The sequence below is a fragment of the Pseudoalteromonas lipolytica genome (assembly GCF_001306915.1).
In the GTDB taxonomy this organism is placed as follows: Bacteria; Pseudomonadota; Gammaproteobacteria; order Enterobacterales; family Alteromonadaceae; genus Pseudoalteromonas; species Pseudoalteromonas simplex.
Window position 1 is genome coordinate 57,672 of the sequence record NZ_LJTC01000014.1, and the last position, 57,671, is coordinate 115,342.

The 57,671-nt window shown below is 42.0% G+C and carries 60 protein-coding genes (2 of these 60 cut by a window edge); 17 read left to right on the forward strand and 43 right to left on the reverse strand.

The features are described from left to right. The 4 genes from greB to AOG27_RS18300 all read left to right on the forward strand — a co-directional run. Window positions 1-248 carry the 3' portion of a transcription elongation factor GreB gene (gene greB / locus AOG27_RS18285; protein WP_054554429.1) on the forward strand. Its footprint begins 235 nt before the window's first position, so only the last 248 of its 483 coding nucleotides appear in the window; its start codon lies beyond the left edge, outside the window; its stop codon occupies window positions 246-248. A 113-nt stretch (window positions 249-361) separates the two neighbouring features. Continuing rightward, window positions 362-667, forward strand: a complete 306-nt coding sequence (locus AOG27_RS18290; protein WP_054554430.1) for a hypothetical protein — start codon at window positions 362-364, stop codon at window positions 665-667. A gap of 49 nt (window positions 668-716) precedes the next feature. Next, complete coding sequence (locus tag AOG27_RS18295; RefSeq protein WP_054554431.1) at window positions 717-1,298, forward strand: CBS domain-containing protein; 582 nt, start codon at window positions 717-719, stop codon at window positions 1,296-1,298. Between the two features lie 135 nt (window positions 1,299-1,433). After that, window positions 1,434-3,749, forward strand: coding sequence for a Tex family protein (locus AOG27_RS18300; protein WP_054554432.1), 2,316 nt, complete (start codon window positions 1,434-1,436; stop codon window positions 3,747-3,749). Window positions 3,750-3,817: 68 nt separating this feature from the next. Here AOG27_RS18300 and AOG27_RS18305 read toward each other — a convergent pair whose 3' ends face one another. From AOG27_RS18305 to bioH, 3 genes are all read right to left on the reverse strand, one after another. Then, the gene (locus AOG27_RS18305) at window positions 3,818-4,684 is read right to left on the reverse strand and encodes a putative metalloprotease CJM1_0395 family protein (protein WP_054554433.1); all 867 of its coding nucleotides are present in this window, start codon (window positions 4,682-4,684) and stop codon (window positions 3,818-3,820) included. Window positions 4,685-4,690: 6 nt separating this feature from the next. Then, window positions 4,691-4,999: a hypothetical protein gene (locus AOG27_RS18310; RefSeq protein WP_054554434.1), complete on the reverse strand. Its 309-nt coding sequence runs from the start codon at window positions 4,997-4,999 to the stop codon at window positions 4,691-4,693. A 101-nt stretch (window positions 5,000-5,100) separates the two neighbouring features. Then, complete coding sequence (gene bioH, locus AOG27_RS18315; RefSeq protein WP_054554515.1) at window positions 5,101-5,838, reverse strand: pimeloyl-ACP methyl ester esterase BioH; 738 nt, start codon at window positions 5,836-5,838, stop codon at window positions 5,101-5,103. Between the two features lie 58 nt (window positions 5,839-5,896). Between bioH and AOG27_RS18320 the strand changes: the two genes are divergently transcribed. Further along, complete coding sequence (locus AOG27_RS18320; RefSeq protein ID WP_054554435.1) at window positions 5,897-6,613, forward strand: ComF family protein; 717 nt, start codon at window positions 5,897-5,899, stop codon at window positions 6,611-6,613. A 6-nt stretch (window positions 6,614-6,619) separates the two neighbouring features. Here the strand turns inward: AOG27_RS18320 and AOG27_RS18325 are convergent, their stop codons facing one another. Then, on the reverse strand, window positions 6,620-9,172 hold the full coding sequence (locus tag AOG27_RS18325; RefSeq protein ID WP_054554436.1) for a M14 metallopeptidase family protein: 2,553 nt from the start codon (window positions 9,170-9,172) through the stop codon (window positions 6,620-6,622). Between the two features lie 411 nt (window positions 9,173-9,583). On the opposite strand from AOG27_RS18325, the gene nfuA reads away from it, so the two are divergent. Both nfuA and AOG27_RS18335 read left to right on the forward strand, forming a co-directional pair. After that, window positions 9,584-10,159, forward strand: a complete 576-nt coding sequence (nfuA, locus tag AOG27_RS18330) for a Fe-S biogenesis protein NfuA (protein WP_054554437.1) — start codon at window positions 9,584-9,586, stop codon at window positions 10,157-10,159. Window positions 10,160-10,173: 14 nt separating this feature from the next. Next, window positions 10,174-10,443: a hypothetical protein gene (locus AOG27_RS18335; protein ID WP_054554438.1), complete on the forward strand. Its 270-nt coding sequence runs from the start codon at window positions 10,174-10,176 to the stop codon at window positions 10,441-10,443. 1 nt (window position 10,444) lies between these two features. On the opposite strand, the gene dinF is transcribed toward AOG27_RS18335, so the two are convergent. Continuing rightward, complete coding sequence (dinF, locus tag AOG27_RS18340) at window positions 10,445-11,779, reverse strand: MATE family efflux transporter DinF (protein WP_082389324.1); 1,335 nt, start codon at window positions 11,777-11,779, stop codon at window positions 10,445-10,447. Here dinF and AOG27_RS18345 point away from each other — a divergent pair. Beyond that, window positions 11,756-12,787, forward strand: coding sequence for a polysaccharide deacetylase family protein (locus AOG27_RS18345; protein WP_054554439.1), 1,032 nt, complete (start codon window positions 11,756-11,758; stop codon window positions 12,785-12,787). The genes dinF and AOG27_RS18345 overlap by 24 nt on opposite strands. Here the strand turns inward: AOG27_RS18345 and AOG27_RS18350 are convergent. The 13 genes from AOG27_RS18350 to AOG27_RS18410 form a co-directional block, all read right to left on the reverse strand. Continuing rightward, window positions 12,774-13,808 carry a protein-glutamate methylesterase/protein-glutamine glutaminase gene (locus tag AOG27_RS18350; RefSeq protein ID WP_054554440.1) on the reverse strand — a complete coding sequence of 345 codons (1,035 nt, stop codon included), beginning with the start codon at window positions 13,806-13,808 and terminating at the stop codon, window positions 12,774-12,776. The genes AOG27_RS18345 and AOG27_RS18350 overlap by 14 nt on opposite strands. An 8-nt stretch (window positions 13,809-13,816) precedes the next feature. Then, complete coding sequence (gene cheD / locus AOG27_RS18355; RefSeq protein WP_054554441.1) at window positions 13,817-14,434, reverse strand: chemoreceptor glutamine deamidase CheD; 618 nt, start codon at window positions 14,432-14,434, stop codon at window positions 13,817-13,819. Then, complete coding sequence (locus AOG27_RS18360) at window positions 14,431-15,249, reverse strand: CheR family methyltransferase (protein WP_054554442.1); 819 nt, start codon at window positions 15,247-15,249, stop codon at window positions 14,431-14,433. Before AOG27_RS18360 ends, cheD begins: the two co-directional genes overlap by 4 nt. Window positions 15,250-15,313: 64 nt before the next feature. Beyond that, window positions 15,314-17,641, reverse strand: a complete 2,328-nt coding sequence (locus tag AOG27_RS18365; protein ID WP_054554443.1) for a methyl-accepting chemotaxis protein — start codon at window positions 17,639-17,641, stop codon at window positions 15,314-15,316. 29 nt (window positions 17,642-17,670) lie between these two features. Further along, window positions 17,671-18,156, reverse strand: coding sequence for a chemotaxis protein CheW (locus tag AOG27_RS18370; RefSeq protein WP_054554444.1), 486 nt, complete (start codon window positions 18,154-18,156; stop codon window positions 17,671-17,673). Further along, on the reverse strand, window positions 18,153-20,234 hold the full coding sequence (locus tag AOG27_RS18375; protein ID WP_054554445.1) for a chemotaxis protein CheA: 2,082 nt from the start codon (window positions 20,232-20,234) through the stop codon (window positions 18,153-18,155). Before AOG27_RS18375 ends, AOG27_RS18370 begins: the two co-directional genes overlap by 4 nt. Window positions 20,235-20,249: 15 nt before the next feature. Beyond that, entirely contained in the window at window positions 20,250-20,612 is a 363-nt protein-coding gene (locus AOG27_RS18380; protein WP_054554446.1) for a response regulator, read from the reverse strand. A gap of 9 nt (window positions 20,613-20,621) precedes the next feature. Continuing rightward, the gene (locus AOG27_RS18385; RefSeq protein ID WP_054554447.1) at window positions 20,622-20,894 is read right to left on the reverse strand and encodes an STAS domain-containing protein; all 273 of its coding nucleotides are present in this window, start codon (window positions 20,892-20,894) and stop codon (window positions 20,622-20,624) included. A gap of 164 nt (window positions 20,895-21,058) precedes the next feature. Beyond that, the gene (locus tag AOG27_RS18390; RefSeq protein WP_054554448.1) at window positions 21,059-21,676 is read right to left on the reverse strand and encodes an SCO family protein; all 618 of its coding nucleotides are present in this window, start codon (window positions 21,674-21,676) and stop codon (window positions 21,059-21,061) included. Then, entirely contained in the window at window positions 21,673-22,581 is a 909-nt protein-coding gene (cyoE, locus tag AOG27_RS18395; protein ID WP_054554449.1) for a heme o synthase, read from the reverse strand. The genes AOG27_RS18390 and cyoE overlap by 4 nt, the downstream gene beginning before the upstream one ends. Before the next feature lie 9 nt (window positions 22,582-22,590). Next, a complete protein-coding gene (locus tag AOG27_RS18400) occupies window positions 22,591-23,580 on the reverse strand; it encodes a COX15/CtaA family protein (protein ID WP_054554450.1) in 990 nt (329 codons plus the stop codon). A gap of 20 nt (window positions 23,581-23,600) precedes the next feature. Beyond that, the gene (locus AOG27_RS18405; protein WP_054554451.1) at window positions 23,601-24,095 is read right to left on the reverse strand and encodes a hypothetical protein; all 495 of its coding nucleotides are present in this window, start codon (window positions 24,093-24,095) and stop codon (window positions 23,601-23,603) included. Beyond that, window positions 24,076-24,825, reverse strand: coding sequence for an SURF1 family protein (locus AOG27_RS18410; RefSeq protein ID WP_054554452.1), 750 nt, complete (start codon window positions 24,823-24,825; stop codon window positions 24,076-24,078). Before AOG27_RS18410 ends, AOG27_RS18405 begins: the two co-directional genes overlap by 20 nt. A 14-nt stretch (window positions 24,826-24,839) precedes the next feature. Here AOG27_RS18410 and AOG27_RS21960 point away from each other — a divergent pair, with 14 nt between their 5' ends. Further along, entirely contained in the window at window positions 24,840-25,151 is a 312-nt protein-coding gene (locus tag AOG27_RS21960) for a DUF2909 domain-containing protein (protein WP_082389325.1), read from the forward strand. On the opposite strand, the gene AOG27_RS18415 is transcribed toward AOG27_RS21960, so the two are convergent. The 5 genes from AOG27_RS18415 to lexA form a co-directional block, all read right to left on the reverse strand. Beyond that, complete coding sequence (locus tag AOG27_RS18415; protein WP_054554453.1) at window positions 25,051-25,926, reverse strand: cytochrome c oxidase subunit 3; 876 nt, start codon at window positions 25,924-25,926, stop codon at window positions 25,051-25,053. The genes AOG27_RS21960 and AOG27_RS18415 overlap by 101 nt on opposite strands. A gap of 37 nt (window positions 25,927-25,963) precedes the next feature. Continuing rightward, window positions 25,964-26,494 carry a cytochrome c oxidase assembly protein gene (locus AOG27_RS18420; protein WP_054554454.1) on the reverse strand — a complete coding sequence of 177 codons (531 nt, stop codon included), beginning with the start codon at window positions 26,492-26,494 and terminating at the stop codon, window positions 25,964-25,966. After that, window positions 26,494-28,089 (reverse strand): cytochrome c oxidase subunit I, encoded by a 1,596-nt coding sequence (ctaD, locus tag AOG27_RS18425; protein ID WP_054554455.1) that lies wholly within the window; start codon window positions 28,087-28,089, stop codon window positions 26,494-26,496. The genes AOG27_RS18420 and ctaD overlap by 1 nt, the downstream gene beginning before the upstream one ends. Continuing rightward, window positions 28,089-29,231 carry a cytochrome c oxidase subunit II gene (gene coxB / locus AOG27_RS18430; RefSeq protein ID WP_054554456.1) on the reverse strand — a complete coding sequence of 381 codons (1,143 nt, stop codon included), beginning with the start codon at window positions 29,229-29,231 and terminating at the stop codon, window positions 28,089-28,091. Before coxB ends, ctaD begins: the two co-directional genes overlap by 1 nt. 437 nt (window positions 29,232-29,668) lie before the next feature. Continuing rightward, on the reverse strand, window positions 29,669-30,286 hold the full coding sequence (lexA, locus tag AOG27_RS18435; RefSeq protein ID WP_054554457.1) for a transcriptional repressor LexA: 618 nt from the start codon (window positions 30,284-30,286) through the stop codon (window positions 29,669-29,671). 161 nt (window positions 30,287-30,447) lie between these two features. Here lexA and AOG27_RS18440 point away from each other — a divergent pair, with 161 nt between their 5' ends. Continuing rightward, the gene (locus AOG27_RS18440) at window positions 30,448-30,885 is read left to right on the forward strand and encodes a PaaI family thioesterase (protein ID WP_054554458.1); all 438 of its coding nucleotides are present in this window, start codon (window positions 30,448-30,450) and stop codon (window positions 30,883-30,885) included. A 7-nt stretch (window positions 30,886-30,892) separates the two neighbouring features. Here AOG27_RS18440 and AOG27_RS18445 read toward each other — a convergent pair whose 3' ends face one another. After that, window positions 30,893-31,273 carry a hypothetical protein gene (locus tag AOG27_RS18445; protein WP_054554459.1) on the reverse strand — a complete coding sequence of 127 codons (381 nt, stop codon included), beginning with the start codon at window positions 31,271-31,273 and terminating at the stop codon, window positions 30,893-30,895. A gap of 158 nt (window positions 31,274-31,431) precedes the next feature. Between AOG27_RS18445 and AOG27_RS18450 the strand changes: the two genes are divergently transcribed. Continuing rightward, entirely contained in the window at window positions 31,432-32,157 is a 726-nt protein-coding gene (locus AOG27_RS18450) for a hypothetical protein (protein ID WP_054554460.1), read from the forward strand. On the opposite strand, the gene AOG27_RS18455 is transcribed toward AOG27_RS18450, so the two are convergent. Further along, the gene (locus AOG27_RS18455; RefSeq protein WP_054554461.1) at window positions 32,132-32,485 is read right to left on the reverse strand and encodes a VOC family protein; all 354 of its coding nucleotides are present in this window, start codon (window positions 32,483-32,485) and stop codon (window positions 32,132-32,134) included. The two genes, AOG27_RS18450 and AOG27_RS18455, sit on opposite strands and share 26 nt — an antisense overlap. A gap of 116 nt (window positions 32,486-32,601) precedes the next feature. Between AOG27_RS18455 and AOG27_RS18460 the strand changes: the two genes are divergently transcribed. Next, entirely contained in the window at window positions 32,602-33,255 is a 654-nt protein-coding gene (locus tag AOG27_RS18460) for an endonuclease (protein ID WP_082389328.1), read from the forward strand. A 114-nt stretch (window positions 33,256-33,369) separates the two neighbouring features. Here AOG27_RS18460 and hmpA read toward each other — a convergent pair whose 3' ends face one another. After that, window positions 33,370-34,533, reverse strand: coding sequence for an NO-inducible flavohemoprotein (hmpA, locus tag AOG27_RS18465; protein ID WP_054554463.1), 1,164 nt, complete (start codon window positions 34,531-34,533; stop codon window positions 33,370-33,372). Window positions 34,534-34,553: 20 nt separating this feature from the next. Further along, on the reverse strand, window positions 34,554-35,786 hold the full coding sequence (locus AOG27_RS18470; RefSeq protein ID WP_054554464.1) for an NnrS family protein: 1,233 nt from the start codon (window positions 35,784-35,786) through the stop codon (window positions 34,554-34,556). Window positions 35,787-35,942: 156 nt separating this feature from the next. Between AOG27_RS18470 and norR the strand changes: the two genes are divergently transcribed. After that, the gene (norR, locus tag AOG27_RS18475; protein WP_054554465.1) at window positions 35,943-37,505 is read left to right on the forward strand and encodes a nitric oxide reductase transcriptional regulator NorR; all 1,563 of its coding nucleotides are present in this window, start codon (window positions 35,943-35,945) and stop codon (window positions 37,503-37,505) included. Here the strand turns inward: norR and AOG27_RS18480 are convergent. Then, window positions 37,502-38,395 carry a LysR family transcriptional regulator gene (locus AOG27_RS18480; protein WP_054554466.1) on the reverse strand — a complete coding sequence of 298 codons (894 nt, stop codon included), beginning with the start codon at window positions 38,393-38,395 and terminating at the stop codon, window positions 37,502-37,504. The two genes, norR and AOG27_RS18480, sit on opposite strands and share 4 nt — an antisense overlap. 115 nt (window positions 38,396-38,510) lie before the next feature. On the opposite strand from AOG27_RS18480, the gene AOG27_RS18485 reads away from it, so the two are divergent. Then, entirely contained in the window at window positions 38,511-39,080 is a 570-nt protein-coding gene (locus AOG27_RS18485) for an NADPH-dependent FMN reductase (RefSeq protein WP_054554467.1), read from the forward strand. 23 nt (window positions 39,081-39,103) lie between these two features. On the opposite strand, the gene AOG27_RS18490 is transcribed toward AOG27_RS18485, so the two are convergent. Beyond that, on the reverse strand, window positions 39,104-39,550 hold the full coding sequence (locus AOG27_RS18490) for a TerB family tellurite resistance protein (protein WP_054554468.1): 447 nt from the start codon (window positions 39,548-39,550) through the stop codon (window positions 39,104-39,106). Window positions 39,551-39,725: 175 nt separating this feature from the next. Here AOG27_RS18490 and AOG27_RS18495 point away from each other — a divergent pair, with 175 nt between their 5' ends. Further along, window positions 39,726-40,043 carry a hypothetical protein gene (locus AOG27_RS18495; RefSeq protein WP_251603649.1) on the forward strand — a complete coding sequence of 106 codons (318 nt, stop codon included), beginning with the start codon at window positions 39,726-39,728 and terminating at the stop codon, window positions 40,041-40,043. A gap of 2 nt (window positions 40,044-40,045) precedes the next feature. Here the strand turns inward: AOG27_RS18495 and AOG27_RS18500 are convergent, their stop codons facing one another. From AOG27_RS18500 to fabR, 14 genes are all read right to left on the reverse strand, one after another. Next, a complete protein-coding gene (locus AOG27_RS18500; protein WP_054554470.1) occupies window positions 40,046-40,639 on the reverse strand; it encodes a hypothetical protein in 594 nt (197 codons plus the stop codon). Between the two features lie 93 nt (window positions 40,640-40,732). Then, a complete protein-coding gene (locus AOG27_RS18505) occupies window positions 40,733-41,656 on the reverse strand; it encodes a hypothetical protein (protein WP_327077895.1) in 924 nt (307 codons plus the stop codon). Window positions 41,657-41,815: 159 nt separating this feature from the next. Then, entirely contained in the window at window positions 41,816-44,065 is a 2,250-nt protein-coding gene (locus tag AOG27_RS18510; protein ID WP_152967170.1) for an Ig-like domain-containing protein, read from the reverse strand. A 131-nt stretch (window positions 44,066-44,196) separates the two neighbouring features. Then, window positions 44,197-44,796, reverse strand: a complete 600-nt coding sequence (leuD, locus tag AOG27_RS18515; RefSeq protein WP_054554473.1) for a 3-isopropylmalate dehydratase small subunit — start codon at window positions 44,794-44,796, stop codon at window positions 44,197-44,199. Then, the gene (gene leuC / locus AOG27_RS18520) at window positions 44,796-46,196 is read right to left on the reverse strand and encodes a 3-isopropylmalate dehydratase large subunit (RefSeq protein ID WP_054554474.1); all 1,401 of its coding nucleotides are present in this window, start codon (window positions 46,194-46,196) and stop codon (window positions 44,796-44,798) included. The genes leuD and leuC overlap by 1 nt, the downstream gene beginning before the upstream one ends. A 57-nt stretch (window positions 46,197-46,253) precedes the next feature. Next, window positions 46,254-47,330 (reverse strand): 3-isopropylmalate dehydrogenase, encoded by a 1,077-nt coding sequence (leuB, locus tag AOG27_RS18525; protein WP_054554475.1) that lies wholly within the window; start codon window positions 47,328-47,330, stop codon window positions 46,254-46,256. Further along, window positions 47,327-48,874, reverse strand: coding sequence for a 2-isopropylmalate synthase (leuA, locus tag AOG27_RS18530; RefSeq protein WP_054554476.1), 1,548 nt, complete (start codon window positions 48,872-48,874; stop codon window positions 47,327-47,329). Before leuA ends, leuB begins: the two co-directional genes overlap by 4 nt. 451 nt (window positions 48,875-49,325) lie before the next feature. After that, entirely contained in the window at window positions 49,326-49,574 is a 249-nt protein-coding gene (locus tag AOG27_RS21805) for a hypothetical protein (protein WP_235523720.1), read from the reverse strand. 249 nt (window positions 49,575-49,823) lie between these two features. Further along, complete coding sequence (locus AOG27_RS21810; protein ID WP_235523721.1) at window positions 49,824-50,057, reverse strand: hypothetical protein; 234 nt, start codon at window positions 50,055-50,057, stop codon at window positions 49,824-49,826. Window positions 50,058-50,211: 154 nt separating this feature from the next. Beyond that, complete coding sequence (locus tag AOG27_RS18545) at window positions 50,212-50,724, reverse strand: DUF2931 family protein (protein WP_054554478.1); 513 nt, start codon at window positions 50,722-50,724, stop codon at window positions 50,212-50,214. Further along, window positions 50,709-52,424, reverse strand: coding sequence for a T6SS phospholipase effector Tle1-like catalytic domain-containing protein (locus AOG27_RS18550; RefSeq protein WP_054554479.1), 1,716 nt, complete (start codon window positions 52,422-52,424; stop codon window positions 50,709-50,711). Before AOG27_RS18550 ends, AOG27_RS18545 begins: the two co-directional genes overlap by 16 nt. A gap of 3 nt (window positions 52,425-52,427) precedes the next feature. After that, window positions 52,428-53,084, reverse strand: coding sequence for a PGRP and LysM peptidoglycan-binding domain-containing protein (locus tag AOG27_RS18555; RefSeq protein ID WP_054554480.1), 657 nt, complete (start codon window positions 53,082-53,084; stop codon window positions 52,428-52,430). Window positions 53,085-53,103: 19 nt separating this feature from the next. Further along, complete coding sequence (locus AOG27_RS18560; RefSeq protein WP_054554481.1) at window positions 53,104-54,252, reverse strand: hypothetical protein; 1,149 nt, start codon at window positions 54,250-54,252, stop codon at window positions 53,104-53,106. Between the two features lie 109 nt (window positions 54,253-54,361). Further along, window positions 54,362-54,994 carry an HTH-type transcriptional repressor FabR gene (fabR, locus tag AOG27_RS18565; RefSeq protein ID WP_054554482.1) on the reverse strand — a complete coding sequence of 211 codons (633 nt, stop codon included), beginning with the start codon at window positions 54,992-54,994 and terminating at the stop codon, window positions 54,362-54,364. Window positions 54,995-55,110: 116 nt separating this feature from the next. On the opposite strand from fabR, the gene AOG27_RS18570 reads away from it, so the two are divergent. Then, window positions 55,111-56,244, forward strand: a complete 1,134-nt coding sequence (locus tag AOG27_RS18570) for an acyl-CoA desaturase (RefSeq protein ID WP_054554483.1) — start codon at window positions 55,111-55,113, stop codon at window positions 56,242-56,244. A 13-nt stretch (window positions 56,245-56,257) separates the two neighbouring features. Further along, window positions 56,258-57,671: the 5' portion of a Si-specific NAD(P)(+) transhydrogenase gene (gene sthA / locus AOG27_RS18575; RefSeq protein ID WP_054554484.1), read on the forward strand. Its footprint extends 17 nt past the window's final position; 1,414 of the gene's 1,431 nt are visible here — the first part of the coding sequence; its start codon is at window positions 56,258-56,260; its stop codon lies off the right edge, out of view.

The following is a 57,671-nucleotide window of genomic DNA, read 5'->3' on the forward strand; positions in this document are numbered from 1 at the left end:
ACCCGCAACAAGCAGGTAAAGTGTTTTTTGGTGCTTGGGTCGAAATTGAGAATGAACAAGGCGATACAAAGCGTTTTCGCATTGTCGGCCCCGACGAAATTTACGAACGCAAAGATTACATTTCGATTGATGCACCTATGGCTCGAGCGCTCCTTGGCAAACAGGTAGATGATGATTTTTCAGTGATCACGCCTGAAGGCGCAAAAGAATGGTATATCAACGAGATAACTTATCCTGATGCAAACTAATTTTCCCTGAAAATTCAGAAAGCGTTAATTAGTGATTGTTTAGTCTAAAAATGTGATCTATAACTAAAGGTACTCAAGATAAATCATTACTTGAGTTTTAGAAGGTAGTAAGTATGTCAAACGCAATACAACGCATAATGAGTAATGCCATTGTATTCGCACTATTAATTAGTGTGAGTTTGATATCTTACGCCAGTGATATAGAAAGCCACTCAGACAGTGTTACGCCAACTGCTCATTTTATTGCGTGTGATAGTGCAGACCCTGCTAACTTAGATACCGACCTCGATAAACATACTCCTGCGTTCATCACTAATGTAGCCCAACCACTGCAAGATGCGCCTGTTGTTTCGTATGTTCCCCCTTGTAATAAGGTGTCTGTTTATAGCGCGCACCAGCGAGGACCACCTGCTTTTTAATTAACTCAAATTTTCTATTTCAGTTTTATTAAAATGTATGGTGATCAAAATGAATAAATTCAAAGAATTACGTCTTCAAGACATTTCTAATGGTGCTTTATCTAATACTGTAAACGAAGTTGAACCAACCCTCGACTTAACTTCTCCAGCGCTAAAAGTATTAAATAGCTTTACAAGCAAAGACCCTGTGCGAGCACATCATGATTTGAGTATTGTCGATGCACTTAAACAAACCAGCAGTCGTTGTTCTGACTTTATTTTAGTCGTAGATAATGACGAAAAGCTTATTGGTATTACTTCAAGTGCTGACTTACAAAGCTCTAAAATCATGATTCTTGCTCAGCGCCTCAATTTACATCGCAATGAAGTTACTTTGCAGCATGTAATGACACCACTTAGCAGCTTAGCTGGTGTAAGCTTACAAAGTATTAGCTATGCATGCATTGGCGATGCACTGCAAACTATGGAACACCAAGGTATGATGTTCCTTTTAGTAACCAGCGCTGAACATGAAATTTGTGGTTTGATTTCAGCCCGTGAAATTGCTAAAAAATTACATATTCCTGTTAATATCAACCCAATTGCTAATGGCTTCAGCGAAGTATTACAGCAGGTTGATCACCCGCACTAAGCGTTAAAACCCGCGTTGTGTAAGACTATTTTTGCAGGCCTTAAAAGCAGTGCTTTTAAGGCCTTCTTATTGTGATATTATTCAGGCAATTAATCTTCAGTTTTACTGATTTTCTATTTTTAAAAAGGGTTATGCATGAGCAATATCTCTGCACGCTTAGCAACTGAGCTAAGTGCCCAGCAACCACAAGTTGTTGCTGCAATCAAATTACTTGATGAAGGTGCCACAGTTCCTTTTATCGCCCGTTATCGTAAAGAAGTAACTGGTGGCTTAGATGACACGCAATTACGTTTACTTGAGCAGCGTTTATCGTATTTACGTGAATTAGAAGAGCGCCGCAGCTTTATCCTTAATACTATCGAAGAGCAAGGCAAGTTAACTGCTGAGCTAAGTGCTGATATTAATAACGCTGACAGTAAAACTGAGCTTGAAGATTTATATCTGCCTTTCAAACCTAAGCGCCGTACAAAAGGACAAATTGCCATTGAAGCGGGTATTGAGCCGCTTGCCGATGCGCTATTTAACAACCCTAGCCTCGACCCTGAACAACAAGCAAGTGACTACATTAATGCCGATGCAGGCTTTGCAGATAATAAAGCGGTGTTAGATGGCGCTAAGTTTATCTTAATGGAGCGTTTTGCAGAAGACGCCAAACTACTTGCTAAATTCCGTAGTCATATCGCACAACATGGTCAGATTGAAAGTACTGTAATCGCTGGTCAAGAAAATGAAGGCGTAAAGTACCGCGACTACTTTGAGCATCAAGAACCACTTAAAAAAGTACCATCACACCGTGCACTTGCTATGCTGCGTGCGCGTAATGAAGGCGTCTTACAACTTAGTATCAACCCAGAGCCTGGCGCAGAAAATCCGGCGCAAGTGTGTGCACAAATGATTGCCGATCATTATCGCTTAGATGTTAGCAATTCTGCTGCAAGTAGTTGGTTAATGGGCGTAGTGCAATGGGCATGGAAAATTAAGTTAAGCCTTCACCTTGAGAATGAATTTTTAGGTGCAATGCGCGAAAAAGCAGAAACCGGCGCAATCGACGTTTTTGCTAAAAACTTAAAAGATTTATTAATGGCCGCTCCTGCAGGTCCACGTACTACGTTAGGTCTCGATCCTGGCCTGCGTACTGGTTGTAAAATTGCCGTTGTCGATAGCACTGGCAAGCTGTTAACAACACAAACAATTTTCCCGCACGCACCACAAAATCATTGGGATAAATCACTTCGTACTTTAGAACAACTATGCCGCCAGCATAAAGTTGAGCTAATCGCTATTGGTAATGGTACGGCTTCACGTGAATCTGACAAGTTAGTTGCAGAGCTGATCAAAGCGAACAGTGAGCTTAAGCTAAATAAAATTATGGTCAGTGAAGCGGGCGCTTCTGTTTATTCAGCGTCTGAGTTTGCCGCCAATGAATTCCCTAACCTTGATGTTTCACTACGTGGTGCTGTGTCTATCGCGCGCCGCTTACAAGACCCACTTGCTGAGCTGGTAAAAATTGAGCCTAAATCAATCGGTGTAGGTCAATATCAGCACGATGTATCGCAAAGCCAACTTGGTCAAACGCTAACATCTGTGGTTGAAGACTGTGTAAACTCAGTGGGTGTAGACTTAAATATGGCGTCGGTGCCGCTATTGACTCGCGTGTCTGGCTTAAACAAAACATTAGCGCAAAATATTGTTAGCTACCGTGATGCCAATGGCTCATTTAGCAAACGTTCTGAACTTAAAAAAGTTGAACGTTTAGGGCCTAAAGCCTTTGAACAAGCTGCCGGTTTCTTACGTATCAGCACAGGCTCAGATCCTCTTGATAACTCGTCAGTTCACCCTGAAGCATACCCGGTTGTTAAGCGTATCTGCGAGAAGAACAGCTTAGATGTAAACAGCCTAATTGGTAACTCTGACATCCTAAATAAGCTCGTTGCAAACGACTACACAGACGAAAAATTTGGCTTACCAACGGTTACCGACATTATCAAAGAACTTGATAAACCGGGTCGTGACCCGCGTCCTGAGTTTAAAACAGCTGAGTTTAAGGCTGGCGTTGAAACCATTAATGACCTAAAACCGGGTATGATTTTAGAAGGTGTAGTGTCTAACGTTGCTAACTTTGGTGCCTTCGTTGATGTGGGTGTACACCAAGACGGTTTAGTGCATATTTCTGCTATTACGAACAAGTTTATCTCTGATCCACGTGAAGTGGTTAAAGCAGGCGATATTGTAAAAGTAAAAGTAGTTGAAGTAGATGCTGCCCGTAAACGTATTAGCTTTACCATGCGTTTAGACGATGATGTTGATACCAGCAATAAAGCCGCATCAGCTAGCAAACCTAAGCCAGCTGCGAAAGCGAAAAGTGCACCTAAACAAAAACGCGAATTTGGCAATGTTGCCATGGGTAATGCCTTTGCTGATGCATTTGCCAATGCAAAAGTGAAAAAATAATAGGCTGTAGGCATAAGTCGAAAAAAACCGCGTAAGTGTAAACTTACGCGGTTTTTTATTTTAGAAACTTAAATAAAAGCAGAGAACTGATTTTGATTACTTGGCGAGGTCGCTGCTTGATAAAAATTAGCAATACGTGCAGCGCGCTCGTCTACTTCAACATCACGCTTTGCTGTTTTGGTTTCGCTAGTTTGAGTAGCGCTATCTTCACCATACTCACTGTTTATTTTGAAGGTCGATTTACCTGAATCAACATCGCCATCGGCTGATTGACTGGCGAGCTCAGCTTGCGCTGCCATCAGCTTTTGCGTGGCATCTGCGGCAATTGAACGATCAGCACTCGAAGGCTCTTGTGGTGCAAGTGCTGCAGCACGCACCGTCTGCATTTTTTCAATTGTGGCTTTTGGGTCGCCTTCAATTACAGCAACATCAATTTGCACCTCGCCGCCCACAGCATAGTTCGTACCATCAGGACCGCGTTGATATTCATAGCTTGGTGAGCCCGCATATTGCCCCCCCACTGATGCATGAGCTTGCTCATGAATACGTACTTCGGTATCGCGGGCTTTTAGCTCTTTAATTTGCTCAGCATCTTGCTGCTTTTGCTGGGCAACCTTTTGCTCTTTTTGCTGCTCTTGTTTAGCTTCTTGTTGTTCTTGCTCTGATTGTTCAGGCTCTTCTTGCTCACCACCTTGCTTACGTTCTTCAATCACCTTGTCTTCAGCCAGACGCCCTTTTGCATCATACGTACCCGCCTCAGAACCCGGCTGCTTGGTTTTGTCGCCATCATTCAGGGTTTTATTTTCTGCGTTACTCGGCTTGGTAGCGGCAGGTGGCGGGATCACTTCACGTAACTGATTATCACGGCGAGCACTTTCGGTGTGCACGTTCGCCGTGTTGATATTAATCGAAGGAAACGGAGTGACGATATTCATAAGTTTTTAAACTTTAATATCTATTAATGTGCCGAGCACTTCATCAGCAGTCTGAATCGTGTTGATATTGGCTTTTGCATTAAACTCTTCAACTTTTAAGTTAACAAGCGACTCATCAATTGGGGCAGGTTGTGAAACTGGCGGAGTTACAGCTTCATTTGGAGTCGCCGCTTGTAATTGGCGTTGTTGAGCTAATTGGGCATCATCTTGCTGATCAATTGAGGCACGGCTAATCTCAGCGCTTGCCTTTTCGATACCTTGGCTTGCACGGTTATAACCTTCTACCGCATTATTAAAAACAGAACTGATTGGCATAACACCCTCCAACAGTGAGATCTACCCGGTAAGTATCGCTCATAAAACGAGCAAAATAAAGCTAAATCCCGCTATTTTTCTGGCCTCTCAGCGAGTTTTGCTTAACACATTGATTTCAGTGCTGATATAAATGCTGCTTTATGAGAAATAAAAGGCGCATGTGAAGCTTTATCTAAAACCTCGTATTCAAACTGGGGTTGTATGGCATGCATTTTTTCAATCGCACGATACGGTACTAATGAATCTAAGCGACCGAAAATACCACGCACAGGTACGCTAAGGTTAGCGAATAGTTCCCGTAAATCATCCTGCTGTAAAATGTCTAAGCCCGCACTTAAAGCTTGCTCTTGAGGCGCAGGGTATTGGTTTAAAAGTGCTTTAAGTTGCTTAATATCATCCCGAGCTGATTCACTGCCCATCGCTTGTATCGCCAAAAACCGTTCTATCGTTTTTTCTCTGTGACTAACTAGCTGATCTTTAAATGCATTTAATACGTCAGGTTTGATACCCGGCCATTCGTCGGTTTGCGCAAAAAAAGGCGTTGAGGCAACCAACACAACCTTTGCTACTTTGTCAGGCCAATGTGCTGCAATATACAAGGCAAAAAGCCCGCCCAACGACCAGCCAACAAGAATAGACTGATCATTTAGCTGTGTACTTAGTTGCTCAGCCGCAGCGTGCAATGTGTAAGGTGTGGGAATAGACTGTGCGTTACCAAAGCCAGGTAAATTAAGGCAACGGACTTCACCATCATGAAAAAACTCAAGCTCAGGTTTGATCACTTGCCAAACCCCTTGGTTCATTCCCCAGCCATGTAATAGCACCATATCATTTTGCATATTTTGTATTTCCCAACCACACTTAGCGCTCATAATAGCGTTTAAAGGAATGAATGCAATGTCTCACTTACCTCATGCCTTAAAACTAGGGCTAGACGCACTATTCCCCAACTTTTGCATTAGTTGCCAGAATCACATACAGGCTGATCAAGCTTTGTGTCAGTATTGTTTAGATGACCTTAATTTATTTGACCTTACACGCCATCCAAATCTGTTACACCGACCAGATATATGTGATGCATTTCCTGATAGTAATTTTGACCATTTAATTGCCTGTGCGTGGTATCAAGCACCTTTTAAACTTTGGCTCAAGCAATTGAAATTTAATGACCAACAATATTTTCGTGTGGCACTACAACAAGTGATAGCGAAACAGCTGCAATTAGCTCGTCAAGTTAATGCAAATTGGCCCGACCTTTTTATTGTGCTGCCATTACATAATCAACGCTTTTTAGCACGCGGCTTTAATCAGGTAAGCCAAACTTGGCTGCCTGTTTTAAAAAACCAGCAATCTACTGTTAGCTCAGCTCTTTACAAGCAAAAAGCAACCAAAGCACAATCACAGTTAAGTAAAGCGAAAAGAGTTAAAAATCTACAAAATGCATTTGTTTGTCAGCAAGATTTAACAGGGAAAACCGTGGCAGTTGTTGATGATGTGATGACCTCTGGCGCAACTTTAAATGCTGCGACAGAAGCCATAAAAAATGCAGGGGCGAAGCAAATATGGGCTATGCTCACTTGCCTAACAGGGTTAGGCAACCTGCATTATGATTAAGTGTGATTATTTATCACCAGAGGCATGAAAGGCATTACCAAAAAATAAGGCATTGCTTAGTAATCGACTCGTGCCGTACCAGTAACCACGGAATACTGGGTTATCTGTCATGCCTATCACACTGCCTTTGCCATATGAATGCGCAATGAGGCCAGCAGCACCCGCGACTTGCTCTACGTTTACGTCATCAGTAAAGCCAGCTAAAAGCGGTTTATCTGTGTAAGTAAGCACATTAACAAATGGAGCATCTGACTTCTCAAGTAGCCAAGTGCTATTCTTAAATACAGGTAATGTATTACGGTTCAGCGAATACGTAAGTGGGTGAGATAAATCTACAGAGGTATTAAAAATTGCGCCGGCAATACGCTGACGGCCTGCTAAGTGATCTTTATCAGCATAGCTAAGCCCTGTGGTATCAAAGGCACTCGCTACATCACGACGAGATAAGTAATTGGCTTTTAGTAGCTGCTGATCAGCTAAGAACTTAGCACCGCCTTTGTGACCCCAAATAACACCGCCTTTACGCACCCACGACTTAATAGCCACTTTAGTCGCATCATCAAGACGATTGAAATTTCCGTGCGCTAAAATAATATGGCTGTAGTTTTCAAGGTCGATGTTACCTAAACGTTCCATTTCGATAATGCTTGGCGCTGTACCAACAAAACGATCTAAGTAGTACCACACTTCTCCCAGCTCATACTGGCTAGTTCCTTGACCACCCACTAGCAATACTTTAGGCGCTTTCACAACCGCCATTGCACGAGAACCTAAATCAGCCCCCTTCACCGTTAAGCCCGAACTAATTGGCGTAATTTCAATACCAAACTCATTCTGTGCTTGGTTTAAATAACTAACCCAGTTGCTATCAGTTTGCAGACCAGCAGGAACAAGAATACTACCTGGCTCAAAAGCGATTTCACCTGATGGTGTTTTTGCTGTTAGCGGGCTTAATGCCACACGTGCTTTCACGCCTTGCTCGAGTAAGCTATTAAGCATTTTTGGCGCTAGGTAGTCATCCCATTTGAATGCGTATGCATAGCTTTGCGGTAATGCAGCAAAGCTTGACTTAACACTTTGCTGCCAAGGCATTTTTGCCACATTTAAACCCCAGTTGCTGCTTACCTTTGCAAATTCTAGGTTGAAGGCATGAGCAAGTGTCCAGCCAGATACATCATAAAACGTATTATCAACAAAACGCTGCTGCTCACTGAAAATTGCTTTAATTAAACGAAATTGTGGCTGTGCTAATGGCACATAATAGCTCTGCTCAGAAAAGCTTTGACCGTTTACTTTTAACGGCTCTTCTAACATGTACGCATTGATTTGATGTTGTCTAAGTAAATCAAGGAAGTATTGCATGCGGCTGTGATCAGCGCCGCCTTTAACTACATACCCTTTAAAGTCTTCATCACCAGCAAGATCAACTGCTTTGTTGTAAAATTTTGCTTGATAATCAAGTAAGTCTGTACGGTTATCAATCGCTGCTTGGAATGTCGATAAGCTAGTTAATAACTGATTTTTAATTGTAAACGGGAAGCTTAACGGACCGTTGATCGTTTCTTGTAAGTGACCACGCGAGCTCGCTTGTTCAAATAAGATGCCTACACCGCCATTGACGTCTGGGTAAGTTGAGCCTTTACCATAGTAAAAGTCATCAAAGCTTTCTTCAGTGAAGTAAAGTGCGTTGTGCTCATCAAGTGTCTTTGCATGATAGTTTGCAATTGCTTTAGTCAGCGTGACATTTTCTTCAGGCGTGATTGGGTGCTTACGAGTTGGGATCCCTGGTTGGAAAAAATAAGTGCTGTTTGGGCCCATCTCATGGAAGTCAGTTAGGATATTCGGTTTCCATTGGTGAAACTGTGCAATACGTGCACGTGATTCAGGATGTTGTAGTAATAACCAGTCACGGTTTAAATCAAACAAGTAATGGTTAGTACGGCTACTAGGCCAACTTTCGATATGCTCACGAGTTTGCGGATCTGATGATAACTTCATGCCACGGTTGCTGTTTGCCCAATTTGCAAAACGCGCTAAGCCATCAGGGTTTAATGATGGGTCGAGTAAAATAACCGTGTTGTTAAGTAAGGCGTCAATTTCTGGGCCCTGTGCAGCTGCAAGGTAATACGCAACCAGTAACGACGCATTGCTACCTGATGATTCATTACCGTGAACACTGTAACCCATCCAAACAACCGCTGGCTGCTTACTTGAGTCACTTGCTTCACCATTTAGGCGAGCTAAGTGAGCCTTACGAATTTGCTCAACTTGGCCAAGTTTGTCGGACGCTGTAATTGTTAGCATCACCAATGGACGCTGCTCATGAGTACGACCGATTACTTTAAAATTCATTCGGTCACTTTTTTCAGCAAGAATTTGCATATATTGCACAAGCTGATCGTGACGTACATGCCACTCACCCACTTCGTAGCCTAACACCTGTTCAGGAGTCGGAATACTTGGGTCAAATTTCACATCTTGTTCAAAGTAATAAGAAAGAGGTTTTGCTAATGCGCTAACGCTCACTAGCATGGTTAATATTGTTATTATGAAACGCATAGATAGCACCCGTAATTATTTGATGTTTTAACGCTACCATTCGATAAAATAGATGCAACTTTTTACGCTCAACACTGGCGACAACACGATGAGCGGAGTATGATACACAGTATCCGAGTAATTGAGAGCGTGTTGACCTTTCAGGATTAGAATTTGTTCAACCTAGGAGCGCCTTAATTACGGCGCGAGGACTGTAGCATAGTAGTTCTATGTAAAGTCCGAGCAACACAGAGTAAGGCGCTCCTAGGCAGAACCCTGTGGGCAGTGCGTGTTTGGTATTTATACTGCGTTATCGCACGACTTATGTAGAAAAACTACACTTCGCGTGCTCCGCCTTGTCTAAATCCCAAACTCGCTGCTGCAAATCTAATCTCGAAAAGTAAACGCGCTCTAGAAAGTATAGTCCGTTTTATGATCTCTATTTCTGAATCTGCACAATCTCATTTTGCTAAACTTTTAGCAGACCAAGCTGAACAAACAAACATTCGTGTGTTTGTAGTAAATCCAGGTACTTCGCAGGCTGAGTGTGGTGTATCTTACTGCCCAGAAGACGCCGTTGAAGCGACTGATATTCGTCTACCATTCAATGGTTTTGATGCCGTTGTTGATGCAGAAAGCGCCCCTTTCTTAGAAGAAGCTGAAATCGATTTTGTAACTGACAAAATGGGTACTCAGTTAACGCTTAAAGCACCAAACGCAAAAGCACGCAAACTTAGCGATGATGCGTCACTACAAGAGCGTGTTCAACACATGCTTGAAACCGAAGTTAATCCACAGCTCGCAAACCACGGCGGTCAAGTAAGCCTAGTAGAAATTACAGCTGACGGTATCGCAGTACTGCAATTTGGCGGTGGCTGTAACGGTTGTTCAATGATTGATGTCACACTTAAAGAAGGCATCGAGAAAGAAATGATCGCCAAGTTTGACGAAATCAACGGTGTAAGAGACATTACTGATCACCAATCTGGTGAGCACTCTTACTACTAACCGGTATCTAAAGCATGCTTAAAAAATGGGTATTTCGCTTAGGTAGCGATCCCAAATTAAGCTTAAAACGCTTTCTTCGCGGCCTAGCACTGTTTGTGCTAGCCGTGATTTTTATTGCCATAGGTTATTATGGGCCCGCACTATTTCAATTAATTGGCCTAGTCATACTCGCAGTGGCTTTATTCTTTGCTGGTTGGGGCTATTTAGGTATTTTTGCCAACCGCTTCGCGCAAGTTTTAGAGCGCTCTTCACCCAAAAATCACGACCCTGATTTGTGGAAGTAATTTAATCTAATAATTGCTGATTATTGACAATTTTACGGTAGCGAAACCACAGCGTTAACCCGCGCATCAGCATAAAGCTGGTCATCGCAAACCATAAACCATGATTTTGCCAACTACTCACTAACCAAAACAGTCCAAAAAAGCCCACTAAAGCACTAAATAGCATAGTATTACGCATATCTTTAGCACGGGTTAAACCAACAAATACGCCATCAAATAAGAAGCAGCCCATCGCCGCGATAGGCAATATAATCACCCAAGGAAGGTAAACCGTTGCAAGACTGATAACTTCGGGCACATCGGTAAGTAAGCGAATAATTGCCTCACCAAATAATAAAAATATAAGGCTATAAAACAGAGCAAATAACCCGCCCCAAAATAAGCTCAAATTAACCCATAACTTAATCTGCTTAGCGCTGTGCTCACCTTTCGCTTTACCGACCTTAGCTTCACTCGCATAAGCAATACCATCAAGCGCAAAGCTCACCAACATTAAAAAGTTTAGCAATACGGCATTAGCCGCTAAAGTTGTTTCGCCGATCCGTGCGCCATAAAAAGTCATAAAACTAAAACACAGCTGGAGTGCTAGTGAGCGAATAAAAATATCGCGATTTAAGCTCACCAAATCAAGTAACTTAGCAACACTTAACCAGGCTTTCACGGCAAGGTTGACACCTTGCTTTTTGGCGAGCTGAGCAACTAACATAAGTGCAAAAGCAAGGGCGATATAATCAGCAATTAAAGACGCCCACGCAGCTCCAGCCACACCCCAATCAAGAAACACCACAAAATAAATATCAAGCACGATATTGGTAATATTGGTGATTAGTAATAAATAAAAAGGCCCGCGGCCATAATGGACACCTAGCATCCAACCAAGTAAAACCAAATTACATAAAGCAGCTGGCGCACTAAAAATACGAATAGAAAAATAGCTATTTGCTTGTTCTAAAACAGCTTCATTAGCATTTGATAAATATGCCATTAAGGATTGAATAGGTATACTCAGCGCTATTAATAACAGCGCAACCGCTGTTGCTAGTAACAAGCTGCGCTTTAATAGCTCAGCGAGCAAGGTATGATCGCTTTTACCGTAAGCCTGGGCAACCAAACCTGTGGTACTCATGCGCAAAAAGCCTGCTAGCCAAAATAATAACGAGATAACTGCTGAGCCGAGCGCTATACCAGCCAAATAGTGAGCGCTTCCTAAGTGGCCGATTACAGCAGTATCAACTAAACCTAACATTGGCACGGTAATATTTGATAAAATCATCGGACCGGCTAATAACAGTAAACTTTTATGGTGTGCCTTATGACGTTTAAGAAAATGTTTCATGTAGTATTTGCAGTCCTGTTAGGTTTATCTTTGCGCGCCCATGGTGCAGTCATTCTACAGTATCACCACGTCAGTGAAAGCCTTCCTGCGGTTACCAGTGTCAGTAGCGAAACATTCACTGAACATATGCAATATTTAAAAGATAATAACTTTAACGTTATTCCATTAGATGAACTCATTACCTCATTACAAACAGGCCAACCGCTAACAGATAAAACCGTCGCGATTACCTTCGACGATGGCTACAAAAATAACTATGAAGAAGCAGCGCCCATCTTAGAAAAATTTGGCTATCCGTACACTATTTTCGTCAATCCCGAGCTAATTGATGAAGGCAAAAGCTATGTAATGACATGGCAGCAGTTAAAGGAGCTATCGAAAAAAGGTGCCTTAATTAGCAACCATACGCAAATTCATAATTACTTACATCGCAAACAACCAGGCGAGAGTGCAGAAGCATGGCTTGCACGTACTAAAAAAGACATTTTATCTGCCCAGCAGCGCATTAAAGAAGAAATTGGCCATGATTATAAATACCTCGCTTACCCTTATGGCGAGTTTAATAATTCATTGCAACAACAAGTAAAATCGCTAGGCTTTGTTGGTATAGGTCAGCATTCGGGTGCTGTTGGTATCCATTCTGACTTTACCCGATTACCACGTTTTCCAGCATCGGGCTTTTATTCAAAGCTTGAAACACTTGCCACTAAACTCGACTCTCAAGCATTCACTATCAAACAGCTCACCTACTCAGATAGTGTGACAGACGAAAACCCACCTAGTTTAACGATGCAATTTGATATGCAGGACTTTCATAAAAGCCAGTTTGCTTGTTATGTATCAGGTATTGGTCAAGCTGATTTAACCTGGCTTAGTAAAGATACGGTGAAGATCACATCACCTGAAAAACTGAAAAAAGGCCGTTCTCGCTTTAACTGCACGGCCCCTTCTATCGCAAAGAAAGGCAGCTATTATTGGTTCTCTCAACCTTGGGTTATTGTACCTTAACTGCTTGTTTTAGCATTTGCGCTGTGACTTTATCAAGGCGAACCACTTCATTAGCCGCATTGAGTTCGACTGCGGCTTTTGGCATGCCCCATACCACTGACGATAATTCATCTTGCGCGATGGTGTAAGCTCCTGCTTGATTTAATGCGAGCATGCCTTTTGCGCCATCGCTGCCCATACCGGTCAATAACGCAGCCACAACCGCTTTAGGGCAAGCCACAACCAAGGAGTTAAATAGCACATCAACCGCTGGGCGATGGCGATTAACCAACTCAGTAGTATCAAGCTGGCAGTATAGGCCGCCTGCTTTTTTCACTACACTTAAATGCTGATCGCCTGGCGCAATGTACGCCCAACCTGACTGTAACTTATCGCCATGTTCAGCCTCCTTAACACTAATTTTGCAGGTTCTATCCATGCGCATCGCAAACGAAGTACTAAAAACCGGCGGGATATGCTGTGTAATCACTATCGGTGGACAGTTTTCTGGCATGCGCACAAGCACTTCTTTAATTGCTTCTGTTCCACCTGTTGAAGCACCAATTGCAAGTACACTATTGGGCTTAAATTGCAGTGCAGTTAAGGCGCTATCGTCTTCAATTTTTGTTTCTTTAAATGCACGTATTCTTGCACCTGCGGCTGTGCGTACTTTTTGATGAAGTAAATGTGCATATCGCTGCAAGTTTTCTGTTACATTGATAGTTGGTTTAGCAATAAAATCAACAGCACCAATTTCGAGGGCTTCCAGTGTAATGGGTGAGCCTTTTTGAGTCAGTGTTGAAATCATCACAACTGGCATAGGACGAAGGCGCATCAAGTTTTTTAAAAAGCTTAGTCCATCCATTTTCGGCATTTCGATATCCAGCGTTAAGACATCAGGATTGAGGCGCTTAATTAAATCTCGGGCTTGATAAGGATCTTCTGCCGCGCCAACAACTTGAATGTCTTCTGCTTGCTCGAGTACTTCCTTGAGTAAACCACGGATCAAAGCAGAATCATCAACTATGAGTACTTTGATCATTTGCTCTCCTAAAATAATTCAATATCCGTTTCTGCATCTTGCTGTTCGATATCGTGTAGGTATTTGATTTCACGTTTTTCGAGCTTATCTGAATGCAGTTCACGCATTTTTTTTACTTGGGCTTTACCTGTTTGAGGGTCAAACATCACCTTTCGGGGCCAAGGCCCACCGACATCATGAGATACTAAATCTAAACCTTCCTCAAGTATATAAGCATTTGCAAAACGAATGTTGCCAACACCAATATCAGTCATTGAGCGGATTATTTTCCCGCCGCCAAACAGTTTTACTTTGAGATTGCGCCTAGAAGCACCGTTTTTAAGGATTTCATTGATCAGATATTCCATTGCCCAGTTACCGTAACGACAATTAAGACTATGAGCATTACTAGGATCGACTCCTTTTTCTACAGGCAACATAAAGTGATTCATGCCGCCAATTCCTAGGCCTTCATCATAAATACATGCTGCAATACATGAACCAAGCACTGTCGTGATCAATTCATCAGTTTTAGAGACATAAAACTCGCCAGGTAATACCTTAGCAATTACCTTCCCACGACGATTATCCCAAAACCGTTTCACATGCTCAAAGCCAGATATAACAGGCCGGAAGTGACTATTCATGATCCGCCCCTTTGGTAAATAGTCTGGCCTAAGTTTTTAAATTCCTTATGATCCTTCCCTAATGTCTCTGAATGCCCTAAAAATAAGTAGCCAGTGTTAGTAAGTAAGTCGTGATAACGTTTAAAAAGTTCGTCTTTGGTTGGCTTATCGAAATAGATAACAACATTACGACAAAAAATTACATCAAACGGTCCTTTCATAGGCCAGCTCTGTAATAAGTTTAGACGCTTAAAAAAAATGTTCTTTTGTAGTTCGGGCTTTACTTTATAAAGTTCTCCATCGTGGCTTTTCAAAAACCAGCGCTTAAGATGGCTTTTGTCTAGTCCATTCACATTTGCTGCGGTATAGGTGCCAGCCTGCGCTTTTGCGAGTACATTTGAGTCTAAATCGGTGGCTAAAATTTTCACATCCCAATCGGGTGGAAATAAACCATGCAATGTCATAGCAATCGTATAAGGCTCTTCGCCAGTGGAACAGCCAGCTGACCAGACCCTTACCCGCTTTTGTTTTGCATTACCAACCAATAGTTTTGGCACTATAGTATTTTTCAGGTAATTAAAGTGATGGGGCTCACGAAAAAAAGAAGTCAGATTAGTGGTTATAGCATTAATAAATTCACTGAACTCTTGCTCTTTATTCTCATCAAGAAAACCTAAGTACTCCCTAAAACTCTTTAGCTTGTGATGGCGGATACGTCTTGCTAAACGCGAGTAAACCATTTCACGTTTATGCTCCGCCAATACAATGCCACACGCATCGTACACCTGAGAAGAAATAGCCTTGAAATCATTATCCGTTAATAAAAACTCTTTCATGTGTTTGACCCTGCAGCTGTAACAGTCGGTGCAATTAACTTATTAGAATAAAGTCGGGAAGAGTTTAAAACTCTTCCCACTCGTCACTGGGGTCAACAAAATTGTTGCCCTTTGGTGCCGAGCGCACTGTCGAACTAGGCTGTTTAACTGCTGGCGCTGAACTAGCGCTGTTTGAAATATCAACTTCGTTATTTGATAACGAGAAGAAGTTTAACAAGCGGCGCATATCATTTGCTTGTTCAGCCATTGATTCGCCCGCAGCTGATGCTTCTTCAACTAAAGCTGCATTTTGTTGAGTCATTTCATCCATTTGAGCGATGGCTTTATTAACTTGCTCAATGCCAGAGCTTTGCTCTTCTGATGCTTGGGCTATATCAGAGATCATTGCCGTAACTCTTTGTACTGCTGTTACTATTTCTTGCAATGTTGAACCTGATTCATTAACAAGTAATGTACCATCTTCAACTTTGCCAACACTGTCTCGGATTAATTCTTTGATTTCTTTTGCTGCGGCGGCTGAACGCTGTGCTAAGTTACGGACCTCACCAGCAACAACAGCGAAACCTCGGCCTTGCTCACCTGCTCGTGCAGCTTCGACTGCAGCATTCAACGCAAGTAGGTTTGTTTGGAAAGCTATTTCATCAATCACACTAATGATGTCAGCAATTTTCTTACTCGATTCATTAATTGCCGACATGCTGGTTACGGCGCGATTGACAACTTCACCACCTTTTTGCGCTTTTGTACGCGTTTCTTCCGCAAGTTCATTCACTTCTTTTGCATTATCAGCATTTTGACGAACCGTACTGGTCATTTCTTCCATGCTTGATGCTGTTTCTTCAAGTGATGAAGCTTGCTCTTCAGTACGTTGACTTAAATCTGCATTACCTTGTGAAATTTCTTCTGCACCACTGGCAACGAGCGTTGCAGAGGTATTAATGCGATTAATCACTTCAGTAAGCTTATCAGCTGTGGCATTTGCATCACGTTTTAACTTATCGAATGAACCTTGGTACTCTTGTTCTATTCGTTTTGATAAATCACCATTTGCCATGGCATCAAGCATATTGCCCGTGTCTTTTACTGCATCATCGACGATACTAACTAGGCTATTCAAGCCCTGCGCTAGACGTAAGAAGAATCCTTGTTTGCCCGCTTCTTCAACACGCGCTTCTAAATCACCATTCCCGGCAGCAGCAACAAGGCCTGCAATTTCTTTTTCAATCGCCACTTCAGCTGTTCTATCTTCCCACTCTACAACCGTACCAATTCGTTCGTTTTCTGGCGTAAAGATAGGGTTTGCAACTAATCCAAATGTTCGACCACCAACATATATTTCAGTGCTATATGTGCTACTCAACTTCGCCAGCATATTGCGCTGATGTGCTGGTTTTTTATGGAACACATCAATATTTTGACCAATGAGGTTACTACTGTTGAAATTAGGTAAGTCTTTACGTAAATCACTTTCAGCTGCTTTCATCATATTTAAAACAGCTTCGTTCATGTAAATAATATTATTGCCGGCATCTGCAATCATGGTATTGGTTGCCACACGGTCTAACGCGCGTCGAACACGAAGATTCTCTTCTGCTTCACGTTTTTCAGCTTCCGCTTTTGCCACGCTATCAGTGATATCTTGCCATTCAACAATTGTTCCTAGACGACTTCCAGATACACTGAGCCACGGCGTTGCTATTAAACTAAATATTAAATCCGCAATTTTAAGCGTTGTTTTAAAAGGCTCGGTCAAGGTTCTTAGTACTTCACGCTGATGAGATGGTTGCTTATGAAAGTCATCAACACAGGTGCCAACTAAGCTATCAACCGAGAAGTTTGGCAGCACCTCTTTTAAAGCTTCTTCACGAAACTTAAGCATTTTTTGTACTTGGTCGTTAACAAAAATAATTTCTAGGTCATTATTAGCAATCATCACATTGGCTTGGCAGACCCGAAGCGCGTTTGACAGATCTGCATCACGCTTAGATTTTTTTTCTAGCTCTTTTTGCGCTGTAATATCACTGGCAAACTTGATAACTTTAACGACATTGCCATTACTATCAATAATTGGGTTATAGGTAGCTTGAATCCAAATTTCTTTACCATTTTTGGCAAACCGCTTGAATTCATCTGACATAAATTCACCTGTGCGCAAGCGCTGCCAGAACTGTTGGTATTCAGGACTTTGAGTTTCTTGGTCATCAACAAAAATTGCGTGATGTTGCCCTTGAATTTCTTCAAGTCGGTAACCCATGGCATTCAAAAAATTAGCATTCGCAGTGATTATGTTTCCACTTGGTTCGAACTCAATAACTGCCAGCGATTTGTTCAGTGCTGCAACAACTAAATCATTATTTGACTCAACGTTTTTAGGACTACTAAACCATCCCATACCCTTCACCTTCTTGTTAATCTACCCAATTAAATGTCCATTGTTTTTTGTAGGTCTAGTAACGCGACCATCTTTTCACCCACATTGACTAAACCCGCAACAAATTGAGTGTTGTCTGAGTCAGACAAGTGCGGCACCGCTTTCGCTTCATGCTCTGCAATGCTATAGACATCCGACACGGCATCAACCACGATACCCATAATTTTACATGTGCTCTCTAGTTTAACTTTCAGTACAATAACGACAGTTAACGGTCCATAAGTGACAGCGGGCAAGCCAAAGCGCAGCCGTAAATCAATAATAGGAACTATAGTGCCGCGCAAATTTATAACGCCTTTAACAAAGTCAGGTGAGTTTGGAATTTCAGTAATTTCTTCCCAACTACGAATTTCCTGTACCGTAAGAATATCTACACCGTACTCTTCATCAGCCATGAAAAAGGTTAAAAACTGTTTAATATCTTCGTCTTGCCCGATATTCAGCTTACTTTGTAGGTCATCGTGCTCAACAATCATGACGCCTCCAAATTAGCTTTAGATTCAATAATTAACTCTTGGCTTCCTGGCTTCCTTAAGCCTGATAATTTAATTAAGCCGCTGATATCTATAATTAAAGATACTCTGCCATCTCCTAAAATTGTCGCTCCTGATACACCATCAACTTTTTGATAATTCGCCTCTAAACTTTTAATAACCACTTGTTGCTGTGATAATAAATCATCAACCAACAAACCAACTTTTTGATTATCGCTCTCAACAACAACCAACAAAGTTCTATCAAGCGTTTCTATCGCACCTTTGTGATTAAAAATATTGTAAAGCCTTAAAATTGGGATGTACTCATCTCTCAAACGAAGTACATCTAAATCTTTACCGACGCGACTGACTTTGCTGATATCAATTTGTAGTGACTCAATAATAGAAATGAGTGGAATAATGTATGTATGCTGGGCAACTTTAACCAATTGACCATCCAAAATAGCTAGAGTAAGAGGTAACCGGATGGTGAAGGTTGAACCGACACCTGGCGCTGAAGCCACCTCAACCGAGCCACTGAGCGCTTCGATATTACGCCTAACCACGTCCATACCAACACCGCGGCCAGATAAGTCACTCACTTGATCCGCTGTCGAAAAGCCAGGTAAAAAGATAAGCTCATTAATTTCGTTATCGTTTAAATCGTCACTTTCAGAGATCAAGCCATTTTTTATCGCCTTTTCTCTGATCTTTTGCGTGTTGAGCCCCTGACCATCATCCATAATTTCGATAACAATATTACCGCCTTGATGAAATGCATTAAGCGTCACAGTGCCAACAGGGTCTTTGCCCGCAGCAACACGCTTATCAACTGTCTCTAAGCCATGATCTAAGGAGTTTCTCACTAGATGCACCATAGGATCAGAAAGCTTCTCCATCACCGTTTTGTCTAGTTCTGTTTGTTCACCAAGCAATTTAAGCTCAACTTGTTTATCCAACTTTTGCGAGATATCACGAACTAACCGAGGGAAGCGACTAAATACAAAGCTTATTGGTAACATACGAATACGCATGACATTTTCTTGTAAGTCACGAGTATTATGTGCCAGTTGCGCTAAGCCCTCTTGTAACGAGGCGATGGTTGCTTCGGTTATTTCTTGCTCACCTAACTGGCTTAACATCGCTTGAGTAATAACTAACTCACCCACCATGTTGATCAATGAATCAACTTTGTCGATACCAACCCTGATTGAGGTTGACTCTGCATTGGCTGTGGTCGCTTTAACGGGTACTGGTTTTTTCGTATCAGTAGTTGGTTTAACTGGAATAGGCTCGACTTCTTTCTTTTGTTCGACAACTGCTGTAGCCGTTTCAGTCGTTGTAATTTCTTCATCACCAAACAAGCCACCGCACAATTTGATAGCAATGTCAGCGTCATCCTCAACCCACTCAAAAATTTCTTCTATGCAACTTTGCTCTTTGTCTGTGGTTAAGAAAAAACGCCATGATAAGAAACAGTCTTCGGGGGCAAGGTTAGTAATATCGGGGACATCATCTTGAAAGGCTTGTGTTTCTAGCTCACCCAACTCAGCAAGTTCACTGATCATGTACAATGGTTCATTGCCAGTTTTAAATAAATGATGATGGGGTTTGAAGTCAATTTGAAAGGTATTTTTTATGTTAGTTTCGTTACTAACTGCCTGCTGCTGAACAACTTTGCTCTTAGAGCGCATGCCCAGAATTTCTTCAAATTTAACCCGTAACTCATCAGCCTCTGTTAAGTCTGGCTGCTGCTCCGCTTGTAATGTTCTTAACAACGCTCTTAAGCAATCAACCGACTTGAGAAGGAGATTAACGTGTTCAGCGGTTAAGGTACGAGAGCCTTCACGGATTTGATCTAACAAAGTCTCAAGTACATGAGTAAAGTCAGCAACGGCGCTGAAACCAAAGGTACCACTGCCTCCTTTTATTGAGTGTGCAGCACGGAAAATTGTATTTATCGTTTCCAAGTCTTCTTCGCCTGGCACCAAGTTCAATAACTCGGCTTCCATTGCATCAAGACCTTCGAAGCTTTCTTCAAAGAAAACCTCAAAAAATTGGCTTAGATCTATACTCATGCCCCGCTCCTATTATTAGCGAATCACTTTTTTCAATACCGCTAACAATTGCTCAGGATTAAATGGTTTAACAATCCACCCTGTTGCTCCAGCAGCTTTACCTTCTGTTTTTTTATCAAGCCCTGACTCTGTGGTCAGCATTAGTAGTGGTGTAAATTTATAATTAGGTAAGCTACGCAGCTCGCGAATAAGAGTAATGCCATCCATGACAGGCATATTCACATCAGAAATAACCGCATCAAAACCTTGTTGCTTAGCGATATTTAGTGCTTCGCTACCATCTTTTGCTTCTGTTACATCGAAGCCTGCTTTTTTTAGTGTAAAGCTGACCATTTGGCGCATTGATGCAGAATCATCGACAGCTAGAATTCTCTTCATAAAAACCTCTTAATTGGCATTTTCAAGCACAAGATAATGGCTTAAACCCAAACTAGTAATTGCTTGTTGCAAAGGCTTGCTTTCACCAACCCATATGATTTTGTGTTGTACTGAAAGCAAATGTTTTTGCAGCGCACATAAAAGCTGAATTGACGCCGTATCAGCTCGTGTCACTTCACTAATATCAAGACAAATATCGTCATTCGCAGACAATTCTTGTAGCAAATCTTGATGGAGTGTTTCGACCTGAGTAATGGCTAATTCAATAGGGAGCTTTAACATTATTTGAATCTTCCCTGCTTAAAACAATTCATAATAAAAGCTTAGACTGACTAAACGAAATTGCCATAAATTGCTTTAAAAAATAGTAAATTTTTTTAGTAGCTTAGCGAGTTATGGCAAAAAATGTATTTACTATTGTTAGCTAATATCGCAAGGCAAATGCTTTATTCTGCATAATAGTCTGCTATTAACTTAAACTCCTCCGTTAACTTGCTAGCATCTACTAATGGCACATTACCTTGCTTAAATTGTGGTTTAAAAATAGCTCTAACAGAGCCTGTAGGATCAACTAAAACAACTGATGCACTATGATCAACTGCGTATTCTTGCTGATCGCTATCGTTAATTGCGTAAATTAAGCCTAACTCTCTTACAAATGGAAAAAGTTGTTTATGCGGACCTGAAACAGCAAGAAAGTTAGGATTAAAGTAATCAATATAAGCTTTACGCTTTTCAGTTGTGTCACGCTTTGGATCAACAGCAACAAACCATACTTGTACTTTGTAATCTTGACTTAACTGTTTTTGAATCGCGGTTAATTTTGCCAGTGTCATTGGACAAATATCTGGGCAACTGGTGTAACCTAGAAAGACCAAATTCCAATGATCCATAAATTGGCTGTTATCTGCAGGCGCACCATGTTGATCAGTTAATAAAAAAGGACTAATCGGTTTCGCTTGCTCATAAACCAGCGCTTCCACCTCAGGGACGCTATTATTTTTTTCACATCCAGCAATAAATAACACCAAGCCCATAAATAATAAAGCGACTATTCGCGTCATAAAACTAACCATTTATCAATAAATAAGACAATAAAGAGTAGCATTAAATGCACAATTGAAAAACGAAATAAGTCCATTGCAGTATCATCTTTAGGTGCTATTTTCAGCTTCAGCGCCTTATAAATGAAAACAGCATTTAGTATGCTCGCCCCAAGCAAATAAATTAGCCCTGACATACCAATTAAGTAAGGCAGTACACACACTAACGCGAGTAAAATGCTGTAAGCCACTACACATGTTTTACAAAATTCAATACCGTGAGTAACTGGCAGCATCGGAATTTTTGCCCGCTCGTAATCACTTTTACGTGCAATCGCTAATGCCCAAAAATGTGGTGGGGTCCAGGTAAATATAATCATCACCAATAACCATGGTGCAGCAGCCATATGGCCAGTTTCAGATACCCATCCTAACAGCGGTGGCATAGCTCCAGCCAAACCACCAATAACAATATTTTGCGGTGTGGCACGCTTTAAAAATGAAGTGTAAATAAAGGCATAGCCAACAAGCGCAAACAAAGTAAGAATGGCTGTAAGTGTATTCGCCCAAATCACAAGCATCATAAAACCTATTACGCCAATCACTCCAGCAAAGCTCAAAGCGTGCTGTTTACTGAGTCGACCTTTTGCCACAGGGCGATGGCGCGTACGTGCCATTTTACTGTCGATTTCACTATCAACAACATGATTGATCACAGCAGCTGCGGCCGACAGCAAGCCAATGCCTAGCAAGCTTGCAAGTTGCACAAATACTCCTCGCCCAACATCAGGAGCTAATGCCAGACCAACCCATGCTGTGAGTACAAGCATGGCAACCACTTTAAATTTACTGATAGCTAAGTAATCTTTAAGTAACTCTGAGCTTTGAATAAATAATGATTTTTCTGAGCTTAGTAATAATGCCATCACAGCCTCCTAGGTTCTTATTTTTAAGTGGAAGCATAGTCTTACCATGCTAAGCAGTAACAATGCGGCCATTAGGTTGTGTGCAAGCGCAACACTTAATGGAAAGTGCCAGTGCACAACAGCTAGACCTAAACAGATTTGGCACAACAAAGCGATTAATACAGTGACGGTACAGTGCTTAATTTTTCGTGAGTAACAGCGTGAATATATGCGCCACATGATCAGCGCTAACACTACACAAGTAACCAGCGCCCAAATACGATGCAGCAAATGAATAGACATACGCGCTTGCTGCGATAGCACACCATATTCATAGGTACTGTGCTCGAGCGGTAATTGAAAAACGCTCTTCAAAGAAAACGGTTGTCCGTAGCTACACAGCGGTAAGCCATTGCAATGTGGAGCGGCGTAATTTGCTGCAAGCCAGCCACCCAATGCAATTTGCAGTATAAGCACCACCAAGCCCACCAGCGCTAACCGGTAATATGGCTTTGCGCCGCTATCACTGCTAGCAACAGGTTCGGTCTTTAAACGTAGATACAATAAAAACAGCAACGACAAAATACTAAAACCGCCGAGCAAATGCCCCATTACAACTAAAGGTTGTAGGTTCATAGTGACAGTCCACATGCCCAATACGGCTTGGAATACCACCAGTAATAATAGTGCTAATGGCAGCTTAACCGGCATATTTGGATATTGACGTTTTAAAAATGCAAAAACAAACAAAGCTAAAATTAATAGGCCAAGGGCACCGGCAAAATAGCGGTGGATCATTTCTTTCCATGCTTTTGCAGCCTCAAACATCATATCAGGGTAGTTTTGCTCAACATGTAACAGAGCCGTTTCATGTTTTGGCACGGTTAAAAATCCATAGCACCCAGGCCAGTCAGGACAGCCAAGCCCAGCATCACTCAGCCGTGTATAAGCACCAAGCCCAACAACTAAGATTGAGAAGAAAACCGTAATTAAGACTAAATATTTATAATTTTTATACATCTTTATCCCCTTAATGAGGTTTAACTTGAACGCGCATAGTTAAGTAGTTTCTTTAAGTCTTTAAGTAAGCCTTTTTGAATCAGTCTGTTTTGTTCTGGCTCAGCCGTGTAGGGGTAATGCAAAACCACTAAGCCCATGTGATCAACTAAATATAGGTCTCCCGCTTTGAGTGCAGGACTTACTGCTAATTGACGCCAATTTGCCGATACCTGCTGTTGATTTGTCAGTACCGCCACATCCACTTTTTGCTGATTTTTACCTAAAGCGACATATAGGTTATCTAGACTGGCTAATTGGCTTGCACAAACATCAGTGCACTCTTTTGGATAATTAAGCGCAATAGTCCATTGTTTAGGTTCGCCTTGTTGCCAATCAACTAGCTTCACTTCTTCACTTAAAAGCTCACCATGATTACTCGAACCACTCGGTAACCACTCAAGCTTTAATGCTGCATATGCAAGTGCCAACGGCACAAAACAGCATAAAACGAATAAACTAAGCGGGTTTATTTTCATAACCTCTCCTTCTCATCGCAAAATAAGCAATAACAACACACGCTAAGCCGATTAATAACCACTGCACGGCATAGGCGTAATGTTTATCTGGCCCCATCACGACACTCTGGTAATGCGGGGTTGCAATACCATCTGCTTCATTGCGATAACCAATAAAGCCTTGTAAGGGCTTTGCTAATTGAACACTAAAAATTGCTAAGTCGATGCCTTGAATACGCTTAGGCCAGCCTTGTTCTGCACCAATCTCATCGGCAAGTGTGAAGCCTTGTAAGTTGCCTTGTTTCAATTGCACAGTAGCCGTAAAGCTTGTTGATTCTGGCCACACAACGGTTGGCAACTGGCTACGGTTTGTTGGAGCTTTTAGCCAACCAAAGTTAACGATTAAAGGCGCGGTTTCACCGGTAATTGTCATCGCTACTAGTAAGTCATAGCCCACTTGCCCCTGATAAATTTGATTATCAAGCAGCCAGTACTGTTGTTTATTTACCTCGCCAGAGACTTTGACTTGCATGCCCGTTTTGTTCAGCTCTTTAGGTAAATTTTGCAGCTCTTGCCAATTCAAAACTCCTTGCTCTTTCGAAACGGCTAACTGGCTTAGTTGCTGCTGTTTTTGCTCGCCTCGCTGGTATTGCCAAACGCTGAGTCGTAAACAAATAAGCACTGCAAGTATCACAACGCAAATTGCGATAATTGAGCTAAGCTTTTGTTTGCGCCATAAAATTAACTGCATTTGGAATACCTAATATGATTAAAATCATTATTGTTTTGTTATTACTTTATATTCTGTTCAACCTGTTTAGAGCGCTGTTTGTGATGATGTCAGCAAAAGAGCACTCTAAACCCATGTCGCATTATTTAGGTCGTCGAGTGCTGTTCTCAGGTATTGTGCTGGTGCTCATCATTGCCGCAATGAAATTAGGCTTTATTCACACCAACCCGTCGCCGCTTCACAAAGCTACAGCACGTACACAAATACAAATAAACACAACCACACCACATCAACAAAGTGCCAATACCAAGCAGCTGCTTGAAAGGCAAAATGCTTTTCACTCGTGAAGTGGCCTTTAAAAATTCTGAGCAGCACCACAAATAAAATAATGGTTCCAAGTGTCACGTGCATACCGTGAAAGCCCGTTAACAAGAAAAAGGTATTCCCATAAACGCCCGCATCTAAGGTCAAACCTAGATCTTGATAAGCATGCATATACTCATAAACTTGTAAGCCAAGGAAAATCACACCTAATAGCACGGTTAAAGATAAAAACACCTTCAGGGCGCCGCGCTTGTTGTTTTCAATAGCAACATGAGCAAAGTGAATTGTGACCGACGAGGTAAGTAGAATAAGCGTGTTGATCAATGGTAGACCTTGCCAGCCCATAGCCTGTGTGGTCTCGCCCGCTGGCGTAGTTAATAGCGGCCATACGGCTTCAAAGGTTGGCCAGAGCACTTCATTGGTCATAGCGTTATTACCAGCGCCACCGAGCCAAGGCACCGAAATCATACGTGCGTAAAAGAGAGCGCCAAAAAACGCCATAAAGAACATAACTTCAGAGAAGATAAACCAGCCCATACCTTGTTTGAATGAACGATCCATTTGCGCTGAATAAAGCCCTTTATGAGACTCTTCAATAACGTTTCTAAACCAGCTAAAAACCATATAAACTAATATGGCAATGCCTAGATACAACACATACTGGCCACTACTGCCCTCACCACTTACTTGCATCACAGTTAAACCAGCACCAACAGCAATTAAAAACATCGCGATGGCACCAACTATTGGCCAAGGACTCTCGGCTGGAACATAGTATTTTTCATAATTTTGATTCATTTTGTTTGCTCCCAATTAGCAATTAGCTTGGCGGCTTTTAATCGTTTTTAGCCACAACATGCCCGCTAATATCAAACACGGTATACGACAACGTCAGTTCCTCAACATCGTCGGGTAACTCAGTATCAACATAAAACAACAAGGTAAACTCCATTTCTTCACCGGCTTTCATTGGCTGCTGATCAAAGCAAAAACAGGCGATTTTATGTAAGTACTTTGCTGCTTTACCCGGTGATACTGATGGAATTGCTTGCATGACTTTGTCTTCATTACTGGTGTTTTTCGCTGAGAATTTAACTTCACGCATGGCACCAGGTTGTACTGCCACACTGTATTGCTCAGACTGCACCTTAAATGGCGCGCCGCTTTGAGCGTGAGTGGTAAAGCTGACATCAACTTGACGCTGTGTATTTATTGATTCACTCGCGCTCGCTTTTTCTAATGATGGCTTACCATTCAACCCTGTAACGTCGCAAAACACGTCGTAAAGCGGCACCATTGCAAAAGCAAAAGCAAACATGAGCAAGCATGTAATCAGCAGTTTTTTTAGCAAAGGTGCATGGTTCATTACTTAATCTCCGGCGGTGTTTCAAAGGTATGATAAGGTGCTGGAGAATCGACTTCCCACTCTAAACCTTCAGCTCCATCCCATACTTTGGCAGGTGCTTTTTCGCCCCCTCTGGCACATTTAAATACCACCAACACAAACAACAGTTGCGATAAGCCAAATGCAAAACCACCAATACTGATAATGGCGTTAAAGTCAGCGAATTGCAGTGCATAGTCAGGAATACGACGCGGCATACCGGCAAGGCCAACAAAGTGCATAGGGAAGAACAACACGTTGACACTGATTAGCGATAACCAAAAATGCCATTTCGCCAGCGTTTCGTTGTACATGTTGCCAGTCCATTTCGGTAACCAGTAGTAGGCCCCCGCCATAATTGAGAACACAGCTCCTGTCACAAGCACATAATGGAAATGAGCCACCACAAAATAGGTATCGTGATACTGAAAATCTGCCGGTGTAATCGCAAGCATCAAGCCAGAGAAACCACCTAAGGTGAATAACACAATAAAGGCGATGGCAAACATCATCGGAATTTCGAAGCTAATTGAACCGCGCCACATGGTGGCTACCCAGTTAAACACTTTAACGCCCGTTGGTACCGAAATGAGCATGGTGGCGTACATGAAAAACAACTCGCCTGCTACAGGCATCCCTGTGGTAAACATATGATGTGCCCAAACGATAAAACTTAGCAGCGCAATCGATGAAGTTGCATACACCATAGACGCATAGCCAAATAGCTTTTTGCGCGAGAAGGTAGGTACGATAGTCGATATAATGCCAAAGGCTGGTAAAATCATGATGTACACTTCAGGGTGACCGAAGAACCAGAAAATGTGCTGGAACATCACAGGGTCGCCCCCTCCGGCTGCATCAAAAAAGCTGGTTGCAAAGTATTTATCGGTCAACACCATAGTGACCGCCCCTGCTAGAACAGGCATAACAGCAATTAACAAAAATGCAGTGATTAACCATGTCCAAACAAATAGCGGTAGCTTCATCCACGTCATACCTGGTGCTCTTAAGTTGACGATGGTCACGATAACGTTAATCGCCCCCATAATTGAGCTGATACCCATGATATGTACGGCAAACACAAAAAGTGCAGTGTTATCGTTGCTGTAAGTTGTTGATAGTGGTGCGTAGAAAGTCCAACCAAACGCAGGACCACCACCAGGCATGAGTAACGAAGCCAACAGGATTAAAAATGCGAACGGCAATATCCAAAAGCTCCAGTTATTCATACGTGGTAAGGCCATATCTGGTGCGCCTATCATCATAGGTACCATCCAGTTTGCAAGCCCAGTGAACGCGGGCATAACGGCACCAAACACCATGATCAAGCCATGTACGGTAGTCATTTGATTAAAAAAGTGCGGATCGACTAACTGTAATCCAGGCTGAAACAGTTCAGCGCGGATCACCATTGCCATTGCTCCGCCAATTAAAAACATGGTGAGTGAAAAAATCAGGTATAAACTCCCGATGTCTTTATGATTGGTGGTGTAAAGCCAACGCTTAAAACCTTTAGCTGGGTGATGATGGTCGTGATGCGCATGCCCTGTTGCTTGCTCGTTAATAACATTACTCATTAGTTCGCCTCCGCTGCTGCATCAATCGCGGCTTGAATTTGACTCGGTTGGATAACATCGCCGGTATCATTACCCCACGCGTTTCGCTTATAAGTAATAACCGCAGCAAGTTGCTTAATTGAAAGCTGTTTATCAAACGCTTGCATTGCTGTACCAGGCTTACCGTGTAACACAATGTCTATGTGATCTTTTACATCACCTAATACAATCGGGCTGCCTTTAAGTGCTGGAAATACGCCAGGTAGGCCCATACCGGTAGGTTGGTGACATGCAGCACAGCTTGCCATATACACTTGCTCACCTAAGACCATAAGCTCTTCTTTCGGTAATGTTTGATCAAGCAAAGCAGCATCTGCTGCGGCCGCATTGGCTTTTTCTTGCTTGGCATCTGCAAGCCAATTAGCAAATTCATCTTCAGGTAAGGCTTTCACCACAACAGGCATAAAGCCATGATCTTTACCGCATAACTCAGCACATTGACCACGGTATACTCCGGGTTCGTTAATACGTGTCCACGCTTCATTAATAAACCCAGGATTTGCATCCTTTTTAACCGCAAAATCAGGCACCCACCATGAATGAATTACATCGTCTGAGGTCATTAAAAAGCGAACTTTCTTATTGATAGGAAGTACTAGCGGTTTATCTACTTCAAGCAAATAATGCTCAGTTTTCTCTGCTTGGTTGTCTATTTGGTCTTTAGGAGTAGATAGAATCGAGTAATAAGCAATGTCTTCGCCCATGTACTCGTAATGCCACTTCCACTGTGAGCCGGTCACTTTAATGGTGATATCGGCTTTAGAGGCATCTTCCATGGCAATTAAGGTTTTTGTGGCAGGCACAGCCATGGCGATTAAGATGACAAATGGAATGGCAGTCCAAAGTATTTCAACTTTTGTACTTTCATGAAATTGGGCAGGCTTGGCCCCTTTGGATTTACGGTGGTGTATTAAAGCCCAAAACATCACCGCAAATACGATGATGCCGATTACACAGCAGATAATAAATATCGTCATGTGTAACTCATAAACATTATTACTTATATCGGTCACCCCTTTACGCATATTGTATTGGCTGTTCGCCAATGCAAGTTCAGGAAGTGCAACCAATATAAGCCACAAGGCGTAACGCAGTTTACCCATGTGACGGCTCCTTTAGATGCTATTGCAAGACGCAAAGCGAAAAGGCGATACAGCAAGGTGCCCATTCGTTTTTCTTATTGTTCAGAGCGACTACGTATCATTTTGACCCACTTATGATACCGACCCCCTGTCTAACACCTCGCACATTTTTGTGTCTTTTTATTAATTAGGTGTTAATACAGTGTATTAACCAATTAGTTAAAAAATGACCAATAAGCAAGTTTTAATGATAATAAATGTTTATTTTGGTGCAGAAATAACAACTATAATCAGCGCGTTATTTAATGTTTAGGAGTAAAAACGAAATATAAAAAGAGAGGAAAACTGCGCCATATAAGGCTTTAAATGAAGAGTAAGGATTCACAAATCCTAATTAAGTAGTAAAATTTCAGTGGCGCACCAAATTGAGTCAATTTGATGCACCAAATTGGGAACGTTTACATCCAATCAGCGTTACGAATAACCCCAACAGCTAACCCCTCGATGTTGAACGACTCATGCTCAAGGTCAACCTCAATAGGCGAAAACTCTTCGTTCTCAGCATGTAAAAGCACTTTGCGACCTGCCTTTTCTAGGCGCTTAACTGTTACATCTTCATCGACTCGAGCTACAACTACTTGCCCATTTTCAGCAACTTGTGTTCTATGTACTGCAAGCAAATCGCCATCCATAATACCAATGTCTTTCATACTCATGCCATTTACACGCAGTAAGAAATCGGCTGCAGGTTTAAATAATGAAGGATCAACTTGGCAGTGACTTTCAACATGCTCTTGCGCCAAAATAGGTTCACCAGCTGCAACACGGCCAATTAAAGGTAAGCCTAGTTGCTCTGGCTCATCTTCTTCAATTAACTGAATACCGCGACTCGCCCCAGGCTTCATTTTGATCATGCCTTTTTTAGCCAGTGCTTTTAGGTGTTCTTCAGCAGCGTTGGCACTTTTAAAACCTAATGTTTGAGCTATTTCAGCACGCGTAGGTGGCATGCCTGTATCTTTAATAAAGACTTTAATTAGTTCTAAAATTTGCGATTGGCGTTTAGTTAATGGGCGCATACAACTGGTTTTCCATACAGTACATTTAACTGTGAGTATATACAGTTATTTGAAAATCGCAAATTTAAATTAACCCCATCATATTGCTACAAAACTAACATTGAACCACACCGAAAGATGCCATAAGGTATTAGCTTTAATTAGCAGGCTAAGGAAACACAATGAGTATTTGGCACCACCCAATCACGTTAGAGCTTTGCAAAGAGCTAGAACAAGGGATCACCGGTCAAGGCACTTTAATGAAAACTATGGGCATTGAGGTGACTGAAATTGGTGATGATTATTTAATGGCAACTATGCCTGCTATTCCTGAGCATCATAACCCTATGGGTATGGTTCATGGCGGAGCAAACGTTGTATTAGCAGAGACAGTGGCAAGCTATGCAGCCAATTTCGTGGTTGATTTCAATAAGTTCTATGCTGTTGGCCAAGAAATTAATGCCAACCACATGAAAGCGTCACGCAAAGGAACGTTAACAGCAACAGCAAGACCGCTGCATTTAGGTAAGCGAACATCTGTTTGGGATATTAAAATTACCAATGCCGCAGGAGAGCTTTGCTGCGTATCAAGAATGACCGCAGCTGTTGTAGAGCGATAAATTCTGGCTATTTTTCGACAGGATAAATAGTAATTTCAATCCCTGCGCCAATTGCAGAGATACGTAACAAGGTATCGGCATGCAGGGGTTGGTTAAAGCATTTAGGCGAATTACCTGATTCAAAGCCTATATCAAATGTACGCTTTGAGCACGATAACCACTGTTTTAATGCATTGCGCGAGCATGACTCAATAAGCTCGCAAAGCTGGTTAATGGCTTTATCTGGAGAGCTGATATCTGCGGTTGCTTCAATACGTGCTAGTTGGCGGTATTCATCTTGGTCATAATGTAAAACCATGGCGTTTTTCTTCAAATCAGCAACAAGCGCACTAATATCGTGCTTTGATTCAAGCTCCAGATCTACATTTAAAAATTGAATTTCCGACATACTCTCGTTTTTACCCTCTATTGATATCGACTGAAACTTTAACTCAGTTTTGTATATATACCAAATCTAGAATACAGTTAATGCGACATTATGCCGCATTGGCAATCTAGCTAAACAACCTAAAATAGCGCCCACATAACAATAATAACGGGGTAATTATGAATAAACGCCTGTTTAAGTATGCTCGTAAAGGGCATAAATGGCTTGGTTATTTACTTGCTTTACAGATCTTTTTTTGGCTTTTAGGTGGGCTTGTGATGAGCTCATTACCACTTGAAAAAGTGCATGGTAAGCATCTGGCTAATCGCAGTTTAAGTAGCCCATTTTTATTGTCGGACTACCCTGCTTCAATTGATAAAATAACAGCGCAATTTGAGCAAATCGAAGGTATTAAATATAGCCATTTTTTAAATACCCCGATTATAGAAGTTACATCCTCTAGCGGTACGTTTACTTTTGATGGCAGAACAGGTGCTAAAATGCCTGCACCGAGTAAAGCGCAAATCATTGAAAATGCGCAAGCTCACCTGCTTATTGACGCAAAAATAACGCAAGCGCAGTTATTAACAAAAGGGCCTAGAGAAGTCGGTCACAAAGCCAATGTTTGGCAAGTAAGCTTTGATGATTGGCGATCAACAACCTTATATTTAGATAGCCAAACCGGTAACCTTATTACTGTGCGCAGCACCCTGTGGCGCATTTTCGACTTTTTCTGGATGCTACACATTATGGATTATGATGAGCGTGAGAACTTTAACAATCCACTACTCATCAGCTTCTCGGCCACCAGCGTACTATTTTGTATTACAGGAGTTCTCTTGTTACTACAAAACGTTCGAATTAAACGTAAAAAGCCAGCTACACGTGTTGGTCAATCAAAATAGGATTGCCATCTGGGTCGGTGATAATAAAACTCGCGTCACCGGCCTTTTGTATTTCTAATCCTTGTTGCTGAAATTGTGCAGCTAATTGCTCAAAGGTTGCAAATTCATCCAAAGCTTCAGCATTTTGATCCCACCCTGGGTTAAAGGTCAGCATGGTTTTGTCGAACATACCTTGAAACAAACCAATTAAATGTTCACCGTTTTTCATAATTAGCCAATGCTGTTCTATCTCCCCGGCAAACTCGTTGAAACCTAGCTTTTCATAAAACTGCTTTGAAGCACGAATATCTTTTACATTTAGACTTACAGAAAAAGCACCTAATAACATAGTTGTAATTCCTTTAATTAAAACGGCCTAACAACTATAGCTGAGTTGAAAAACTTTTCATTTTTAGAATAGTCGCTCTAAAATAGCGCTTCCTGTAGTTCACTGATGTGATGGATATGCGTTTATTTCTATACTTAGCCCTGTGTTTTATTTTCACTTTTCCTATATCCGCTAAAGAATTTTCGAGCTTTTACAGTGCCAAAAAGCATTTAATTAAGAATCTACCAAGCAACAGTAAAAGCTTATATTGTGGCTGCGACATAAAGCGCCAAGGTAAAAAACTTGTGCCAGATCCTGATGCGTGTGGTTATATTCCTAGAAATCCTGTCACCCGCTCAGGAAAAGAGAATGCCCGCGCAAAAAGAATAGAGTGGGAGCACATTGTGCCTGCCTGGGAGTTTGGTCATCAATTACAATGCTGGCAAGATGGCGGTCGTAAAAACTGTAAAAAGGTCAGTGCGAAATTCCGTCAAATGGAAGCCGACATTAATAACCTTGCCCCTGCTATAGGCGAGATCAATGCTGACCGTTCAAACTTTCGCTACGGCATGGTGTCAACATCAAGTGCAAGTTACGGAGCATGCCCTGTAAAAATCGACTTTAAGCAGCGCGTATTTGAGCCACCCATTTATGCAAGAAAGCAAATAGCCGATACCTATTTTTATATGCAAAAAACCTATGGCTTAAAAATATCAGACAAACAACGCAAGCTATTTGAATCGTGGCAAAAGCTTGAAATAGCTGAAATTAGCAATCGTAAGTTACTCTAATAGTGAAATTCTTATGGGCTTCTAAAGTACAAAAAGAGCTCCGTATTCCACTTCCTGATCTAGAGCGCGAAGTTAACTAACAAAAAAGGCGCAGCTTCAGCTACGCCTTTTACATCATAAGCTTTGGTGAGGGCCAAACACCTCGTAGTGAATGCGTTCACTTGCAACCCCAATACTTAGTAGTTGCTCTTTGATCATTGCCATAAAGGCGATAGGGCCACACAGGTAAAAGTCACCTTTACTAATTGGTAAGCTGTCAGCGATGTGGTTTACATCCATCAAGCCCGCAAAATCGCCCCCCTTGCCATCTTTAAACCAGGTAACACAATGTAATGAAGCTTGCGCTTGTTGTTGCTTAAATAAATACTCTTTAAAGGCAAACTGCGTCTCACTGTCGCAAGCATGTAGATAATGGATTGACTGGTTAGGTTGATTACTTAATAGTGTTTCGAGCATCGCCATCATTGGGGTTTGACCAACACCCGCAGAAATCAATACAACAGGCGAGTCGATTTCGCGAAGCACAAAGTCGCCTGCAGGTGGGTAAATTTCTACCTCATCCCCCTCAGTTAAGCTATGTAAGTAGTTAGATACTAAGCCTTCTTTTTTCACGCTAATTCGGTAATTGTGGCCATTACTTTGCTGTGATAAAGAGTATTGCCTAACTTGCGTTAACTCACTGTTTGCTGGCGTTACTTTAATTCCTAAATATTGGCCCGGTAAATACGCCACAACAGGCTTTGCATCGGCAGGCGTTAATATGAAACTGCAAATTTGCGATGACTCCATACGTTTTTCTGTAATTGTGAAAGTACGAGTACCAAACCAACCTCCCGGTGCCTTTTTGGTTTTTTGATATAGCGACATCTCCTCATTGATACATACATCCGCTAATAATGAATAGGCTTCACGCCATGCATACTCGACCTCAGGAGTAAATTGTTCTGGCAATAACTCTTTTAGAGTCGCAATCAAATGCCCACCAACAATAGGATAATGCTCTGGCAAAATATGGTAACTGGTGTGTTTATGATTAATGCGCGCAAGCGCACCTTTTAACACTGCCAAGTTATCAATATTTGCCGCGTAGGCAGCTAAGGCATTAAACAGCGCAAATTGCTGAGAGCCCGATTGCTGATGCGTCATATTAAAAATATTTTTAAGCTCTGGGTTGTAGCTAAACATACGATCATAAAAATACTCAGTCACTTGAGGGCCTGCTTGTGCAAGCAACGGCAAAGTACTTTTAACAATCTGGATCGTTTTTTCAGATAACATAGTTTTTCCTATTGGAGAGATTAACCGCGGCGACCATCAACACGACGATTCACTAAGATGGGCGCACAATGAAATAAAAATAAGCTAAAGCCAGCAACCCACAGCAACGCACTTAACTGCCATGCAAGGTGATGACCTAAATAAACGGGAAGTAACGAACGTACAATGGCAGCTATCACAATGAGTACAAATGCCAAACTAATGTACGCAGGGGCTTGTAATGCGCGCCCAGTGTGACCATGAGAGACACGTACCATCATGGCGATGATCATCACACCTATGGTGCCAACAGTGATCAGATGAAGCGCATCTTTGAATAAGATAATTGGGCTGAAATAGCTCAGCGCGACGAGTATTAAACCAACCGATAAAGCCCAATAAGCCACATGTAATGACCATAGCAAAGGCACTTTTAGAATGCCTTTATGCCACCACAAAACACACCTGGCTGAATGTAAACAAGCAAGCCAAGCAAAAACCCAACCGGTGCTCATTGCGCTAAAAAATAGCTGACTCATAAAAAACCACGCAATGGCGAAAAATGAGCTAAATACGACTAATTTATCGAGCTTCGGGGTTCTAACTTGTTCACTTAGGTTAAGGCCGCGCGCGGTAAAAAATGGCACAACTCGCCCAGCCACAACACCAACTAGCAGTGTCATGATAAGTACAGCGGTATCAACAACCCCCAGTGCCAGCGACATTTTATTAAGTACAACTAAGCTCAAAAAAATCACATTGAGCGCACAGAGCAAAGATGCGATGACAACAAATAAGTAGTTATGGCTGCTTTTTGCCTGTATCAGCATGTCAGCTAGAATAATAATTCCAGCTAGCCACCAAACGAGTTGTAGCGCACTAACAATATAAAGGTTTAGCTGCTCGAACCCTGCAATCTCAATAAAAAAACTAAACCTTGCAGCAAGCCAAATCATGCTAAGCAAACAAAGCTTAATACCACTTACACTCGCCACACCTGTCCATGTTTGTGCGGCGGTTAGCAAAAAGCCCATGGCAACCACGCCTGCAAAGCCAAACAGCATTTCGTGAGCATGCCAAAGCGTTGCGGGCATTGTTAGGTGCCACTGTGCATAGCCCGCCAAGATTAAAAACCAGTAACTCATAGCAAATACAGCTAAGGCACCTGCCGCCAAGAAAAAAGGCCGAAATGCTAATGCCCATAACGGCCACTGGCTGAGTTGATAAAATTTGATCTTAGTTGGCATAGGTTCAGTTAAATTAATGACTTTCATTCGTGCTCTCAGCGTTTAATTTCCCCAGCTATTGCACAGTTCAAGCCAAAAATAAAAACCATTAAATATCAACACATTAAATTTGGACGCTTGATAAATAAGTCAAAATGACACACCATTAAAAGCATCAATAAAACACATTCAGGTCAAATTGACATGATGCTCAAAAAATCCCTTCTTGATGTTGCACTTGCACTTACCAAAGCAAGCAGTGTTGATCATAATTTCAGTTATCTGTTGAGTTGCATTAATGATTGGCTTGAATGTGATGCAGTTGCCTTATTATTGAAACAAGGCGATGTGTTAAAGCCCGTAGCCCTTCATGGGTTGTCGGACGATACGTTAGGAAGACGCTTTAAAATAGCGGAGCATCCGCGCTTATTTGAAATATGCCGTGGCAGTGAACCGCTAAAATTTGCCAAAGATTGTGGCCTACCCGACCCCTACGATGGTTTATTACAAAGCCAGCATGGCGACTTTCCTGTTCATGCCTGCATGGGCGTGCCGCTGCTAAGTAGCAAAGATAACAACGAACTATTGGGTGTTTTGACCTTTGATAGTTTAGATGAACATGCCTTTGACGCTTTAGCAATGAACGAGCTCAATCAACTAAAACAGCTAGCTGCAGGCTATGTTGAGCATGCCCTAACCTTGCAGCATTTTATGCAACACGCACAGCACAGCCATCAAGTTGCGCAGCAGCTTAACCTTGAGGCACTAACACGAGAAGGTGTCGAAATTATTGGTAATAGCCAAGCAATGCAGACCCTTAAAAATGATATTCAGCTGGTGGCTGCCTCAGAATTTAGCGTTTTAATACAAGGTGATACAGGCGTCGGTAAAGAACTCGTTGCGCGCAATATCCATTTAAACTCAAAACGCCGTGACATGCCGTTGATCCACTTAAACTGCGCATCGTTACCAGAGAACTTAGCCGAGAGTGAATTTTTTGGTCACAGTAAAGGCGCATTTACTGGCGCACATACTGCTCGCCAGGGTAAGTTTCAACTCGCCGATGGCGGCACGCTATTTTTAGATGAAATCGGCGAACTTCCGCTTGCCATGCAAAGTAAGTTATTGCGTGTATTACAAAGTGGTGAAGTACAAACGGTGGGGGAAGATCAAAGCCGTTATGTTGATGTCAGAGTGATTGCAGCAACCAATCGCGATTTAAAACAAGAAGTCGCTGCGGGGCGCTTTCGTGCAGATCTTTATCACCGATTAAGCGTTTACCCATTGCATGTTGCACCACTAAAAGAGCGCGATAACGATGTTATTTTATTAGCAGGCTTTTTTATTGAGCAAACATCTAAAAAACTGGCAATTAAGCAACTTAAGCTTAGTAGCGATACACAATTACTACTGCGTCAATATGATTGGCCAGGCAATGTGAGAGAGCTTGAACATGTGATCAGTCGCGCAGCACTCAAAGCCAAACAACAGCAATGGCAACAAAGCATTGTCACAATCGAGCCTGAACATTGTGATATTGCTAAAACCGCCGTTGCCGCACCAAGCCCTGTTGCAGTTAACGAACAAAAAGCCACTCGCTTATCGCTGAAAGAGGCAACTGACGCTTTTAGTTATCAATTGATTATGCAACAACTTGAACTACATAACCTAAACTGGGCTGCCACAGCACGTAGCTTAAGTGTTGATAGAGCCAACCTTGTGCGCCTAGCCAAACGGCTAGGCATTAGCGTTAAAAAGTCTGTTTAAGCTTTTAAATCTTTAAAATAGGCTTTTAAAAGCTGACTAAATGCTTGGACTTTGGCTGTGCGATGTACCAAGTGATGCGTTACCAGCCAAAGATCCGTTGGCCAGTTTAGCTCTTTAGGAAGCACTGGCAGCAGATCAGGGTATTGGCTTGCCACTTCATGCTGTAAACCACCAATTCCTAAGCCCCTCACAATCGCCCGTGTAGCTTCTGATGTTTCAGACACCCGTAGCTTAATTTGCGAAGGTTCAATGTGTTGATCAACCCATGCAAAATAAGGCACTTTACCGTTATAGCCAGCCACCCCAGAGACAAAACTATGCTGCTGCAACTGCTCAATATTCTTTGGCATGCCATACTTTTCAATATAACTTTTAGAGGCATAAAACCCTGACGAAAGTTCAGCTAAATGCTGGGCAATATAGTCGCCTTCATCAGGCCGAGGACCTGCTCGCACGGCAATGTGTGCCTGACCGTGATCAAGACGTAAGCGGTTTTGATCAAGAATAACTTCGAGCTGCACTTGCGGGTGCAGGCTTTGAAACTGTTCGCAGACATCACTAAGCACATCAATAAAACCACTGACCGTAGTTAATAATAAACTGCCTCGCAGTTGGCTATCAGCGGCAATAATATCGTTGTGAAGTTTTTCAAGTTCAGCGTTAATCGATTTTGCAGTCGCAAACAACTTAGCGCCTATTTCTGTCACTGTATAGCCACGGGCATGACGGTGGAATAACCGCGCGTCAAGGTTATCTTCTAAATTGTTGATTCTTCTAAGCACTGTGCTGTGATGAACACCTAACGATTCGGCAGCTGCGGTTAACGTGCCGAGTCTTGCCACTTCAAAAGCGACTTTTACATCTTGCCAATCATCAAATTGAATCGCCATAACGGCTCCTTGTGTGCATATACGCACATAAGTTTTGCGTTTATTTGGCTTTTCTGCAAGCTGTTTTTTGCTACAGTGAGTATATCACCAGTGAAGCTTAAAAAAGGAAGCAATCATGACAGCACCAAAAATTATTGCCCTAGCAGGCAGCCTACGTAAAGACAGCTTTAATCAAAAACTGATCAATGAAGCTGCGCGCTTCGCCCTCGAAAGTGGTGCTGAAGTAGAAGTGATTAAATTAAGCGATTTAAACTTACCTTTATTTGACGAAGATATTGAAGCGCAAGGTACACCTGCTGGCGCACAATTATTAAAAGATAAGCTCCGCGCTGCTGATGGCATTTTATTAGCAAGCCCAGAATATAATGGCTCAATTACAGCACCACTTAAAAACGCAATCGATTGGGCATCTCGTACAGAGCAAGGTGCAGTGCCTGCTTTTCGAAATAAAGTTACTGCACTGTATGCATCGTCACCGGGTGGTTTAGGTGGCTTACGTGGTTTAAATCACGTACGTGATATTTTATCGGGTATTGGTAGCTTAGTACTTGCAGATCAACTAGCAGTGCCTGCTATCCACACTAAATTAGATGAGCAAGGCCGCATCAGCGATGCTGATACAGCCGATAAAGTTGCCAGCCTTGCCCAGCAACTTGTGAGCGTAGCGAGCAAATTAAATAAATAATTGCTAGCCTAGTTTTATCGCTACTAACTTAGCTTTGTCGCTGCTAGCTTAGCAGCGATAAAGTCTTCATGGGTTACATAAAGTAAGCTTGCGACGCGGCGAATAACCATTTCTTCATGCTTATCTAAATTGCCATCTGCGTAGGCTAATCGCCACAACAGTTCGATGATATCAATACGCTGCTCGGCGCTGCACTGGGCATTAATTTGCTTTGAAAACTGAAAATAATCTATTGCATCATCTAGGCTTTGTGATGCACTTGCAACTAACTCTTGAACCTCTTCCTCGTTAAGCGAGAAATACTTCTTTAAGGTCTCATTCAGGGTCTGTTGCTCATCATCTTGTAACTCATTATCTGCACGCATAACCTCAATCAATAACGCAGCAACGGCGGTTTTTAGGTCATGCTCAGTAATGCTAGATTGGGTATCATTCAGCGCTGAAAACAGCTGTTTTATTTTATTGAGCATCACATTTTCCCTTTTTGGGTGTTAGACTACATGTAAGACGTAACGTTACCTTAGTTTGACTATGGATGCTAATTCAGGTTCAACATCACGATGAAACAAGGTATTAATCACATGGAGTTAAGTGTTTATGAGTGAACTGAGAAGTACACAAGCACTATTAATTAGCGCCGTTTTAATGTTAGCGGGGTGCAGTAATGCACAAGCAGCAAAAGGCGAAACCGAAAAGCTCTATGACTTCGACGAAAAAGTCCATTACTACCAAACTAAATTGGCCGACGGCCGCTACCACCTCGAAATTCAGTCTGACGACTACAAGCACTTTCGCAATCAAAGCGTATTCTTACTGCGCCATGCAAGTCGCTTATGTAGAGACAAACCTTTTATGCTAAGAGTGACTGATGGGGTGCAGGAGTATGAACGTTTTCCAACTAAACCACGCGCCTATCAGCCACCTTTAACGGTTGTTTTACAGTGTGAAGACGAAGCTAAATAGTACTAGTCTTCATATCCCCACGGCGCGCTTGGCGGCGTGATAGGTTTTGTTAAGTCAAAATCAACGCGAAACTCACGTCCTTCACGCACTAAGCGATACGTAAATTGCTTTGGATAAATATACATTTGCCACGTGTTACCCATTGATTGGGGAATACCTTGACTCACAAACAACTCTTTTGAATACTGATCAGCCGGGAACGACTGTGCGTTAGCAAAACCCGCATCAAGAGTATGCCCACCATACATGGTTGATTTATCATCGCTGCCATCTTTATGGCGATGGTCATGCTTTAAACTAAGTCCACTGCCCGTTTTTGTGATGATCCAAGTACGAGATGCATCATCCCCTACATGAAATGGCACTTGTAACTCACGCTCGTTACAACGACGTACATGCATTACTAACTTTTTGCCCACAAATGAGCTCGGGCCAGCTGCGTTATCAACGCTCACTTTACCTTCGTAAGCTTTACCGCAATGGGCAGCGATATTATCAAAAAAGCCATCATGGCTTGGAATTGACACTAACGGTGCAGGTCGTGCAGCCGCTACTGATGATGCTGCCACGAGCATCGGTGCCACTAAGTATTTCATGGTGTGTTCCCTAAATAAAATTTCAGCCTAGCCTAATAGCTTAATAGCCATAAAGAAAACAATTACGATAAGCTGCTAGACAGCGAGTCGTCATCATGCTTTTACAACTAATATGTTGTCATTTTCAGCGCGAACTTTCATTAGCTTGAGAAGTGCTCGGTGAAAGTCCTGAAAGATCACCTCCCCCCATACTCGTGAATAAATGCCAAAGTTAGTGTTATCAAGTACCGTCGTTTTAAGGCTTAACAGCGTTTGATTATTACCACTTGTAACTAACTCATAACCGCCATGTAGCGGCGAAAAATATTCACCACCTAATTTCACATGCTGATCAAGTGCATGATCAGGAATTAACTCTGGGTCAATCTCAAAGTTATATAGCATTTTCTCATTCGGCAGCCACTCGCTTATTACCTCTTTAAATACAACATTTTTCTGCCACTGGCTGGTTCTAATTGCACCTACCCCATCACCACTCATATCAGCTCGAATTGGCCTAGGAATACCAATTAATTGCGAAAATGAACTTGGATATTCGCCCTCATGAATTTGGCTAACATTAGCTAATTGTTGCCACACAACATCAACAGGCGCATTGATAACAATTGTATTTTTAACTTCGTAAGTTTTCGATAAGTGTAAAAAGTTGAGCTCTAAAGGAGAAAGGATCAACGGCAACAAAGCTACCGACATCACCGCTTTGTTGCTTTTCTTTTCCCAAAGGCGATGACATAGCCCTGCTAACATACCGCCAATACTAGCAAAAAACATAAATGCAGGGAGAGCCATTGCAACGCAGATACTTCCTTCTAAAAGAGTTACTACGCTGACAAATAAGAACACAAAAATAGGTTGCCAAGCGACTACCGCCATTCTTCCATATGTCATCGACGATAGTTGATTGTACTCAAAATGTACCCGTATAAACCCAATAGCCACAGGCACTAAAAACATAAACGAAATAGTAACAAGGCTACCGAAATTAAAGGTTCCGCTAATTTCAAGAAAGATGCGCATGCTGATGCCGTAAAACACACCCATCAAGATGCCGATAGATTTAGGAGAAAGAGGCCACATAGTTATTTGTTGTTTTCGTTATCTTACCAACCAAATTAACAACTTTATTTTTTAGAAACAAATAAAAACGCGGCCTTGGCCGCGTTTCAATATCTATAGTTATTGATTTAATGGTACTGCTGAATTAAATCGAATATAAGCTTTTAACTCTGGAGATTCTCCACTTCCACATATCTGTGTAAGATTTACAGCTAATTTTTGAATTTCATCATTAGAACTTTCTTCTAATTCAAATATTTCAAAATGTCCATAAAGCGTATTGCACCCTCTATGCATACCAGAAAGCTCTAATCCTGCTGCCGAATCATCTTGAAAAGGGTAGCGAGTGGCATTTAAATATTCGCCAACAGACAAGCTTGAATCACGAGGGGCTTTCAGGTTTATATTCCAATAACTTTCATCATTATAAAAAGAGAACTGCAAATGGGATTGATCATTTGAATCACGAGATACAGAAAAATCCCCCGTTGTCAGCGTCTCTACTACCTTCTCACCTTGGCTAACGTAATCACCTTCAATACCATCAATAAAAAGATATGTTCCTGAGTAAGGTAAGTACTGCAAAATTATCCTTTCTTTTGCAACATCACCTAGATCATTAGTCATCACCACTTCAATGGTTATATCTGACTCAACTCCTTCTGGTAAGCTAAAACTTGTAGAAACTGCATTTTCGTCATCAAATTCTATACCAGCATTATATAAATCAACCCACTTATAAGATTGAGCTTGGCCTTCATTGAAAGTACTACCTACAACACTCAGCGTAGGATAATGATTGTCTTGATAAAAATAGCTAGAACTTGTTAGATTAGGAATAATACTATCAGTAGTTTTTATATCCAAATCTATCCAGCTATACTCTTGTCCTGTAATACTTGTAATACCCGAAACATGTAACTCATAGTTTGTATCAGCTTTTAATGGCTGTTCTGGATAAATATTAATTAATGCACCATTAACCTCAACTCTAGCTGGAATATTAATATACTTATACCCTAATGGAGTTTGAAAATATGCACTGGCAGAGGTATCAGCAGCTACAGGTCTTGAAAAAATTAACGTTACTGGACCATCTAACTGAACAGAATTATTATTAACACTTCCAGTATCAAGCACATGCTCAAAGTTATCTGCCCGAAATGTTTTGATATTGTTAAATATATTAAACGAAGACATAGCTGAAACGAGGTAGCTGGACCAATAAATTTGACGCTGCTCTTCACTATAGCTAACGTTTAGCTTTTCAGAATCTGAAACAAAATTACTAGCAAGTTGAACTGACTCTTTTGCTGAGCTAATTTTGATAGAGCCTTTATGCGGATACTCCATAAAGTACCCATACCATGCATCTTCTTGAGAGAAACTATACTCACCATTTAAATTTGTATCATTAACAGTACCATTGATATCTATAGTGTAAGTCGCTGTATTAAAGTCGATTACTTTTTCAATGTTCAATTCTTTAATATTGACGTAATAAAAAGCTTCTTCGTAGCTAAATGGCTTTAAAGATATACCTTGGAGTTTTTCATCTGCTGCTATAGCTATAGTTCGAACGCTAGGTGAATATGAAAAGTGAGTAGAGTAGCTTCCCTTAAACGTCATCAACTCATTATATGAGTAAACACTTTCCAGTATTTCAATATCACTGTTGTTGACGTTAAACTCAATAATACCGTTTTGCAGGTCAGCCTCTAAAATCGTAACTACTCTGAGACCACTTAAGGTATTCCGGTAATAATCAGAACAATCCTGGAAAGATTCCTGTAATACATCCCCTACAGAAATAGTGCTAGAATCATCATTATCCAAATATGAAAGAGTATATAACCCTCCATTTTCACATACTTTATCGAGGTCGATATTTTTTCGTTCAAGCTTTGCTAACAAGTGATTACTAATAGTTTGTGCTTCATCGAGAAGTACGTTTTGCAATAGCAAAACTGTTTTAGCTGCATCTAAAGGTTGTTTCCAAACATTAATGCGATGCTTTACATTAATTGTATGCTCAGCCTTAAATTCTTTACCTTCATAGTATACGTATAACCTGTATTTAAAAGCAGTATCTTCAACCACATCTAATGATTCTACTTTTAATATCGCCTTATCACTTACTATGCTGTTTTCTGAATCAAGCCATTGAAATGAGACATCAGTATCACTTTTGTTTATATTTGCTTGCAGCGTAAACCCGTCATCCTCCGATACACTTACAGGGCCATCTATTGAAACTGTTAATGGCTGCTCATTGGGAGCGTCTGAGTCACTTCCACCACCGCCACATCCAACCATCATTAAAGCAGCGACTAGAAGCGCTCCAAAATTCCTTTTTAACTTGTAACTCACGCAATTCACCTTACTTTTATTGTTTGTAGATTGTAGATTGTACCCATAAAACTAAATATTGTAATTTTAATTAATGCACCACAAATAAAAACGCGGCCTTGGCCGCGTTTAGGTTCACATGGAAAAACAGGTTATTGCCAAGGGCGTTCTGCTGCAAGTTGCTGCTCAAAGGCATCAATTTGGCTGTTAAGTGTTTCAGTCACACCGATAAAGTCCAAGCCACTTAATAAACGCTCTTTGATGTCATGGCGAATATCAAAGTGAATAGTGTCAAACTTATCGCTACGAAGTTGTTGGTTTTCTAAATCAACTTCGATATTAATATCATCATGCTGTTCACTCAGTACAAATAATTGCTCAAGTGTTTCTGCAGGTAATGCGATAGCAAGCATTTGGTTATTGCCGCAGTTGTTAAAGAAAATATCAGCAAAGCTTTCCGCTAAGATCACTTCAAAACCATATTGCTTTAATGCCCATGGCGCGTGCTCACGCGATGAACCACAACCAAAGTTGTCGCGAGTTAAAAGAATTTGCGCACCTTGGTAACAAGGGCGATTCAAAATAAACTCAGGGTTTGGCTCGCCGTTATCTAAATAACGCCAATCGTAAAAAAGTGCCGCATCAAAACCATCACGGCTGGTCGACGTTAAAAATTGCTTTGGAATTATTTGGTCAGTATCAACATTGTTTTTATCTAACGGGGCCATTAAGCCACTAAAAAATACACTCATTAGGCTTCTCCTCTGATATCAACAAAACGACCATGAATTGCCGCTGCCGCAGCCATTGCAGGGCTCACTAAGTGAGTGCGGCCACCGCGACCTTGGCGACCTTCAAAGTTACGATTAGAGGTCGACGCACAGCGTTTACCTGCTTCTAATCTGTCGTCATTCATTGCTAAGCACATTGAACAACCTGGCTCACGCCATTCAAAGCCAGCTGCTTTGAAGATATCTGCAAGGCCTTCGTCTTCGGCTTGTTTTTTAACAAGACCTGAGCCTGGAACAATCAGCGCTTCAACACCCGCTGCAACCTGCTTACCTTCAACAATTTGCGCAGCAGCACGTAAATCTTCAATTCGGCTATTTGTACATGAGCCAATAAATACGGTATCAACAGTTGCTGAAGACAATTTATCACCGGCTTTTAAACCCATATATTTTAGTGCGCTGCGGATTGCATCAGCCTTGATTAGGTCTGGTTCTTGCTCAGGATCAGGAATGAATTCATCTACGCCAATCACTTGCTCAGGGCTGGTACCCCACGTAATTTGCGGTTGAATATCAGCAGCCTCTAATTCAACAACATGATCAAACTCTGCGCCTTCATCAGTTTTTAGTGTTTGCCAGTAGGCAACGGCACTATCAAAGTCAGCACCTTGTGGTGCAAATGGGCGACCTTTTAAATAATCATAAGTTGTTTGATCTGGTGCGATTAAACCCGCTTTTGCGCCCATTTCAATACTCATATTACAAAGCGTCATACGCGCTTCCATAGACAGCGCTTCGATCCCTTCACCACAAAACTCAGCAACATAGCCAGTACCACCCGCAGTGCCTAATTTACCGATCACTGCCATGATTAAATCTTTGGCAGTAACGGTTGGACGTAGGCGACCATTTATTTGAATTTTTAATGACTTGGCTTTTTTCTGCTGCAGTGTTTGAGTGGCTAGAACATGCTCAACTTCTGAAGTACCAATACCGTGCGCTAGTGCACCAAATGCACCATGGGTAGAGGTATGGCTGTCACCACACACTATGGTTGTGCCCGGTAAGGTAATGCCCTGTTCAGGCCCCATTACATGCACAATACCTTGATTAATCGAATTTAAATCATAAAGTTGAATACCAAACTCTTTACAGTTTGCATCCAGTGCCATTAATTGATTTTTTGACACTTCACTCGCAGCATCTAATGAGCGACTTTTTGTTGAAACATTATGGTCCATAGTCGCAAAGGTTTTTTCTGGGCAACGTACTTTGCGGTTTTTCTCACGTAAACCCGCAAAGGCTTGCGGCGATGTAACTTCATGAACTAGGTGACGGTCGATATAAAGTAAATCGGTTTGATCATTTATGCTGGCGACTACATGAGCTTGCCAAATTTTATCGTATAAGGTTTGGGCCACTTGCTATTCCCTCATTTTAGTTACGCTGAGTGACGAGCTCAGCGCAAACAATTTTAATTAAATACGTGCCACAATTGCCGCAGCAACATCACTGGTGGTGTACCCTGCATTTGGGTAGATATCTGGCGTACCAACACCTGCTTCAACCGCTTCTGCCACCGCTTTTTCAATCGTACGAGCCGCTTCATCTTGCCCTAGTGAGTAGCGCAACATAAGCGCAGCACTTAAAATTTGTGCGATTGGGTTTGCAACCCCTTTACCCGCGATATCAGGTGCTGAGCCACCAGCTGGCTCATACAAACCAAAGCCAGACTGATTTAAACTCGCTGATGGTAATAAGCCCATAGAGCCGGTGATCATCGCGCACTCATCAGACAGAATGTCGCCAAATAAGTTATCGCAAAGTAATACATCAAACTGACTTGGCTGTTTAACTAACTGCATTGCCGCGTTATCAACATAAATGTAGTCAAGGCTTACCTCTGGGTAGTCTTTGCTCACTTCAGAGACCACTTCACGCCAAAGTACGCTGGTCGCCAACACATTCGCTTTATCAACCGAGGTAACATGATTACTACGCAGCTTAGCGGCTTCAAATGCAAAGCGTGCGATGCGCTCAATTTCTTTACGTGAGTATGTTTGGGTATCGAAAGCAGCTTCTTGCTCCCCTTCGCCACTGCGGCCTTTTTCACCGAAATAAATACCACCGGTTAACTCGCGCACACATAAGATGTCAAAGCCTTGTGCACTGATATCTGCACGCAGCGGTGATGCAGCACTTAGTGCTGGTAATAATTGTGCTGGGCGTAAATTACAGAACAAACCAAAATGCTTGCGCAGTGGCAACAGTGAAGCTCGCTCTGGCTGCTCGTTCGGTGGTAAGTTTTCCCACTTAGGGCCGCCTACCGAGCCAAATAAAATCGCATCGGCATTTTCGCAGGCACTCAGTGTGCTTTGCGGCAGTGCCTGACCAAACTCATCAATGGCAGCACCACCAATCGCGTGGTGATGACGAGTCAAAGTAAAACCAAACTTTTCGCTTACAGCATCCAAGACGGTTTCTGCTGCTGCCATAACTTCTGGACCAATCCCGTCGCCTGCTAATACTGCGATACTGTAATTCGATTGACTCATCCTGCTTTCCTCTGTTGTTTTAAATCAGACACTTTTTGTGCACGATAAATTAAGTTATAAACGCGGATCATGGCGCGTACTGACGCTTCTACCACATCCGCTGCAATGCCCGCGCCGTGATATGGGCGACCATCGTATTTAGCGATAATATTCACTTGCCCTAGCGAGCTGGCACCTTGGCCTGTTGCTTCTAGGTTGTATTCAATCATCTCAACCGACATACCCGTTAAGCGCTCAATTGCTAAGAATGATGCTTCGACAGGGCCGTTACCCGTTGCTGCCTCTTGCTTAGACTCGCCATCAATTGTCATGCCGATTGTTGAACTCGCCACCGATTGTGAGTTAGACGTAGAGTTAACAAACTCAAGTTGGTACTTCTCGTCTTTATCTTTGATTTGATTAAAGTAAATCATCGCTTCTAAGTCGTAGTCATACACAGTACCTTTTTGGTCTGCTAATGCTAAGAAGCTGCTGTATAAGCTATCCATATCGTAATCAGATTTTTGATAGCCTAACTCTTCTAAACGATGCTCAATAACATGACGACCTGAGCGCGAAGTCATGTTTAATTGATTATTAGGTACACCGACACTTTCTGGCGACATAATTTCGTAAGTGTTTTGGGCTTTTAATACGCCGTCTTGGTGGATCCCTGAGCTGTGTGCAAAGGCATTTTCACCAACAATTGCTTTGTTTGGTTGTACTGGCATATTACAAATCTTCGCGACTTGACGCGAAGCACGGTAAATTTCTTCACTACGAATATCGGTATGCACTTTTAAGTGGTCTTCACGCATCTTCATGATCATCGCCACTTCTTCAAGCGAACAGTTACCTGCACGCTCACCAATACCATTAATCGTACATTCGATTTGGCGAGCACCGGCTTGTACCGCTGCGATTGAGTTAGCAACCGCTAAACCTAAATCGTTATGGCAATGCACGCTTAAACGCGCCTTGTCGATATTTGGCACATTGTTCATTAAGTGATGGATCATCGCAGCGTATTCGTCTGGCGTTACATAGCCTACGGTGTCAGGTAAGTTGATAGTTGATGCACCCGCATCAATAGCTTTTTCAACGATGCGGCATAAATCCCAATGCGGTGTACGACCAGCATCTTCACACGAAAACTCAACGTCATCGGTGTAGTTACGCGCAAGTTTAATCGACTTAACAGCCATTGCCGTTGCATCGTCTAAGCTCATACGTAATTTGTGTTCAAGGTGTAATGGGCTGGTTGCAATAAATGTATGAATACGGCCCTGCTCTGCCGGGCGGAGTGCTTCACCACATGCTTCAATATCTTTTGCTACTGCACGTGCTAAGCCACAAATAATCGGCCCTTTCACTTCTGTCGCAATGCGCTGTACAGAGCGAAAATCTGCTGGGCTAGATACCGGAAAACCCACTTCCATTACATCCACATTTAAGCGGCTAATGGTATGCGCAAGTTGAATTTTGTCGTCTTCGGTTAGGCTTGCTTTTAATGCTTGCTCACCATCACGTAACGTTGTGTCAAAAATCCAAACCTTATCTTTCATAAACTGTCCTCGTTCCCAATGACCCATTAGCGAGATAAAAAAAACCCCGCGGTTGCGGGGTTTTTTAATGTTCTACAAATGCAAATACACTAAGCCCCGCTCACTGATTTAAGCAGTAAGAGGTTTAGTTTTAATGTAATTGAATGTGTAATTTGCATCTTAATTTACTAAATGTGTGTTCAGTGGCTGTATTTTTAACATTCAAAAAACCAGCTTGCAAGCATAATTTTTCCACAAAATCGATTTTTAAATCGCGTTAATAGAATTAAAAATCCATAAAATCACGCTTTAAAGGTTAATTAAACCCAATTGAATGCATTGAACGTTTAAAGTTTCGGAAGGTAAAGCTTCTATTGCTTAGATTAACTTTTAAATGTGATAGTTATCACATACACATAAAGTAACAGTACGAGGAAAAAATCTAATTATTTAGTGAGGTGCTCTAAAAACATCATTGATTCTCACGCCACTGCGCTTGACCAGAGCCAAGCTCATGTAATACACGACCTGTGAACCCTGCTGAAGGTGTATTTGATAGCCACACTTTTATTTCACCGGTCTCACCCATACCAATAATTAAATAGGGTTTTACATCGTTAAAAACTTTACCTGTGTGAGCTAATTTATAYCCYGCCTTATCTATRGCCACTTCACCGTAATAAATTCTATTTTCTGATTTATCGAGCCAYTCAACCGCCACTTTTTCSGGGAAYTTTTGGTCGTAYAMACYRACTGTMSCKCYWGYCTCWSCATAACARCAMYCAAYWGCCCCTGATGGTATGCCCCATGTATCATCAAATACCACYGAGCGCCCCCAAATAGCATTTCCAYTCTCAGTGCCTACGCCTGCTACCATGTAATCTATTTTTCCCGTTGACGAGCAACCTGCTAAAAACAAAGCACATGCAATTGAGATGAGTGGTTTTATAAACTTGTCCATAGTCGGTTTTTATTTATTCTCGCGCCACTGCGCTTGCCCAGAGCCAAGTTCATGTAATACACGATCAGTTCTATTTCTTCCCGAGGGCGCATTGGATAGCCAAACGTTGATTTCACCTGTCTCGCTCATTCCTATTATTAAATAAGGTATGATTTCTTTTGCTTTGCGCCCAGTGCTCACAACGGTGTATCTAGGTAAGTTTTTAGCTAATTTATACCCTGCCTTATCTATCCCATGTATCATCAAATACCACCGAGCGCCCCCAAATAGCATTTCCACTCTCAGTGCCTACGCCTGCTACCATGTAATCTATTTTTTCCGTTGACGAGCAACCTACCAGTAACAAAGCACATGCAATTGAGATGAGTGGTTTTATAAACTTGTCCATAGTCGGTTTTTATTTATTCTCACGCCATTGCGCTTGCCCTGAGCCTAGTTCATGTAATACACGGCCTGTGAACCCTGCTGAAGGTGTATTTGATATCCACACTTTTATTTCACCTGTCTCACCCATGCCAATAATTAGGTAGGGAAAAATCTCGTCCTCAACTTCACCTGTGTAATAACTAAAATTAGGTAAGTTTTTAGCTAATTTATACCCTGCCTTATCTATRGCCACTTCACCGTAATAAATTCTATTTTCTGATTTATCAAGCCACTCAACTACCACTTTTTCTGGGAATTTTTGGTCGTATACACCACTTGTTTTGCCTGCACTTTCCCAACAACAACCGAGGCTTCCCATAGGAACCCCCCAACTATCATCAAAAGTAATTGCCTGCACCCAAATTTGGTTACCTTTTTCTGTTGCACCTCCTGCAACCATGTAATCTATTTTTCCCGTTGACGAGCAACCTGCCAAAAACAAAGCACATACAATTGAGATGAGTGATTTTATAAACTTGTCCATAGTCGGTATCCATTTATTAGTTGTGATTGCCATTGTGTGCTTGTTTCAGCTTGGCTTGGCTGGTTATAAAAAAGCTCGCGCTGTTGGTTTTGGGTGGTAAATTCTGCTTCTTCTTCGGGGCCGTGAGCTATCGCATCAATCGTTGCCGCGTATTTAACACTATGGTGAATGTAGTCTTTGTATAAAGCATGCCAGGCTTCACTTTGCGGGCCAAAACTGCGCGCTGTATCTACAAGCGATTTAAGCTCGCTTGGTAAAACATAAGGAAAAGCCTGACCATCGGCTTGCTTACGGTTGGCAAGCTCTGCTAGGTTTTGCAACGGCACCCCTTGATTTACAGCTGTTTCGTGCATTAGCGCTAGACTGTAATGCGGCAGAATATTGCTTAACTTCCGGCGCCAATACGGCCTATAGCTGGTGTAAATTGTATTTTCTGATTTATTCCAAATGCGCTTTGGTTGCCGATTTATTCTTGGCCGGCTTGCTTTAAATTGAATATTAATTGTTGGCCAATAATATTTTTGTTCAAGTGACTGTTTAAGCTGTACGAGTTCTTTGTCGTGCTCTGGCTCACCGGCTTGGCCCGCAATATACTGCCGAGGGTAAAGAATGCTCGTTTCAACGGGGCCGTAACCGCCACCAATATCTGAGTGCACACCTGGGAGCTCAATTTCTTTGTGGTTTTCTGATAGCTGCTTATTACTATTGAGTAATGAGCTAAGAGGAAATTTATCGCGCTTTTCATCAAACGCAGCTAAGTGCATCACATACCCGGCACTGCTGCTCGCTAAGTTTAAGTTAATGGGGTAGTCAAGTTCGTCATCGGCGTAAAACTCGCTGTGGTTGTTATCGCCATCGCCGCCAATAGATGCAACACTATCAAATAAGCCCACAAAACGAATAACAGGCTTAATGCCGCCCCAATAATTTGGCTTGTCTTGATATATTGCATTGACCTGATTAATAAACGCTCGCGCTTGGGCTGCACCTCGACTAAAACCAAACACATCAATTAAAGCGATGCTAATATGCTCAAAATTACTGTTCCTTATAAAACGGTTCAATGATATGAGTGATTTTTTTATGCGCTCATCAAAACTAAACGCCAAGCCCATATCTAATGTTGAATCGCTTTTATTCGCTTCAGTGCCAATCCCTTCAATGTAATAGGCGTCTATAAACTCATCTCCTCTCGGATATAACTCAAACAACTTTACAACATTCGTAGGCTCCTTGCTGTCTGTTGAGTCTTGTATGTCGTTAAAACGGTTATTACCTGTGCCATCAAAAAACACCCCAAAGCAAGGAGGTTCGGCAAGTAAGGTGAGTTCTACATGGCCTTTAGGTAAAATTTTATGCTGAAGTAGTTGCGGGCCGCCCTTACTGCCAATATTAAATGACTTTACCGTGTTTGAATTAAAATAGTCTGCAAATTGCTGCTCATTAACAAGAGTAAACTCGGCCTTACCAGCAACAATTGCTTTGAGTGTATAAGGTGTATCTTGCAACAGGTTATTAAAACGGTAGTGCTGCGCTGCTTGTTTTTCAACTACGACCTTGTTGCCTTGTGAAAATAGCTGTATTTCTACATCAACATCGCCCAGTACTTTTACAATAATATGCTTTGTTGTTGCACCCGCACCGGTATTAATAACAAGTGTATTAACAAGATTTACTGCCATTGGCATTGCTTGGCTCATTACTTATGCTCCGTATACGTCAACAAGACGACGTTTAGTAATTGGCCCTGCTATGCCATCAACTTGCAACTGCTGTGCAAGCTGAAAAGCTTTAACACCTGTTTGTGTTTTTGATCCATTAATTCCATCAACCTTCCCACAATCAAATCCAAGTAAATTGCAACGCCCTTGCACTCCTGACAAGGTTTCAATAGGGTCTAAGTGCCCAACTTGAATAGCAAAACTCTTTGTTGGTGTGGTGTCTTCGTCATTGAGATATAAATCTACTTGCCCTGTAAGCGTTTTATTTTCGGTGAGCTCTACTTCAATTAAACCATCTTCTGCTATGACGGTATCAATTGTTTGCCCTGCGATATTCAGTACAATGCGCTTTCCCGTAATTTGCTCGCCATTTTCGTAAGCTAGTTTTAAACGAAAGAATTCTTTTTCATCACGCACCATAAAAGAGTTTTTACTACCTGTTTTCAGTGGCATGAATTTTTCAACTTTTGCTGGAATAGCAATTACGTCGCCGGGGTAAATTTGGTTAGGATCAGGCCTTAAAGAACGAAACTCAGCATTAAGCGGATGCGAGTAAAGACCATTAGAGGTTCTAAACCCATATTGACGAGCAATGCGTAGCAAGGTTTCGCCTTGCGACACAGTATGTTGTAAGGTCATAAATTATATCCTTATAAATTTATTCATTACGGGAAGGGCTGGCCACCTGCCAGTCTTTGTCATCTAACTCATGAAAACTTATTTTAGCGTTTTCAAAGTCAGGGCCTGATACGTGGGCATAACCCTTACTATCTAATACTCCACTGACTACATGCCCATTACGCAAGCGAATTTTATAGCCCATGTTTGCCTGTGGGTTACCTGCTTGATCAAGCAACTCAATTTCATATTCTTGTGTTGGTTGAAGCACTGTAAAAGAGGTGGTTTCCACAAGACCTGACGCAGTCACAGTGACAGCATAAACACCTGGCTTCACAACTAAATAATGCTGCCAAAACGATATTTCATCTGGGCGCTTTTTTTCTAATTGCAATGTAATTTGACCATTTGTAGGCCCTTGCCAAACTATATCTATACTGCGGCAATTACTGCAGGAGCCTTCTATATTTAATTTCCAACCATTGGGAACTATCAATCCAGTACCTACCGGTGCGGGCTTAGCACGACTAAACCCCAAATTGTAATCATAAATAAGGTTCGCATTTTTATAGCCTGTATATTGTTGAGCTAACATTTCTACCGTTTCAGATGCTTGGAGCACATGAGTTGTGAAATTTTGCCGAACTTGGTGAGATGCTTTTAACTCTACCTTACTATTTGCAACAGGCTTATAAAGAGCTAACGTAGGTTGAAATTGTTGAGTTGCTGTTGGGCGGATAACACGACGAGTATAAGTTATGTGTTGATCTATCCTGTTAGGTTGTCCCTCAAAGCCATTGCTATGTAATAGCCTAGCTTGTTGATCTCTCAAATCAGCTGATGTTGCATTGCTAGCAGCCTCTGAGCTATGGATCTTTGAAATAGTGGCGCTTTTTGGGTATAGCGCAATTCGGCTATAAACATGGCGAAACTGACTGTAGGGAACTCGCTTCCAACCATTTTGGTTAATCCAAAACTGGCAGCGTTTGTCATCTCGAAATTGTGAGACCTGATGAGCGTCTAATACGCCAAACAAGTTATCTTGAATTTTCTTTTGCACATGTTTCGGTAACGAGTATAACAAACTGCGGCTCAGCTCTCGAAAGCTTGGGCTATTTTTTACCGTTGTTTCTTCACTCTGTTCTAAAAAATGGGCATGAGTATTATTCACCGGATCCTTGGTGAGCATGTGCGTCCTCGCTATTTATTCATTTTGTGGCGTAACTGACTATTTAGAATTCAGTTACTGATTTAAACAAAAAACGATACACAAAATGGGAACAAAAATCTACCATGCTTTAGGCTGTTTTTTCTACACTACCTTTACTATCACGACCATACAAAGTGGCACCGCGAGCAATATAACGTAATTGCCAGATCAAGCGTTCAACCAGTTCTTCGCGTTGTGTCCCTTCAATATCGAGGGCTTCGGCACCGGCGTTAAATACTAAAGTCACCATGGCTTCGGCTTGAATATATGCATGAGTTGGGTCGCACGGAGTTTCGCTTTCAAGGTAATGCGCAAGCTCTAAAATGAAATGTTTAATTTCACGAGCAACCGCAGCACGAAATGCTTTTGAAGTTCCTGAGCGCTCACGCAATAACAATCTAAATTGGTTGCTCGAGTTATCGATGAACTCCATAAAGGTCACGATTGATGTCGTGATCACACTACCGCCGCTCTCAATACGGCGACGCGCTTGGCGCATAAGTTGACGCAGTGTTAAACCAGCTTCATCAACCATGGTCAAACCAAGCTCATTCATGTCTTTAAAGTGGCGGTAAAAAGAGGTGGGGGCAATCCCTGCTTCACGGGCAACTTCACGTAAGCTTAAATTAGAAAAACTATGATCGGCACTCAATTGATTGAATGCGGCCTCGATTAGTGCTTGTCGTGTTTTTTGTTTCTGTTGCGCTCTAACACCCGACATGGAAACTCCCAGCGTGAACTTTTAATGATTTTTCGGTTAATGAGCTAGTCTAATACTTGACGCGGAGAGAATGAAACACTATTTTAGCGTACAACTGTACGCCGAGATTTATTCAGATGAAAAAACCACCGATTATTTGGACCAACGTGCTATTTTTTAGCCTTACATTTTTGGCCGCGATCACCCTTGTTCCTTGGTATGGCTTTAGCTACGGATACACCAGTACACAGTGGATAGCCTTTGTTGGCTGTATGTTCTACGCCGGACTTTCTATTACTGCAGGTTATCACCGCTTGTGGGCACACAAAGCCTATGATGTGCATCCTGTTATTGAAGTGATTTTTGCCTTAGGTGGTGCTTTTGCACTGCAAAATAGTGCCTTGCACTGGAGTAGCGATCATCGAATTCACCATGGTCAAGTTGATGATCCAATCAAAGACCCTTACGCCGCTACTAATGGCTTTTGGTATAGCCACATCGGTTGGATGCTGCGCGATTATCAAGGCGAACAATACGGTAACTACAGTAACTGCCGAGACTTACAAAAAAACAAAGTCGTTATGTGGCAACACCGTCACTATATGAAGTTAGTCGTCGCGACTAATTTTGGTATTCCTTTACTACTTGGTTTAATGCTTGGCGATGTATGGGGCATGTTATTATTGGTTGGTTTACTGCGCTTAGTATTGAGCCAGCACTTTACCTTTTTTATCAACTCGCTGGCGCATATCTGGGGCTCACGTCCATACACAGAAAAAAACACCGCCCGTGATAATGGCTTTTTAGCGCTATTCACATACGGTGAAGGCTATCATAACTTCCACCATATTTTTGCTAGCGACTATCGCAATGGCATTAAGTGGTATCACTATGATCCAACTAAGTGGATGATCCGCTCTTTAGCGGCAATCGGTCTTGCTTCAAAATTAAAGCGCACATCGATTGAGCGAATCGAAAAAGCCAAAGCAGAAACCTTGATGAATAAGACTCAAGGTCGCCTTGCAAAATTGCCTTTAGCGCAAGATAAGCTTACATTATTACAATCTGAGTACGATTTACTGCTGAAAAAACTGCAACACTTCTGTGCCTTGCAAAAACGCGTGTTAGAAATCAAACGCAATAAAATGATGAAACAGTGTGAAAAATCAGCATTAATGACACAATATCACGAGCTTGAAGCCGCTTGGGAAAACCAAAAGCAGGCTTGGCTTGCACTAAATGCGAGGTTGTTAAAAGCCTCTTTTAGTTAACATAGGAGCGGCTGTGGCCAAACAACAAGTAAAGCAAAAAGATACTCCATCTTATCAATATGATGCAATCATCATAGGTACAGGTCCTGGCGGTGAAGGTACCGCCATGAACCTATCTAAAAGCAACAAAAGAGTCGCTGTTATTGAACGTCAAGAAGCGGTAGGCGGCGGTTGTGTGCACTGGGGTACTATCCCTTCAAAAGCATTACGTCACTCTGTAAGCCGTTATATTGAATATAAAGCAAACCCGCTATTTAATATTAGTGAGCGCCCTAACCGCTTAACTTTCCCCGATATTTTGCGCCACGCAAGTAACGTCATTTCAAAGCAATCTAATTTACGTAGCAGCTTTTATGAGCGTAACCGCATTCATATGTATCAAGGTGATGCTGAGTTTATTGATAAACACACCATTAAAGTAACGCACCTAGACGGTTCATTTGAAACAATCACCGCACAAACAATCGTTATTGCTACTGGCTCGCGCCCTTACCGTCCACCAGGTGTAGACTTTAAACATCCACGTATTTACGACAGCGATACCATTTTAGGCCTTGAAGATGACCCTCATCGTGTGCTGATTTATGGTGCAGGTGTAATTGGTTGTGAGTATGCCTCTATTTTTAAAGGTTTAGGCGCCAAGGTTGACCTAGTGAATACCCGTGACCGCCTACTTGCCTTTATGGATGCGGAAATTTCAGATGCTCTGAGCTATCACTTTTGGAATAGCGGTATTGTTATTCGTCATAATGAAGAGTTTGATCGTGTAGAAACCCGTGATGACTGTGTGGTAATGCACTTGAAATCAGGCAAGCGCGTAAAAGCTGACTGTATTTTATTTGCCAATGGCCGTACCGGTAACACAGACGCATTAAACCTTGAAGCTGTTGGCCTAAAAGCGGATGGTCGTGGCCAGCTTAAGGTGAACGAAACATACCAAACAGAAGTCGACAACATTTATGCTGTGGGTGATGTCATTGGTTACCCAAGCCTTGCCAGTGCAGCATTTGACCAAGGCCGTATTGCAGCCGATGCGATTGCATGTGGTAATTGCGATGAAAAGCTGATCATTGATATTCCAGCAGGTATTTATACAATCCCTGAAATGAGCTCAGTGGGTAAAACCGAGCAAGAGTTAACAGCTGCAAAAGTCCCTTACGAGGTAGGCCGTGCTCAATTTAAGCATTTAGCGCGTGCGCAAATTGCAGGCACTGAGGTGGGTAGCCTAAAGATTTTATTCCATGTTGATACCAAAGAAGTACTGGGTGTGCACTGCTTCGGTGAGCGTGCCTCTGAAATCGTTCACATCGGTCAAGCGATTATGGAACAAAAGAACGGCGGTAATAACATTGATTACTTTGTAAATACCACGTTCAACTACCCGACTATGGCTGAAGCCTATCGCGTAGCTGCATTAAATGGTTTAA

Bases quoted from the DNA above. Each gene is read 5' to 3' on its own strand.
- AOG27_RS18290 (WP_054554430.1), top strand. From the start codon at position 362: ATGTCAAACGCAATACAACGCATAATGAGTAATGCCATTGTATTCGCA.
- AOG27_RS18295 (WP_054554431.1), top strand. From the start codon at position 717: ATGAATAAATTCAAAGAATTACGTCTTCAAGACATTTCTAATGGTGCT.
- AOG27_RS18300 (WP_054554432.1), top strand. From the start codon at position 1,434: ATGAGCAATATCTCTGCACGCTTAGCAACTGAGCTAAGTGCCCAGCAA.
- AOG27_RS18305 (WP_054554433.1), bottom strand. From the start codon at position 4,684: ATGAATATCGTCACTCCGTTTCCTTCGATTAATATCAACACGGCGAAC.
- AOG27_RS18310 (WP_054554434.1), bottom strand. From the start codon at position 4,999: ATGCCAATCAGTTCTGTTTTTAATAATGCGGTAGAAGGTTATAACCGT.
- bioH (WP_054554515.1), bottom strand. From the start codon at position 5,838: ATGCAAAATGATATGGTGCTATTACATGGCTGGGGAATGAACCAAGGG.
- AOG27_RS18320 (WP_054554435.1), top strand. From the start codon at position 5,897: ATGTCTCACTTACCTCATGCCTTAAAACTAGGGCTAGACGCACTATTC.
- AOG27_RS18325 (WP_054554436.1), bottom strand. From the start codon at position 9,172: ATGCGTTTCATAATAACAATATTAACCATGCTAGTGAGCGTTAGCGCA.
- nfuA (WP_054554437.1), top strand. From the start codon at position 9,584: ATGATCTCTATTTCTGAATCTGCACAATCTCATTTTGCTAAACTTTTA.
- AOG27_RS18335 (WP_054554438.1), top strand. From the start codon at position 10,174: ATGCTTAAAAAATGGGTATTTCGCTTAGGTAGCGATCCCAAATTAAGC.
- AOG27_RS18345 (WP_054554439.1), top strand. From the start codon at position 11,756: ATGACGTTTAAGAAAATGTTTCATGTAGTATTTGCAGTCCTGTTAGGT.
- dinF (WP_082389324.1), bottom strand. From the start codon at position 11,779: ATGAAACATTTTCTTAAACGTCATAAGGCACACCATAAAAGTTTACTG.
- AOG27_RS18350 (WP_054554440.1), bottom strand. From the start codon at position 13,808: ATGATCAAAGTACTCATAGTTGATGATTCTGCTTTGATCCGTGGTTTA.
- cheD (WP_054554441.1), bottom strand. From the start codon at position 14,434: ATGAATAGTCACTTCCGGCCTGTTATATCTGGCTTTGAGCATGTGAAA.
- AOG27_RS18360 (WP_054554442.1), bottom strand. From the start codon at position 15,249: ATGAAAGAGTTTTTATTAACGGATAATGATTTCAAGGCTATTTCTTCT.
- AOG27_RS18365 (WP_054554443.1), bottom strand. From the start codon at position 17,641: ATGGGATGGTTTAGTAGTCCTAAAAACGTTGAGTCAAATAATGATTTA.
- AOG27_RS18370 (WP_054554444.1), bottom strand. From the start codon at position 18,156: ATGATTGTTGAGCACGATGACCTACAAAGTAAGCTGAATATCGGGCAA.
- AOG27_RS18375 (WP_054554445.1), bottom strand. From the start codon at position 20,234: ATGAGTATAGATCTAAGCCAATTTTTTGAGGTTTTCTTTGAAGAAAGC.
- AOG27_RS18380 (WP_054554446.1), bottom strand. From the start codon at position 20,612: ATGAAGAGAATTCTAGCTGTCGATGATTCTGCATCAATGCGCCAAATG.
- AOG27_RS18385 (WP_054554447.1), bottom strand. From the start codon at position 20,894: ATGTTAAAGCTCCCTATTGAATTAGCCATTACTCAGGTCGAAACACTC.
- AOG27_RS18390 (WP_054554448.1), bottom strand. From the start codon at position 21,676: ATGACGCGAATAGTCGCTTTATTATTTATGGGCTTGGTGTTATTTATT.
- cyoE (WP_054554449.1), bottom strand. From the start codon at position 22,581: ATGGCATTATTACTAAGCTCAGAAAAATCATTATTTATTCAAAGCTCA.
- AOG27_RS18400 (WP_054554450.1), bottom strand. From the start codon at position 23,580: ATGTATAAAAATTATAAATATTTAGTCTTAATTACGGTTTTCTTCTCA.
- AOG27_RS18405 (WP_054554451.1), bottom strand. From the start codon at position 24,095: ATGAAAATAAACCCGCTTAGTTTATTCGTTTTATGCTGTTTTGTGCCG.
- AOG27_RS18410 (WP_054554452.1), bottom strand. From the start codon at position 24,825: ATGCAGTTAATTTTATGGCGCAAACAAAAGCTTAGCTCAATTATCGCA.
- AOG27_RS21960 (WP_082389325.1), top strand. From the start codon at position 24,840: ATGATTAAAATCATTATTGTTTTGTTATTACTTTATATTCTGTTCAAC.
- AOG27_RS18415 (WP_054554453.1), bottom strand. From the start codon at position 25,926: ATGAATCAAAATTATGAAAAATACTATGTTCCAGCCGAGAGTCCTTGG.
- AOG27_RS18420 (WP_054554454.1), bottom strand. From the start codon at position 26,494: ATGAACCATGCACCTTTGCTAAAAAAACTGCTGATTACATGCTTGCTC.
- ctaD (WP_054554455.1), bottom strand. From the start codon at position 28,089: ATGAGTAATGTTATTAACGAGCAAGCAACAGGGCATGCGCATCACGAC.
- coxB (WP_054554456.1), bottom strand. From the start codon at position 29,231: ATGGGTAAACTGCGTTACGCCTTGTGGCTTATATTGGTTGCACTTCCT.
- lexA (WP_054554457.1), bottom strand. From the start codon at position 30,286: ATGCGCCCATTAACTAAACGCCAATCGCAAATTTTAGAACTAATTAAA.
- AOG27_RS18440 (WP_054554458.1), top strand. From the start codon at position 30,448: ATGAGTATTTGGCACCACCCAATCACGTTAGAGCTTTGCAAAGAGCTA.
- AOG27_RS18445 (WP_054554459.1), bottom strand. From the start codon at position 31,273: ATGTCGGAAATTCAATTTTTAAATGTAGATCTGGAGCTTGAATCAAAG.
- AOG27_RS18450 (WP_054554460.1), top strand. From the start codon at position 31,432: ATGAATAAACGCCTGTTTAAGTATGCTCGTAAAGGGCATAAATGGCTT.
- AOG27_RS18455 (WP_054554461.1), bottom strand. From the start codon at position 32,485: ATGTTATTAGGTGCTTTTTCTGTAAGTCTAAATGTAAAAGATATTCGT.
- AOG27_RS18460 (WP_082389328.1), top strand. From the start codon at position 32,602: ATGCGTTTATTTCTATACTTAGCCCTGTGTTTTATTTTCACTTTTCCT.
- hmpA (WP_054554463.1), bottom strand. From the start codon at position 34,533: ATGTTATCTGAAAAAACGATCCAGATTGTTAAAAGTACTTTGCCGTTG.
- AOG27_RS18470 (WP_054554464.1), bottom strand. From the start codon at position 35,786: ATGAAAGTCATTAATTTAACTGAACCTATGCCAACTAAGATCAAATTT.
- norR (WP_054554465.1), top strand. From the start codon at position 35,943: ATGATGCTCAAAAAATCCCTTCTTGATGTTGCACTTGCACTTACCAAA.
- AOG27_RS18480 (WP_054554466.1), bottom strand. From the start codon at position 38,395: ATGGCGATTCAATTTGATGATTGGCAAGATGTAAAAGTCGCTTTTGAA.
- AOG27_RS18485 (WP_054554467.1), top strand. From the start codon at position 38,511: ATGACAGCACCAAAAATTATTGCCCTAGCAGGCAGCCTACGTAAAGAC.
- AOG27_RS18490 (WP_054554468.1), bottom strand. From the start codon at position 39,550: ATGCTCAATAAAATAAAACAGCTGTTTTCAGCGCTGAATGATACCCAA.
- AOG27_RS18495 (WP_251603649.1), top strand. From the start codon at position 39,726: ATGTTAGCGGGGTGCAGTAATGCACAAGCAGCAAAAGGCGAAACCGAA.
- AOG27_RS18500 (WP_054554470.1), bottom strand. From the start codon at position 40,639: ATGAAATACTTAGTGGCACCGATGCTCGTGGCAGCATCATCAGTAGCG.
- AOG27_RS18505 (WP_327077895.1), bottom strand. From the start codon at position 41,656: ATGCGCATCTTTCTTGAAATTAGCGGAACCTTTAATTTCGGTAGCCTT.
- leuD (WP_054554473.1), bottom strand. From the start codon at position 44,796: ATGAGTGTATTTTTTAGTGGCTTAATGGCCCCGTTAGATAAAAACAAT.
- leuB (WP_054554475.1), bottom strand. From the start codon at position 47,330: ATGAGTCAATCGAATTACAGTATCGCAGTATTAGCAGGCGACGGGATT.
- leuA (WP_054554476.1), bottom strand. From the start codon at position 48,874: ATGAAAGATAAGGTTTGGATTTTTGACACAACGTTACGTGATGGTGAG.
- AOG27_RS21810 (WP_235523721.1), bottom strand. From the start codon at position 50,057: ATGATACATGGGATAGATAAGGCAGGGTATAAATTAGCTAAAAACTTA.
- AOG27_RS18550 (WP_054554479.1), bottom strand. From the start codon at position 52,424: ATGAGCCAAGCAATGCCAATGGCAGTAAATCTTGTTAATACACTTGTT.
- AOG27_RS18555 (WP_054554480.1), bottom strand. From the start codon at position 53,084: ATGACCTTACAACATACTGTGTCGCAAGGCGAAACCTTGCTACGCATT.
- AOG27_RS18560 (WP_054554481.1), bottom strand. From the start codon at position 54,252: ATGCTCACCAAGGATCCGGTGAATAATACTCATGCCCATTTTTTAGAA.
- fabR (WP_054554482.1), bottom strand. From the start codon at position 54,994: ATGTCGGGTGTTAGAGCGCAACAGAAACAAAAAACACGACAAGCACTA.
- AOG27_RS18570 (WP_054554483.1), top strand. From the start codon at position 55,111: ATGAAAAAACCACCGATTATTTGGACCAACGTGCTATTTTTTAGCCTT.